The sequence below is a fragment of the Marivirga sp. genome (genome assembly GCF_024636815.1).
Classification (GTDB): Bacteria; Bacteroidota; Bacteroidia; order Cytophagales; family Cyclobacteriaceae; genus Marivirga.
The window spans coordinates 1-51154 of the sequence record NZ_JAGXGF010000209.1; the positions used below are offsets into that span (position 1 = coordinate 1).

Here is a 51154-nt window from a genome sequence, read left to right on the forward strand (position 1 = left end):
TATCGAGGAAAGACAACGCAGTATATTGGATTTTATGGAAAAGTTTTCCCCTTTCCGCCTATAAACAGCGATTTTCTTCCTAAAAACCCCTTGCAATAGCCTGCTATTGTTTCAGAATTTTTAGTTGAAACTCACTATTTACAGGCGTTCTGAATCCTAAATTAGAATCGAACTCAGGTTAATATTTTAACCAAAGGCTAAAATCAATAGATACCCGCCTCCGCGAGTATGACGTTCTAATCTAATGGAGATGATCGGAAATAACGATTGACATGTTTTGAAATCTTCAGAATTAACACATATTAATAACGAAATTTCACACTTAATAACAATTACCTCATGGAATCAATTCATTAGTAATTATATTTGGTTGATTTTTAAATTTAGATTATGACTTTACATAAAGAAGGAAGGAAAATTTTATTTTTCTCATTGATTATATTCGTTGGGATATTCTTTGTATTCGAATATGCTTTAGATACACCAGCTTGGGTGAATAATGCGGTATTGGTTGCTTTAATAGTGCTTTACCTTGTGATTTTACAATTTTTCAGAAGCCCAAAGTTTATCATTAATAAGGATGAAAAACATATTTTAGCACCAGCCGATGGAAAAGTAGTGGTGATAGAAGACACTGATGAACCGGAATATTTTAAAGGTAAGAGAAAGCAAATTTCCATTTTCATGTCTCCAGTGAATGTACATGTAAATCGAAGTCCAATTTCTGGAGTAGTAAAATTTTGTAAATACCACGCAGGAAAATATTTGGTAGCCTGGCATCCAAAATCGAGCACTGAAAATGAAAGAACTACCATAGTGGTAGAAACCGCTAATGGAGTTGAAGTGCTTTTCAGACAAATTGCTGGAGCCATGGCCAGAAGAATTAAATGGTATGTGAATGAAGGTGATATGGTGGAGCAAGGAGGAGAATTCGGCTTTATCAAATTTGGATCTCGAGTAGATATATATTTACCTCTAGATTCTGAAGTGAAAGTAAATATAGGGGATAAAACAAAAGGCGGTAGAACTATTATTGCTGAATTGAAATCCTAAATTGAAGACCAAAAAAACCATAGGCAGAATTGACAAACTGGATTTACCTGAACTGGGCTTGGTAAAAGTTCAGGCAAAAATCGATACAGGAGCTTATACTTCTGCTATTCATTGTTCTAAGATTCATATCGAAAAGGCTAAAGACGGAACTGATTTATTGGTTTATACCATTAGTGCAAAGCGCTTAGGCCAGGGAATGAAAGCTAAGAAATTCAAAACCTCTGATTTTAAATTGAAGCGAATTAAAAGCTCCAATGGACAAGTGCAAGAGCGTTATGTCATAAAGACCAAAATCAAGATTTTTAATAAGATCTACAATACAGAATTTTCCCTTTCCGATCGAAGCCATATGAAAAACCCTATTTTATTGGGTAGAAAATTATTGAGTGGTAGATTTGTGGTGGATGTTTTAGAAGAAAACCTTTCTTTTCAATACCATCAAAACGGTCGATGACCGACTTTTTATTTGAGGGCAGACAGAGCAATGATTTATTTTTCTACCAAACGACATAATTATTGACGAAATTAATACAATTAATAAAATGAATATAAGAATTGGCACTCGAGGCAGCAAGTTGGCAATATGGCAGGCAGAATACGTTAAAGATAGAATTGAGAAAGCTGGGCATACTGCTGAGATTAAAATCATCCAAACCAAGGGAGACAAGATTTTAGATGTAGCCATTTCTAAAATCGGAAGTAAGGGTGTTTTTACGGAAGAAATTGAAGCCCAACTGGCAGAAGGGAATATTGACATTGCCGTGCACAGTGCCAAAGATATGCAATCAGAATTACCTGAAGGCTTTGATTTAATTGCATTTACCGAAAGAGAAAAAGTAAATGATGTGTTGGTTTCACATAAAGAAACCATTGACATTAACGACAAAGAAAATCCTATTGTAATTGGAACCTCTTCCACCCGTAGAATTGCTACATTAAAGCATTTTTATCCGCACATAAAAACAGTAGATATCCGAGGTAATCTGCAAACACGAATCAGGAAAATGGAGGAAGGCCTATGTGATGCTATTTTGTTGGCCTATGCAGGTGTCCATAGAATGGAATATGATGATAAAATCAAATTGGAGCTTTCTACCAAAGAATTTATTCCTGCTGTAGGACAAGGTTCAGTTGCCATTGAGGTGCACGAAAGTATTGAAGGTGATAAAAAGGAAATGCTACGATTTGCACTTAATCATAGAAATACAGAATATTGCCTGAGAGCAGAAAGAGCTTATTTGCGTCATTTGCAAGGTGGGTGTAGCATTCCTGTTTTCGGATTGGCAAACTTAAACGCCAATTCAATTGAAATGGAAGCAGGCATTATCAGCTTAGATGGACAGGAAAGAATTTCCATGAAATTAACAGATGAAACTTCCCGAGCGGAAGAATTGGGAACATTATTAGCTCGTCAGATATTGAAAAAAGGTGGAGACAGAGTATTAAAAGAAATTAGAGAACAACTATCAGAAGAATAAAAAAGATGAAGAATAGAAACAGTTTAATTTTAGCATTTTCCTTATTGATAATTATGGCTTCTTGCCAAACATCAAAAGATTCGGTAGTGGTATTTCATACAAAATATGGTGATATGACCGCCATTCTTTATGAAGAAACGCCCAAACACAAAGCGAATTTCCTTGAGTTAGTGGAATCAGGAAAGTACGACAGTACTATTTTCCATAGAGTCATTGAAAATTTCATGGTGCAAGGTGGGGATGTCAACCAGAAAAGTGGAATTGAAGATGAGGAGAAAGTGAATTATACAATAGATGCTGAAATCCATCCTGATTTTTGGCATGTAAAAGGTTCATTGGCAGCAGCTCGTCAAGGTGATAATGTTAATCCTGAGAAAAAATCTAGTGGCTCTCAATTTTACATTATTCATGGGCAAAAATTTGAGAAAAATGATTTATTGCAAATGGCTGAGGGAAGAGTTTACCAACAAAAGCAGATGAAATTACGTGAGCTATTAGGAATGAAGAAATATGCTAACCTCAGAAATGAAGTGATTGAAATGCAAAAAGCCCAGGATATGGAAGGTTTGCAAAATTTCATGGAAACTACTGCAGATTCATTGGTAGAGAAAGAATTCGGGGAAATAGAGGTGTATCAATTCACTGATGCTCAAATAGAAGATTATGAAACTATTGGAGGAGCGCCACATTTAGATGGAGAATATACGGTATTCGGAAGAGTAGTGGAAGGTTTAAATGTGGTGGATTCTATCGCTTCTGTTAGAACTGTAGGAGCTGATAAACCAGTTAAAGACATCTTTATGACAGCAGAAATTGAAAAGATGTCGAAGAAAAAAATTACCGAGCAATACGCTTACGAATACCCTGAAGAAGAAAAATAAAATGAGCATCTCGCGTACTCGGTACCAAACAAGAGATAGCTTACCTACCTGTGGTAGGAATAGATTTATAAGAACCTGCCTATCCTGATTAATCAGGGTGGTCATAAAAAATCAACTATACGCAAATGAAAATTTTAATCACAGGCTCCAATGGCTTATTAGGTCAGAAATTAGTCAATTTAATTACAGAGCAAAATAAGCATGACTTAATAGCCACAGCTCGTGGTAAAAATAGATTACCTAAGGAGTCTGTATATATTTTTGAAAGCCTTGATATTACAAATGAGCAGGAAGTAATGGATGTGGTAGGTAAGTATCAACCTGATGTTATCATCAATACCGCTGCCATGACGAATGTTGATCAGTGCGAAACGGAGCAAGAAGATTGCTGGAAATTAAACGTAACGGCAGTTGATCATCTTATTAAAGCTTCAGAAAAACATAATGCCTTTCTTCTACAACTTTCCACAGACTTTATATTCGATGGTGAGGATGGTCCTTATAGGGAGGAAGCAAAAGCTAATCCCATAAGCTATTATGGGGAAAGTAAATTAGCTGCTGAGAATTTGATCTTGGAAAGCAAGATTGATTGGGCAATAGCAAGAACGGTATTGGTTTATGGCATTGCACATGATATGAGCCGTTCTAATATAATCCTTTGGGTAAAAAAATCTCTTGAAGATGGTAAAGATATTCAAGTGGTAGATGACCAATGGAGATCGCCCACTTTGGCTGAAGATTTGGCTATGGGTTGTTTATTGATAGCTGAAAAGAAAGCAAAAGGCATTTATAATATTTCGGGAGATGATTTATTAACCCCTTATGAAATGGCAGTTAAAACTGCTGAATTCTTTGATTTGCCTCAAACCACCATGACCAAATCGGATAGCACTAAATTTAAACAAACAGCTAAAAGACCTCCGAAGACAGGGTTTATTTTGGATAAAGCTAAAAAGGATTTAGGTTATAAACCTCATTCTTTTGAGGAGGGGATTAAAGTTTTAGCAGAGCAGATAAAATAGCCTATTAAACTTTTGAAATCTATCAGACTGGTTTATTAAGAATATAAGTGTAATACAATATCTCAAAATCACACTTAACTTTTCAGGCTTTTTATCATAAATTCCTTATATTCAATTACCCTTAAGGTTAGATAATTATGATTAATAAGGTCCAATATTCTTTAATTGGTGTAATTCTTTCAATTTTCATTTTAAGTTGCAATAATGATGAGGTATTGAAAAGTTGTACAGATAATAAATTGGAGGAATACAATTTGGTGCCTTACAATGGACAAGAATTAGATTGTAATGTCATTTTAGAATTGTATTTATATAAAAATCAACAATATTTTCAATTATACAATCCCTGCGAGTACATATTAACTTACCCATTTGATTGTGAAAATAACGTAGTTTGTGGCAAAGAAAATCAAATGTCCTGTAACACTTTCTTCGACCAGGCCGAATATATAGGAGTAATAGGGTATAGGGAACGCCCGTAAATAATAAATAAGCTTAGTATGAGTAATTATATTTGGTATGCCAGCTATGGCTCCAATATTTCCACAGAAAGATTCATGTGCTACATCCAGGGAGGAAAGCCTGAAGGTGCTACCAGAACTTATAAGGGATGTGAAGACCAAACACCACCCTTAGACCAAAAACCAATTGAAATTCCGCATGAACTATACTTTGCTAAAAACGCAAAAGTATGGAATGGAGGAGGTGTTTGTTTTGTCAATCCTGATAAAAACCACAAAGCTGAGACGCTTGGCAATATGTATCTAATCAATCGTCAGCAGTTTATGGAAGTGGTTCAACAGGAAAATAATGCTGATAAACCAACTGAAATAAATTTTGATAGAGCTCAAAATCAAAAATCCTCTGTCATAAAACGAAATAGCTGGTATGGTAATTTGTTGAGTTTAGGAGAAAAGGACAATGCTCCTATCTTCACTTTTACCAATGAGAATTACTTATCAAGCGATATTAACTCACCAAATCAACATTATTTAAAAACCATTATCAAAGGTTTGTTAGCTACTCATCAACTCAACGATTCTGAATTAGAAGCTTATTTTATTTCTAAAAAAGGTATAGACAAAAAAATCATTTCTGAAGTAATCAATCAACTTTAAAGGTTTCAGAGTAAAAAAACTATTCTTGAATTGTTACGTATTTGAAAATATATACTATAATTGTAACATAAATACAAATCAGTAACATTTCAAGTCTCTGAAAATGACTAAAAGTCAAAAAGCGATATTAGCCAGTGCCAAAGTCTTATTTTGGAAATATGGCTTAAAAAAGGTCACAGTAGAAGAAATTTGCGAACATGCAGGTGTAAGTAAAATGACCTTTTACAGACGCTTCGTAAATAAAGAGCATGCCGCAGAAGAAATTCTGGAAGCCATTTTAGAAGATAATTTGAGGCGATATTCGGCTATAATGGATGAGGAAAAGCCATTTCCGGAAAAAATCAGTAAGATTTTACACCTCCAACATCAGGAGGCAAAAAATATGAGTAAGGATTTCATCAATGAAATCTTATCGGAAGATGGCTCAGCTTTGAGTGAACTCATTCATAATTATACTCAAAAATCATATAAAGTGATGATAGCCGATTTTGAGAAGGCTAAAAAGGAAGGCTGGGTACGAGCTGATTTAAAACCCGAATTTATAATTGATATGTTGGGGGTGATTAGAACCAAAATGCAAGATGAAAACTTCCTGAGAATGTTCAAGAGCATGGATGAAGCCATAATGGAATTGAGTAATTTCTTCTTCTATGGAATTTTTGTCAAAAGATGATACATGAAAAGGATAATTATCATATTGTTGATGTTCTCCCCTTCTCTTCTGAAAAGTCAGGTTTCATGGGGTGGTCAAGTATCTGCTTTTGGTAATTACAGTCCTGATAATCAATATTATTTATTTGTTGGTGGGCGCTATATACCTGAAATTAATTATACACATTCCTTGGATTCTGGTAAAAGTTTTGATGTTTTAGCTTCAGTTGACATTAGTGGTTCCATTCTTTCAAACCCTTTTCAAGATAATCAAATAGATGGAAATTTAGTAGATGGTACCCTAAAAATGTGAATTATAAAGATGTCCTCAAAGAAGGAGAAGGAACTGATTTCATAATGCTAGATATACAGTTTAACCCTGAAATTCCTGATTATATTTTCAATAAGGCTTCTTTGAAGAGGTGAATTTAAGGAATAGAGTATAGAGCCTAATATATCGTAAACATTAGGCTCTATACTCTTTTTTAACAACTAATCTTATCCACTCTTCTTCCATGTCTTCCACCTTCAAATTCTGTAGTTAAAAAGGTGTTTACAATGGATTGTGTTTTGTCATAGTCAATAAAACGAGCTGGAATGCAGATAATATTGGCATTGTTATGTTGACGTGTAAGAGAAGCTAGTTCTTCTTCCCAGGCGATCCCTGCTCTGATTCCTTGATGCTTGTTAGCAGTCATAGCAACTCCATTTGCACTTCCGCAAAGCAATATCCCTAAAGTTTGTTCACCCTTTTCAATTGCTTCAGCTAGTGGGTGTACATGGTCAGGATAGTCAACAGATCCATCTGAATCAGGTCCAAAGTCTTTAACCTCATGGCCTTCTTTTTCAAGAAACTCAACTAATCGCTTTTTGTATTCAAATCCAGCGTGATCGCCACCTATTGCTACTTTCATTATGTATGTTTTAAATTATAAATATATGTGAGAGACCTGTCAGGTTTTATAAACCTGACAGGTCTTAACTATTAGCTCTTTTTAGTCATTCTCCCAAATTCTATCAGACTTACTTTCCTCATAATGCTCAGTCAGAATTTTTTGTTCTACCTCATCCAAAGTTTTATCTCTTCTTTCCATCACTTTTTCAGCTACTTCAAATGCTTTTTTCAAATTGAATGTGCTAAATCCAGCTGCACCACCCCAAGCAAAGGAAGGTATGAAATTTCTCGGAAATCCACTACCAAAAATATTAGCGCTTACTCCTACTACGGTTCCGGTGTTAAACATGGTGTTAATTCCGCATTTGGAATGGTCGCCCATCATTAAACCACAGAATTGCAAACCCGTGTCTGCAAATCCTCCTTTGGCATAATCCCAAAGCTTTACGTTAGCATAGTTGTTTTTCAAGTTAGACGTATTGGTGTCTGCACCTAAATTACACCATTCACCTACCACAGAGTTCCCGATAAAGCCATCGTGCCCTTTGCTGGAATAGCCAAAGAAAACTGAATTGCTAACTTCTCCACCTACTTTGCAAAAAGGACCAATAGTAGAATCTCCTTTAATTTTAGCCCCCATATTAACATGGGAATTATCTAACATGGCAAAAGGGCCTTTTATTATGGCGCCTTCATGAATTTGAGCGTTTTTCCCGATGTAAATCGGGCCATTTTCAGCATTTAATATAGCTGCTTTAATAGATGCACCTTCTTCTATAAAAATGTTATTTTCACCATAAACGGTAGTATGAGTATCATTTACATGCTGGGAATTTCTTCCTGAAGTGATTAAATCAAAATCACTTCTGATTTCAGCTGCATTTTTTTGAAAAATATGCCAGCTCTGAGTGATCATGGTGATTTCACCATCGTATTCAGCTGCTTCTTCCAGTTTTTGTTTAGGATCAAAAAAACCTATTTCTTCTTCAGTTGCAGTGGCTGAAATCAAAACCCCTTCTTTTTTCAAACTTGCTCCTAATTGGATAGCTTTCACTAATTCAGGGTTAGGGCAAACGGAGCTATTGATTAAAATATTCTGTGCTTCCGTTTTTGTTGGATATTTCTCGCTCAAAGCCGGAGCAGAGATATAAGATAATGAAGCATTTAAATGCTTTTCCCATTTCTCTTTTATCGTTAAAATTCCCACTCGAATTTCTGCAATAGGGCGAGTGAAAGTAAAGGGTTTAAGTTGATCTCTAAAGTCGGCTTGTTCTATGAGCAAATAGTTCATATTGCAAAATTACAAGCTTCATTGAAATATCAACTAATTAAATCAGGAATTTCGATCTTTTAGAAAAAATAGAAATTGGGCTTCATTACCCATTTACTTTATTTTAAAAAAAAACATAACCCGTTTGTGCGTTTCACTTAAATTTTCGAAATGAATGCCCATTGAAATCGCAAAGGTACTTGAAACACCTTCAAGAAGCAGTGGTGAGGAAATTCCACATTAACAAAATAGTTGAATAAGTGTAATTTTATTATAATGTTGCTTGTAGTCTAATCTCAGTTTTTAACTGATTTAATACATAATGATAAAAGATATCCTTATTTACATCAACTGCTATTTTTAGTTTATGACCTGATTCAATTAATTGCGTTTGACCAGCATTAGGAGGTCTATCACTAACAACAGCTTTCACTTCCTCTAGAGTAAACTCCTCAGGCAATGAAATAAAACATGTTGCTAAAACGTCCCACATAAAATATACATAATGGTAGCTTGGGATAGTGTCAATAGTTAATGCCCATAATTGTCCAGCTAAGTTTGATAAATAATGATCAGATTGAAATGCTAGCTTTGATAAGAATTCCTTATTCACTGGGACATTATTTGTGACATCCAAAGGGATACAAACTAATGGAAGCTCTAATGCAAATAACTCCTTGGAGCTTTCAGGATCCCAATATATATTCCATTCTGCAGTTCCATTATGTTGGTAAGTTTGTACATTTCCTTGTGTCCTGAATGCTCCACCCATCCATACTACTTGCTCAATTTTATCCCTAATATGTGGTGCTCTTTTTATTGCTTCCACTAAGTTTGGACATGGTCCTGTGATTAAAATTGTGACAGGTCTATCTGCAAATGTCAATTTATCAATTAATAAATCCACAGCCTTTGGAAGGGAATAAGGGTTTAAATCATAACGCTCATTAATTAGAGTTGGTAGCGCATTAATCACTTCTGGCCTCGCTCGCCATTCATTTGGAAAGGCATTAATTCCATTTTTGTCACTTCTCCCTATTGAGATTTTTTCTTTTCCAAACAGTTGTAATATCTTATAAGAACTCTCTATTGCTGGTTCTATAAAACAATCAGCTGGTGTCACATTTATACCGATTACTTCTACATCTTTCATGGTTAGCAGTAACAATTGTGACAATAAATCATCAATTGCACCATCATGTTCCATGAATACTAGTTTTTTGTCTGTCATATTTTATAGTATATCTACTTGCGTTCAACAACTAATTAACTTCTATAAATTTTTCTTTCCCTGCTTAAGTGTTTTCGCCCAAGCTTTTGCAAAAACATCCCCCGTTTGGGTTTTTTCACCCAAAGTTGCGAAATGAATACCCTTTGAAATCTCACAGAAACTTGGAGGTGAAAATACCTTAAAGAAGGAGTTGTGGATAAGAAATGAAGAGAAATTAAATTTTATAACAATTTCACTCATTAACAAAATCCTGTAGCAATGCTCTTACTTCTTCATTATTTTCCACGGCATATTTTGCATATGAAAATCCACTGCCCACTTTTACGGTTAAAGAATGTTTAGGCAAAGCTTCAAAAGTATCTTCATCAGTTCTGTCATCACCAAAAGCCATGACAAAATCTGTTTTTTCACCTTTTAACCTTTCCAGAGCTGCTTTTCCTTTATTGATAATAGATGGTTTTACTTCCACTACATGATCTCCTTCGATTACATCGAGCCCTTTGTTTGTCATGAAATGCTTCAGATGGCTTGATAATTCACTTGATCTTAAGCTACCAAGTCCTTTTTCCACTTTTCTGTAATGCCAAACAAGTGTATGCTCTTTTTCTTCTAAGAATGATCCTGGAGTCCTTTGGATATAAAACTCTAAAATATCTCTGGCTTCATTTTTCCAGCTGTCATCCTGTAAATCTCCGTTTACTTCCCATTTGGCTCCAGCTCTTTTAGTTTTAATGCCGTGCTCAGCTATCAAATCAATATTAAATTCATCCAACCATTCTTCAAGAGTAGCTGCTTTTCTTCCGCTAATGACTACCAATTTCGCTTTCACGGCAAGCTGATGAAGAATTTGTGATAATTCTGTATCCGGTGCACAATCATCAGGATTTTCATTAAAAGGCATTAATGTGCCATCGTAATCTAAGAATATAATAGGGTTTTTAGCATTCTTAAATTCTTTAGTAATAGAGTCCTTTAATTCTTTATCCAGCCTTTTGGTAGCCATTGACTGCTGTCTTTCCTTCAGATCTTTCAGGTTATTCATAAATAAATCTACCCACTGGAAGATTGTATACTTCTTCACCGTTCTTTGCATCATTTTCATTCTGCGCTTTTGCTCGGCCAATGGCATTTCCAATGCTGTTTTTATGGCTTCCACCATTTCATTTTCATCATTTGGATTGACCAAAATTGCATCAGAAAGCTCTTTGGAGGCACCGGCCATTTCACTAAGAATCAAAACGCCATCTTCATTTTCACGGCTGGCAATAAATTCTTTACAAACTAAATTCATTCCGTCTCGCTTAGGTGTAATCATAGCAATTTTACACATACGATAGAATGCGGATAAATCATCCAAAGGAAAGCTTCTGTAATAAAAATGAATAGGAATATAATTGATAGTACCATGCTTCCCATTTATATGGCCTACTAAAAATTCTACTTTCTCCTTAAGCGCTTTATAGCTTGCTACTTGATCCCGCGATGGAACCACAATCAAGAATAATGAAACTCGTCCTTGATATTCTGGATATCGCTCCAAAAACTTATCAAAAGCTTTCAACCTGCCGGGTATGCCTTTAGAATAATCCAGCCTATCCATCGATAGAATTAATTCTTGTTTGCCGAGAGAATCGCGATAGGATATTTCTTTTGCTTTTGCCAACTGACTAGTAGCGGACTCTAAATATTTATCATAATCTATTCCCATTGGAAGGGAATCAGCCTCAACCAATCTGTTTTTTACTAATATTTGATTTCGCTCATAACTGTAACCTGCCAGTCGGTGGCAACTACTTAAGAAATGGCGCATATCATCATAGGTATGAAATCCTATATAATCTGCGCCTAAAACTCCATTTAACAATTTTTTTCTCCAAGGGATCATCCTGAATACCTCATAAGAAGGGAAGGGAATGTGCTGAAAGAATCCTATGGTTACATTTGGAAATTGCTTTCTCAGCATATTGGGCACTAACATTAATTGATAGTCATGCACCCAAATGATATCATCTGGCTCTAACCATTTTGAAATAGCATCGGCAAATTTTCGATTGGCATTATAATAGGCTTCCCATTCTTCATCTTTGAAACGCATATGATGAATAAAATAGTGGAAAGCAGGCCATAAGGTTTGATTGCTAAAGCCTAAATAAAATTCATCTACATCATGCTCGGTAAGAAAAACCGGTCGCATGTTATGCTTCATCAGTTCTTTTTCTACTTCTTGCTCTTCATCATGCTCCAATGTTATGCCAGGCCATCCTATCCAAATGTTATTGCCTTCTTTATAAATGGAACCTAGGCCAGTAGCTAAACCTCCTTCACTAGTTTTATATACATTTTTCCCATCCTCTTTTTCAATTCTGATAGGGAGCCGATTAGATACTATAATTGATTTTGCCATTGTGTAATAGTTTGACAGTCAATTTAATCGATAAGCCTTTTAAATCATAAGAGAATAGAAAATGATTTTAAGGAAATTTTAATATTCTATAGCACAATTACAATAAATGAAAAATCACTTCATTAAGAATTTTATTATTTTCATGCTATTTTCATCAAAAGGAGGGTATTTTTTCCTTAAATCGAACCATGTTCCTGATTTTAGTATCGATTTTTCGTGTGAAAAGGCCATAAATCCAGATTTTCCGTGATAATTACCACTTCCGCTATTACCTACTCCTCCGAAAGGTAATTCAGGATTTGCTAGATGAACTATGGTATTATTTATAGCTCCGCCTCCAAATCTAATCCTATCTAAAAAGAATTTTTCTGTTTTGGATTGAGAAGTAAAAAGATAAAAAGCCAATGGATCAGGATTTTTCCTAATAAAATCTAGTGCTTCTTCATTAGTTTTGTATGAAAAAACAGGAAGGATTGGTCCAAATATCTCTTCTTGAAACATTTTATCATTTTCCGTAACCCCTTCTACTAAAGTTGGCTCAATTTTCCTTTTCTCATCATCGAACGCTCCTCCAAATACAATCTTTCCTTCTTTCAGGTAAGATTTCAATGTTTCATATCTTTTTTGATTCACTATTTGAGTCAAATCTTTGCTTTCTGTGGGAGAAATGCCATAAAACTCCATGATAGTGGCTCGGAGTTCATCCACGAATTTGTCCTTAATTTTTTCATGAACCAGTAGATAATCTGGTGCAACACATGTTTGCCCGGAGTTAATTAATTTTCCAAATGTAATCCTTCTTGCTGCAACAGTTAAATTCGTTTTCTCATCAATTACAGCCGGAGATTTTCCTCCAAGCTCTAAAGTAACGGGCACTAACTGTGGAGCTGCTAATTGAGCAATAATTCTCCCAACAGGCACACTTCCTGTAAAGAAAACATGATCGAAACGATTGTTTTCCATCAATTCTGGTACAACTACCCGGCCTTCTCCCATCACTACTGCCAGGAATTCCTCATTGAAATTTTTACTGATTAATTCATTTATTAAATGAGAGATATGAGGAGTTTCTTCAGGTGGCTTTATTATACAGGTGTTTCCTGCAGATATAGAAGCTATTACAGGAGCTAATAATAACTGAAATGGGTAGTTCCATGGCCCTATAATTAAGGTCACACCTTTTGGCTCATAGATAATTCTGCTTTTGGAAGGAAAATGAACGAGGGAAGTCCCTACTCTTTTAGGCTTCATCCATTTTTTGAGGTTTTTAAGTGTGAAGTTGATTTCATCGTATAAAAAACCAATTTCGGTTACATAACTTTCAAATGGAGGCTTTCCAAAATCATTTGCTAAAGCATCCATAATTTGCTGCTCATGTTCCTTAATCAAAGATTTAAGCTTGAGTAACTGTGTTTTTCTAAATTGATAATCCTTAGTTTTTTGAGTAAAGAAAAAATCTTTCTGCGCCTTAAATATCGCTTTTTGTTTATCTATTGGGGTATTTTCTATAGTTAAGTTATTATTCATAATGAGTTAATATCTAAATTGAAATCAGAAGAATTTACTATTTATAAAGTAATACGATTCTTAAAAAAGGATGTATATTTAATTGGAAATAATATTCTAAAATTGAATAAAATACTTCAAATAGAATTCAATTTAGAAAGATAAAATCATGAGCGGTAATCTTTTAAAAGAAAAATCCCTCTAAATTTCAAGCGTTTTGCAAACTGAACTTATAATTGCCAACAAATTCAAAACTTTTTTAAATTCTGAAAGCTTGATTAATTTATGCTCTTAACTTTGTAATATGAATTTTTTCAAAATTTCAGGATATTTTATAATTGCTTCTGTTTTATTTATGGCTTGCGAGTCAGATTATTATCCTAAACCCACAGGATATAATAGAATAGATTTGCCCAATCATCAATATGAAGCTTTGCCGGATTCTTTTCCGTTTAGTTTTGAGTATTCTGTTCATGCTAAAATATTACCTGATTCATCTTATATAAGAGAACGCTATTGGTTTGCTTTATTTTATCCTGAATTTGTAGCGGAAATCCATATTACCTATAAACCATTGCATAACAATCGAGATTCATTAAGGACCAATATTGATGATGCCTACAAACTGACCACAAAGCATCAAATTAAAGCCAGCTCGATTCAAGAAACTATTATGGTTACGCCTAATGGCAAAAAAGTATCATTAGCTGAATTAAAGGGAGATGTTCCGAGTCAATTCCAGTTTTATACTACAGATTCCACTACTCACTTTTTGAGAGGAGCTTTATATTTTAGAACAGCTACGGAAAATGATTCTTTAGCACCCGTTATCGAATATGTGAAAAAAGACATAATCCACAGTTTAAATACTTTAGAGTGGAATTAAGATGGTATCCTTCTTTAAAACGCCTATAGAATTTTTAAAAGGAGTAGGTCCTCAAAAGGGGAGCTTACTCAATAAAGAATTAAGCATTTTCACTTATGCTGATCTTTTGCAGCATTATCCATTTCGTTACGAAGACCGCACTAAATTTTATAAAGTACGAGATCTTCATCAGGAGATGTCCAATGTCCAGATAAAAGGGCAAATCCGTTCGAAGCAACTAGTAGGGATGGGTAGAAAACAACGGTTGGTGGTTCAGTTTGCTGATGACACAGGAACTGTGGAACTGGTTTGGTTCAAAGGTATCAATTGGATTAGTCCCAAATTAAAAAGCGGAATCGATTATGTGGTTTTCGGACAGCCTACTCGATTTGGTAGTAAATTCAATATAGCCCATCCGGAAATAGAGGTTTTAACTCCTGTCTCAGCTCAGCAAGAATTTTTACAACCCATTTATTCTACCACTGAGCTTTTAAGAAGAAAATTTCTAGACAGTAGGGCCATATTTAAGTTTCAAAAAATTCTTTTGCAAGAGGCTTATAACCGAATACCAGAAACGCTTCCGCAACATATCATTCAGCAATATAGCTTTTTGGCTAAAAAGGATGCGGTAGTTCAAATTCATGTGCCAAAAAACCAGCAATTGCTGCAGAAGGCTCGCTTCAGAATGAAATTTGACGAGTTCTTTTTTATGCAGTTGCGTCTGCTAATGCAGAAAAAGATTAGGCTTGAAAAATTTAAAGGACAAGTCCTTCAAAAAACAGATTTACTGACTGAGTTTTACAAATCTCACCTTCCTTTTGATTTAACAGGCGCACAGAAAAAAGTGATTAAAGAAATCTTTGCTGATTTTAAAAGCGGAAAACAAATGAACCGTCTTTTGCAAGGCGATGTAGGAAGTGGAAAAACCATAGTGGCTTTTATTGCTTCGCTTATTGCGATTGACAGCGGAACTCAGTTAGCTTTAATGGCGCCTACTCAAATATTGGCTAACCAGCATTATGAAGGCTTAAAGGAATTTGCGGATAAAATTGGTGTGAGCATTGCATTGCTTACCGGCTCCACCAAAACCAAAGCCAGAAGAGTCATTCATGAAGATTTAAAATCAGGCCAACTGAAAATTCTGGTAGGTACTCATGCACTTTTGGAAGAAGTGGTGCAATTTCAAAATTTGGGACTAGCAATAGTTGATGAGCAGCATCGCTATGGAGTAGCACAAAGAGCTCGTCTATGGAAAAAGAATGAAAATTTTGTTCCGCATGTTTTGATTATGACTGCCACCCCTATCCCAAGAACCTTATCCATGTCGGTTTATGGTGATTTAGATATTTCCATCATAGATGAATTACCGGCTGGTAGAAAAGAAATCAAAACCATTCATCAGTATGATGCTAATCGCTTAAAATTAAACGGTTTTATAAAAAAGGAAATAGAAAAAGGACGGCAAGTTTATGTAGTGTATCCATTAATTGAAGAATCCGAAAAATTGGATTTGAAAGATTTAATGGATGGATATGAAAGTATAGCCAGGGCATTTCCGGAATTTCCGATCAGTATTGTGCACGGTAAAATGAAAGCAGCTGATAAAGATTTTGAAATGGCCAGGTTTGTAAAAGGAGAAACCAAAATCATGGTGGCTACCACGGTAATTGAAGTGGGAGTGAATGTGCCGAATGCCTCGGTTATGGTGATTGAAAATGCTGAAAGATTTGGATTAGCACAATTGCATCAGCTCAGAGGAAGAGTTGGAAGAGGAGCAGAGCAATCCTATTGTGTGTTAGTAAGCAGCTACAAACTTAGCAAAGAAGCCAGAACTAGACTGGATACCATGGTGCGCACTACGGATGGTTTTGAAATTGCACAAGTAGATATGAATCTAAGAGGCCCCGGAGACATGATGGGCACACAGCAAAGTGGTCAGCTTGATTTGATGATTGGTGATTTGCGTGAGGATGAGCCTATTTTATCTATTGCCAGGCAAAGCGCCCAAACTGTTATTTCAAAGGATCCTGATTTAGAATCAGAGGAAAACAGACTGATTAAAATTCAAGTGGAGCAGCAGCAGAAGAAAAATGTGAATTGGAGCAGGATTTCTTAATGGATGATTAATAATTATTAATTAATAAACTAGGTATTTTTAATTGGGTAAATTGGTAAATACGGAGCCCTTCAACAACTTTAGCTGTTTCTTTGTGTTATTTGTGACTTTGTGGTTAAAAGAAAAAAGCCTTTCGAAATTGCTTCCGAAGGGAGTATCTCATAAACTGTGTAAGTTCTAAATTAGGACTTATGAAACAGTTATTGAGCCTCGGAAATTTAGGAAGTGATTTTGCAAAAATCGCTACTTAAATTTCGAGGAGCCCGCGGCAGGCGCTTTTCTCAATTTGTGTGTAAATATTTTTAACTTTATAAACACACAGATTGCAAGATGAAAAAAGAAGATTTATTAAACGAAGAGTTTTTAAAGCAATTTAAGAACGGAGATGAACTCAATGATTTTCTACAGCAACTTCAAAAACGTGCAGTAGAGAAAATGCTGGAAGCAGAGTTGGACGGGCATTTGGGCTATGATAAAAACCAAAAGACTGCCAGCTCCAATTCTCGTAACGGGTATTCAAACAAAAAACTCAAAAACTCCTTTGGTGAAGCCTCCATAAATGTCCCTAGAGACAGGGAAGGTAGCTTTGAACCTGTGCTTGTGCCTAAAAGAAAAGGAATGGCAGAGGGCATTGAAAACGTGATTATATCCATGTATGCCAAGGGAATGTCCAATCAGGATATAGAAGAGCAGATACGGGAATTATATGATATCAATGTTTCAACTTCTACTATATCCAGGATTACCGACACCATTGCCGAGGACATTGTAGCCTGGAGAAACAGGCCATTGGATCCTGTTTATCTGATTGTTTGGATGGATGGGATTTCTTTTAAAGTGAGAGAAAACTCTAAGGTGGTTAATAAAACGGTTTACATTGCTGTGGGCCTCAAAACCAACGGAATGAAGGAAGTATTGGGCTTGTGGCTGGGAAAGAACGAATCCTCTGCATTTTGGATGAGCGTGCTCACCGATTTAAAAGCAAGGGGCGTAGAGGATATCCTGATCACGGCAACGGACAATCTCAATGGCTTTACCGATACCATCAGAGCGTCATTTCCTGAATCAGTCACTCAAATATGCGTAGTCCATCAAATAAGAAATACTTGCCGATATGTGGTCTGGAAGGATAAAAAAGAGTTCACCCGTGACATGAAGGAGATTTATACCGCTCCAAACAAGGAGGCGGCCTTGGCAGCTTTAAATGATTTTGGCCTTAAATGGGAATCAAAATACTCTTATGCCATTAAAAGCTGGAAAGACAATTGGGATGAACTAACCGTATTTTTTGATTATCCTGTGGAAATTAGAAAAATCATTTATACCACTAACTTAATTGAAAACCTTAACGGAAAAATTAGAAAGTATACCAAGAACAAGCTTTCTTTTCCAACCGATGATGCGGTAATGAAATCCGTGTTTTTATCTGTTAGACAGGTAAGTAAAAAATGGACACAGCCTATTAGAAACTGGGGGGTGATACTTAACAGTTTTCTTATTATATTTGAAGATAGGGTCAGATTAAACGAATCTTAAACCCTATCTACAAAATTTTTAGTTACACACTTTTTGGGATAGTGTCCTTCCGAAAGGCTTTAAAATAAATTATCTTCAAAAATCTTATCCTCTTGGATCTAATATTTGATCAATTCTGCTTACTAAATCTTGTAAGTGGTAACGAGACATTTGATCGCTTTGTCTTGCTAAACCTCTATTGATTTCAGCTCTTAAAGTAACTAGATTACCTCTGGAAAGAGATGGTATATCAGTTGTACGAATATCATTATCTTCAATATTCACTAAATCACCCAATTGCTCAACAAAAGCTTTTTGCAAGTTTCTTCTGTAAGTATCGATGCTTCTGCCAGTTCTCAATTCAGAGAAAATGCCCGTACGTAAATCACTCATCATCTGAGTAGCTTTATAGGCATCATTTCCATTTAATGCTTCATTTTCTAAAACTCTTTTAACTCTTGACGCACTGAAAAGACTACTTAAAGTTCTTGTCTGCAAAGCTTTTACTCTGTCAATAATTCCGTCAGACTCAATTCTACCTAAAATTTCAGTATCAATCAGCCATTCCGGGGTTTCAAATAATTGCTCATTTAAAAATGCAATAGCTCTTGTTTGCTTGTCTTTAGAAGTATGAGTATAAATAGCTCCTTCTTGATCAGATGTTTTATAGTACTCGCTTATACCGCCAACATTGCCTGTAACATGACCCATATAACGATTATATTGACCGATTACATTTCCATATAGCTCAGAAAGCTCATCATAATTTTTACCTTCTTCAGAACTCCATTCAATTAATCTATCTGCAATTCTTTTTAAGTTTTTAATACCTAAAGCAGATGCAATCATAGAATCATCTCCTATATCTTCTGTTTGAGCAGTAGGATCTACAACACCTCTTTGCTGACGACCATATCGGTAAGCCGGATCATCTGCTTTCTCTAATATCCATCCATTTAAAATTGCCTCTTCCTCTTCAGATGTATCAATATTTGGAATCGCTCTGTAGCCATATTCAATAGCCCATTTGTCATATTCGCCCACCATCGGGAAGAAATTTTCAACACTATCCTCTGGCTGAGCCACATAATTAAATCGAGCGTAGTCCATGATTGAAGGTGCAACACCATGTGTTTCCATGAATTTAGCGGAACGCAATGAATCAACTGAATAAGCTACACTTGACCCCATGTTATGAGGTAATCCTAAGGTATGACCTACTTCGTGTGCAGCTACAAATCTGATTAATTCTCCCATCAATTCTTCCTCAAATTTAACTTTTTGAGCTTCCGGATTAACGGCTGCTGTTTGGATAAAGTACCAGTTTCTTAAAAGATTCATTACGTTGTGATACCATAAAATATCACTCTCTAATATCTCTCCAGTTCTTGGATCATGAACGTGTGGCCCTTGTGCATTTTGAATATCAGTGGCGATATAGCGAATAACTGAATATCTAACATCTTCAGGGCTCCAGTCAGGATCTTCTTCTTTTGTTGGTGCATCTTTGGCTACAATGGCATTTTTAAAACCTGCTTCTTCGAAAGCGGGTTGCCAATCTTCAATCCCTTTTTTGATGAATTCTCTCCACTCAAGCGGAGTAGCAGGATCGATATAATATACAATTTGCTTAACTGGTTCTACCAATTCGCCTTTATTATAAGCTTCCCAGTCAGAAGGTTCCAATCTCCATCTGGTAATGAAACGATTGTCATCTGCTTTATGAGAATCTTTAGAATAATCTAACTGACGAATAGAGAAGTAGCCTACCCTATCATCATAGTTTCTTGGAACGATTGGATCTTCTGGAAGCAAAATCCTAGATTGATTCATTTCAATTGATAATGCGCCAGTTAATTGATTGTCAGGAATCTCACTTCCTTTATAAGTTAGGATATGTCTGATTTCTACATTTTCAGGAAATGCTTTACCATGAACGATTACAGACCTGCTTTTATCAACAGAAGAAATTTTGAATGCTTTTCTTTGGTAATCATAAAGAGCACCAATCATAGGAACATCAGATGTAAAGAAATCCTCTACATCAATTACAAAGGATGACGAGTCTTTACCTAATGCCTCAATTTTAAAGGTATGAATGATCGGTTCAAAATTATTATTCTTAACGGATTCATAAATAGGATCATCTGCATCCGCTACTGAGTTGAAAGAAACAGAACGTAACAATAATTGATTATTTTTCTTTTGAAAACGAATTACTTGCTGAGGACGAGATTTCATTCCTGCTCCTCCAAAATTCAATCCTTTAACGTGACCAGAAATCCTGGAGACAATCAAAATTTCTCTTTCCAATAAATCTTCCGGTATTTCAAAATAGTATTTGTCATCTACTTTATGGAAAGTAAACAACCCCTCATCAGATTCTGCATCTGATGTAATTACTTTGGAGTATGGCTGGTATTTTGATTTTGAACTATTTTCTTTCTTGGGTTCATCTTTTTTCTTTTTGCCAAATAGCTGGGCATGACTTTCTGAAGCAGAAAGCCCTATAAAAGCCATTATAGCAAGACTTAATATTATTTTTTTCATTGTATATACATTTAATTTTCTGCTAATTTAACAGTACAGGTTTATTAAGTTTACAATTTTCAACTCTTTTCCATGAATGGAAAAATGGAAGCTACTATTGGAAAAAGTATTCCCTTGAAATATGATAAGCCATTAGATCATAAAATTTTAGTCTTAACCCTAACCGAAAGATAAAAATGCTTTGTTATAATTGAATTAAACCTTAGCTTTGCACCCTGAAAGAAGAGAGCAATTTTATTTTATTATAATTATTAAATCATGGCAAATATTGGTAGGATTACCCAAGTAATTGGCCCGGTAGTGGATGTGAGCTTTGAAGCAGAAGGCGCAAAATTACCTAACATCTTTGATGCATTTTCAGTAAAAAAATCTGACGGTTCCGTTATCGTTCTAGAATGTCAGCAACATTTAGGTGAAGACAGGGTAAGAACCATCGCGATGGATGGTACAGAAGGCTTGACCAGAGGTATGGAGGTTTTAGATTCTGGTTCGCCTATCTCAATGCCAACTGGTGAAGATATAAAAGGAAGATTATTTAATGTAATTGGTGACGCTATTGATGGTATTGAGCAACCGGAAGGAAAAACTAGGTTACCAATCCACAGGGATGCACCAAGATTTGAAGATTTATCTACTTCTTCTGAAGTATTATATACAGGAATTAAAGTTATCGACTTAATTGAACCTTACTCAAAAGGGGGTAAAATTGGTTTATTCGGTGGTGCCGGTGTTGGTAAAACCGTATTGATCCAGGAGTTGATTAATAATATTGCAAAAGGACACGGTGGTTTGTCTGTATTTGCCGGTGTGGGTGAAAGAACTCGTGAAGGTAATGACTTGCTTAGAGAAATGTTGGAATCAGGTATTGTAAAATATGGTGATGAATTCATGCACTCTATGGAAGAAGGCAAATGGGATCTTTCAAAAGTGGATAAAGAAGCTTTAAAGGAATCTAAAGCTACTTTCGTGTTTGGTCAGATGAATGAGCCTCCAGGTGCTCGTGCTCGAGTTGCTTTGTCAGGTTTGACCTTGGCTGAGTATTACCGTGATGGTGATAAAGACAGTAATGAAACAGGTAAAGATATTCTTTTCTTTATTGATAATATCTTCCGTTTTACTCAGGCCGGCTCTGAGGTTTCTGCCCTTTTCGGTAGAATGCCATCTGCTGTGGGTTACCAGCCTACTTTGGCTACTGAAATGGGTGCCATGCAGGAAAGAATTACTTCAACTAAAAATGGTTCCATTACTTCCGTTCAGGCTGTTTACGTTCCTGCAGATGATTTAACTGACCCTGCTCCAGCTACTACTTTCGCTCACTTAGATGCTACTACAGTACTATCTCGTAAGATTGCTGAGTTAGGTATCTACCCAGCAGTGGATCCATTGGATTCAACTTCTAGAATTTTAGAAAGAAGTATCGTAGGTGACGAACATTATGATTGTGCACAAAGAGTAAAAGAGATTTTACAGCGTTATAAAGAATTACAGGATATCATTGCTATCTTGGGTATGGACGAATTGTCTGAAGAAGATAGACAAACAGTTTATAGAGCAAGAAGAGTACAAAGATTCTTGTCTCAGCCTTTCCACGTTGCAGAGCAGTTTACTGGTTTGAAAGGGGTATTGGTTGATATCAAAGAAACAATCAAAGGTTTCAATATGATCATGGACGGTGAGTTAGATCACCTTCCAGAAGCAGCTTTCAACTTGAAAGGTACTATTGAAGAAGCCATTGAGGCAGGAGAGAAAATGTTAGCAGAAGCTTAAAATTAAAATCATGCTTTTAGAAATCATTACACCGGAAAAAAATGTGTTTAAAGGAAATGTAGATTCTGCTACTTTTCCGGGAAGCAATGGTTCTTTTCAGGTTTTGAATAACCACGCCCCGCTAATCAGTTCATTAGACAAAGGAGATTTGAAGTTCTCCGATGGTAAAAATGATACTACCATAATAGTTGATGGCGGAGTGGTAGAAGTTTTAAATAATACGATTACTGTTCTTGCTGAAAAGGTTATTGAGGAGTAGTTTAGTTAAATATTTATAGAATAATAAGCCGATTTACTAAAATGTAAATCGGCTTTTTTCGTTATAATTCTACCTTTATTTCTAAATTCTTATTACCAACTATATCTTGTAAATTGCATCCAAATTGAATTTGATCAATGAAAACATATTTTAGGGTACTTTCTTATGCAAAACCATTAGGCTGGTTAGCACCACAATATTTAATTTACGCTATACTACAAGCTGTCTTTAGTGTAATAACTTTGGGTATTTTGACCCCGGTCTTAAATGTATTGTTCAAAGTTGAAGAAGAAGCAAGTAAAATACCTGAGTCCTTACCAGAATTTAATCTCAGTATTCAATATTTAACAGATGTATTTAATTATTATTTTCTGTCTATAGTTCAGGAAGATCGATTTGCAGCATTACAATTTGTATGTGTGTTATTGATCGTTAGTATCTTTCTCTCTAACTTATTTAGGTATTTATTAGCAATTATTTCTGCAATAGTGAAAGCTAATGTGATATCAAACCTGAGAAATGCACTCTACAATAGATTAATAAATATGCATATTGGTTTCTTTACAGAAGAGCGTAAAGGAAATATCATGTCAAAAGTAATGGCTGATGTTCAAGAAGTGGAAGGGACAGTAGTGAACAGTTTAAAGGCTGTAGTCAAAGAACCATTCTTGCTTATAGGCTATTTTATTGCGCTTTTCTTCATTTCTGCCAAGCTTACCTTAATAACATTGATAATCCTTCCCATTTCAGGTTTTATCATATCCTACATTGCCATTTCCTTGAAAAAGAAAGCCAGACAGAGCCAAGAAACAATAGGTAGGATATCTGATATTTTAGAGGAGACCTTAAGTGGAATGCGTATTATCAAGGCATTTAACGCTATTAATTTCTCAAAAAATCGTTTCCAAAAAGAAGTTAAAAACTATGCTGAATTCAATATTAGCATGCAAAAAAGACAAGCCTTATCAAGTCCTACTTCTGAATTTTTAGGGGTGTTTGTAGTGGTGGGAGTCTTATTGATTGGTGGAGCAATGATATTGGAAGGAAAATCCGAATTAGATGCGGGGAGCTTTATTACTTTCATTGCCATTTATTCACAACTTCTGGTTCCAGCTAAAGCCTTATCTACTGCTTTCAGTAATGTACAAAGAGGATTAGCTTCTGCTGAAAGAATATTTGGAATAATAGATTTAGAACCTGCTATTAAAGATAAAAGCACAGCTAAAAAATTAGAAGAATTTAAAAGTGAATTAAGCTTTAAGAATGTTTCCTTCGCTTATGGGGAGGAAAAAGTATTAAAAAATATCAACATCAATATTCGTAAAGGAGAAACCATTGCTTTGGTAGGACCTTCCGGAGGAGGGAAATCAACCATGGTAGATTTAATTCCTCGCTTTTATGATCCAATTGATGGGGAAGTACAACTTGATGGGATTTCATTGAAAGACATTACAGTTGAAAGCCTAAGAGCTAAAATGGGAATCGTTAGTCAAGAATCTATTTTATTTAATGATACAATTTTCAACAATATTGCTTTTGGGAAACCAGAATGTACTTTGGAAGAAGTAATGCAAGCTGCTAAAGTTGCCAATGCCCATGATTTTATTTCTCAAATGGAAGGTGGTTATGAAGCTAAAATTGGTGAAAGAGGAACCAAAATTTCTGGTGGACAAAGGCAAAGAATTAGTATAGCTAGAGCAATTTTGAAAAACCCAGACATTTTAATTTTGGATGAAGCCACCTCTGCACTAGATTCTGAATCGGAAAAGTTGGTTCAAGATGCTTTAACTAATTTAATGAAAAACAGAACATCTATAGTGATTGCTCACCGATTAAGTACTATTCAAGAGGCAGATAAAATATATGTGATGCAAGCAGGCGAAATTATAGAAGAAGGTAAACATGAAGTTCTTATAGAAAAGGGTGGGGTTTATAAAAAGCTAATTGAAATTCAATCTGTTAGTTGAAATTAGGATTGCATAAATTCCAAAAAAAAATCGAATTAATGGTTCTTCCTCTACTTGACAATACTAGTTGTTAAAATATTTCTATATTTGTTTATATTCATAATCAAAACCAACTCAACTCCATTTTTATGAAGACTTTTAGAACTATTGTTTTTGTGGCACTTCTCATCTTTCATATAGCCACGGTTGTAATTATATCGATAGGAAAAAACGATCTTAATTTCTTATTTGATTTGTTTAAGCAAATGGATCTGGTTCAATACAGTGCTATTGCTGGTCTTGTACTTTTTCTTATTGTTGTTTTTCTATTTAAACAAGAAGAAAAAGCCAAAGCTAAGTTGATTGAAAAACACGAACATGAAATCAACCAATTTAAAGCGAGGCTTTATGATAAAAAAGAATCTGAAACTGCTACTTCATCCGTAGAGCCTCAGTCTTCTGGTGAAAAAGAAGAAAGTCCTAAGAATGAAGCACCAGAAGAAGATTCAACCAAAACTGACGATACTAATCCCCAATCATAACAAACTGAATGATTAACCTTATTAAAAATGAACTGAATTCAGCTCAAGAAACGCTGGATAATTTTTTAAACCAACCTGAGCAGTTAGCCAATATTGAAACTGCAGTTGATATAATGGTCGAATCCTTCAAGCAGGAAGGAAAAGTGATGAGTTGTGGAAATGGTGGTTCTCACTGTGACGCCATGCATTTTGCTGAAGAATTAAGTGGAAAATTTAGGGAAGCTAGACCAGCCATAGCCGCTATGGCCTTATCTGATGTTAGCCATATCACATGTGTTGGAAATGACTATAGTTTTGATTTTATATTCAGTAGAGCTATTGAAGCATTGGGCAGAAAAGGAGATGTTTTATTAGCCATCAGTACTAGCGGAAATTCAAAGAATATTTTAGAAGCCTGTAAAGCTGCCAAAGCCAAGGGAATGAAAGTTATAGCGCTTACAGGTAAAGATGGAGGTAAATTAGCTCATGTATGCGATGTGGAAATTCGAGTTCCACATGAAGGTTATGCCGACAGGATTCAGGAAATTCACATCAAAATTATTCACATTTTTATTTTACTGATAGAAAAAAGATTAGGGTATGTTAGCTAAATCTTATGGAAGTTCAGTTTTCGGAGTAGATGCCAATGTAATCACCATAGAAGTTAATGTAAGCCAGGGCATGAAGTTTTACATGGTGGGTTTACCCGATAATGCTATTAAAGAAAGTGAACATCGTATTGATGCTGCTATAAAATACAGTGGTTACAAAATGCCTCGCCAGAAGGTAGTAGTTAATTTAGCTCCTGCAGATGTGAAAAAAGAAGGTTCTGCTTACGACCTGCCCATTGCTTTGGGTATTTTAAAAGGTTCGGAACAAATTTTCACAGAGGAATTAGGGAATTATATGATTATGGGTGAGTTGGCTTTGGATGGCACACTTAGACCCGTAAAAGGTGTTTTACCCATTGCCATAGAAGCCAGAAAGCAAGGCTTTAAAGGATTTATTCTTCCACAGGAAAATGCTGCCGAAGCCGCTATTGTTAATAATTTAGATGTAATAGGGGTTTCAAACTTAAATGATGCCATTGGAGTTTTAGAAGGTACGTCTGACATCAAGCCAGTGGAAATGGATACTCGCGATATCTTCTTCACTAATATTAATGATTATGAAGCTGATTTTGCTGATGTTCAGGGACAGGAAAATATTAAAAGAGCTTTAGAGATAGCAGCTGCTGGAGGACATAATGTGATTATGGTAGGACCTCCCGGGGCTGGGAAAACTATGTTAGCTAAAAGATTTCCTTCTATTTTACCTCCATTAAGCTTAACCGAAGCTTTAGAAACTACAAAAATTCATTCAGTTGCAGGAAGATTAGGAGCCAATGCTTCTTTGATTGCTACAAGACCATACCGAGCTCCTCATCATACTATTTCAGATGTTGCCTTAGTAGGAGGAGGAGGCATTCCTCAACCAGGCGAAATTTCCTTAGCCAACAATGGAGTACTTTTTCTTGATGAACTTCCAGAGTTCAAGAGAACAGTTCTGGAAGTGATGCGCCAACCTTTGGAAGAACGGAGAGTCACCATTTCCAGAGCAAAAGTATCGGTTGATTTTCCTGCCAACTTTATGCTGCTGGCAAGTATGAATCCATGTCCTTGCGGATACTACAATCATCCGGAAAAGGAATGCGTTTGTCCTCCAGGTTCTGTCAAGCGTTATCTGAATAAAGTAAGTGGACCACTTCTGGATAGAATTGACTTACATGTGGAGGTTACTCCGGTTTCTTTTGACCAGATGACAGCAGACCGCAAAGCAGAAAGCAGCGATACCATTCGTAAAAGAGTGATAGCTGCAAAAGAAATACAAGAAAAACGATTTGAAGGCCTAGAGGATGTTCATTCCAATGCCTTGATGCCATCTCAAATGGTAAAAGAAGTTTGCGAAATAAATTCCGCTGGAAAGGCGTTGTTAAAGAATGCAATGGAAAAATTAGGGCTATCAGCCAGAGCTTACGATAGAATTATGAAAGTTTCCCGTACTATAGCTGATCTGGCAGGAAGTGAAGATATTAAAATAGAACATTTGGCGGAAGCCATACAATATAGAAGTTTAGATAGAGAAGAATGGGCAGGTTGAAGTTAGTTTTTATAACAGTTATCTTATTAGTTTTTAGTTTTATTGGTTACTCGCAAGAACTCGTTTATGATGTCACTATTGAGGGCAGACCAGTGGGTAATATGTTGGTGACTAAAAAAGTCTTGGATAGCGGAAAGGTTTATTTTTCGGCTGTAATGGATTTAGAATATAAATTATTCAGGCCAACTCAAATGGTCCAATTAATGGAAGCTATTTATCAAAATGATACTTTGCGTCAAGCTTATTTTGTTGATAAAAGAAATGGAGAGCTTATTCAAGAATCTAAAATAGAGCGATTACAAGGAAAAGAATATTATCGTACCACTAAAGACAGCACGAAAAATTGGCACGAAAAACCTGTTTTAAATAGCTTAGTTAAACTATATTTTAATCAACCTCAAAAGCGAGATTCAGTATTTTCTGAAATCACTCATAAGTATAATACAATTGCCAAATTGCCCGAAGAAAGCCGCTTTATGATGGTAAATGAAGAAGGAGAGAAGTCTATTTATGAATATAATGAAAATGGAATCTGTGTTCAACGTAATTTCAACCTTGGTGCTGTAGAATATAAAATAAAACTAATTGAGGAGGATAAGAAGTAGTTTTATAAGGAAATTTTATTTCGGTATCTCTTTTTATACATCAATGATGTGTCAATATAAGCATTAATAAAAATAATATACATAGACTATAGATATAACAGAAAAGGCCTCATGTTGAGGCCTTTTCTGTTATAAAACTTTGGGTTAGCATTTATTAAAATTTTAAATTAATTCCAGCTTGAACCATAGTCCCCATAAAACCAAACTGATTTACTTCCCATGGATATCTAAACCTGCCACCTAAATCTGTTCCCGGATCTCCTTTAGGGTCAATTTCATCTGGATAAACATCAAACAAATTATTAACACCCAATGTAGCGCCCAAATTATCATTAAACTTATAGCTCATATTTAAATCTGTAATAATTTTAGCACTAAAAACCTGATCTTTATCTGGATCCTCAGGGTGTCTCCAGGTTACTTCTCCAAATCTTGTATTGTTTAAGGTTGCCGTAAAATCACCTATTTTATAAGTTATTCCCAATAACACCTTATCTTGAGGTCTGGCACTTGTAATTCGGGATCTTTCTTCCCTGTTAAAAATGTTTATTCCAGTTTCTTCAATAGGAGCAGGCGTATTGATGGTGCCATTAATTTCCATATTGTTATAATTGGCTGCCAAAGTCAAACTTAAATCTCCAGCACCTAAAATAATATTATCATAACCTATTACCAGATCTACCCCGTCAGAGACAGTGTTAGCACCGTTAATAAAGAATTTTAATGCAGAAATGTTTTGCTGATTTAAGATAGACCCTACAGCAGAGGTGGTATCGTTACTTGTAATCTGACTTGAGAATACTATTCTGTCATCCACCTCAATATGGTAGTAATCTAAGCTAAATGAGAAGTTATTGGCAAAATTGGAAGCGATACCAGCAGTTATGTTAAAAGATTTTTCCTGCTTTAACTTTGGTACGCCTAATGACCTAACTACCGGGCTTAAATTATTAAAAGTCCCTTCATTCTGAAGTTGACCATCTACTACTAATGTTTGTACATTACTGAAGTAGATTTGATGTAAAGATGGTGCCCTGAATCCTGTTGAAACGGAGGATCTCAAAGTTAAGATATCATCCAACATTTTATAACGTGCATTGAATTTCCAATTGACATTACTGCCAAAGTCACTATAATTTTCATACCTCACAGCACCGCCAATTAGTAGATTATCACTTACATCGTATGCCAAATCTGCATAAACCCCCACATTATATCTGATGGCATCTTCTTCATTGCTCGGCTGTAAGCCTGGGAATGATTGTGCTCCTCCTCCAACATAGGAAGCTTCTTCTCCTGCAGTAGCCACAAAGTTTTCAAAGCGAATTTCCGTGCCAGCAGAAAATACAAGATTTCCGAATTGCTTCCCTACATCTAGGTTTGATACTGTATGACCAAATTCATATCCTCCAGCTCTGAAATTAGTTGGGCTGTCAGCTCCTAAAGAAGGATTCAGGGTGTTACCTATGGTGTAATCCACTTCATTCCTTCCTGAGGTAAGGCTAATGTCATAGCCCCAGCCATTTCGCTCCCCATCTATTCCTATCGTTAGTGTATTGTCTAAAATATCTGAGTTAAAAGTAGGCTGAAAACCTTGATAGGTTGTGCCTGATTCATGTAGCAAATTGAATGGGTCCGGAACCCAGTAAGGAGTTCTGTATATTGCATAACTAGTACCTTTTCTCAGCGTAATACCACCAAAAGAATAGAGAGAGGCACCTCCTTTTAAGTCGAATCTTGAATTATAAAAGGCATTAGAGCTTGTAAGTTCCGGTATACCTACTGTCATTCCTAGGTCAGGATTTTGTTGTATCCAGGAGTTATCTGGACCAACACCAAAGAGGACATCTTCACCAGGCGTGCCTGGCCTATTTGTTCTTTGTTGATCATAAAAAGAAGCTGTCACATTAATGAAACCATTATTACCCACTTCAAAACCTGTATTAAAATCGGAACCTATCCTAAAACCATCACCCTCAGTAGTAATACCGGAGTTAACAGAAAACTTACTCTGTTCAGTTTCTTCTTTTAATATAATATTAACTACACCTGCAATAGCATCAGAGCCGTATTGTGCAGAAGCACCATCTCTTAAGACTTCTACACGCTCAATGGCAGCAGCGGGAATACTTTTCATATCTACACCAACTTCCCCCCTGCCAGGAGTTTCATTTACATAAACCAACGCACTTGCATTCTTTCTTTTTCCATTAACCAATACCAAGGTTCTACTTGGCCCTAAATTCCTTAAATCAGCCGGGTCAAAATGTGCCGTTGCATCCGAAATAGTCTGATTGGTAGAATTGTACGAAGGAACAGTATATGTCAGCATTTTATCCACAGAGAACTGACCTGTTTGCTGCATATCTTCAATTTTGATGTTGTCGATAGGCACGGGTGAGTCTGCTATAGTCCTTGGCTTAAAACGTGAACCTGTCACCATTACGGTTCCTAAGGACAAAACATCAGATTTAAGAACTATCCTTAACTGCTTGTTATTAGAATCTACCAATACGGATTCCTTTAAGTAGCCCACAAAACTGATTATCAGGTTAGAAGGGTCATTGGTGGGGATTTCAATTTTAAATTCACCATTTAGATCTGTAGTAACTCCCGTGCTAGTTCCTTCAATTACTACGTTTGCCCCTACCAGGGGATCATTGGTATCTCCATCAAAAACTTTTCCACTCACTGTATATTGAGCCATGATTTTTCCACTAAATATGGTAAATACTGCCATAAGTAAAAATATTTTGTAGTTTTTCTTATCCATGTCATTTTATATTTGGTTATAATTCAAATATGTAAAATAAATTAATATGTTGCTCACGGAATGGGGTTAAATCTCTAGAGGATATGAGAAAAGCAATAAAATATACCTGAATAGTTTTATTCTTCTAGATTGTTAGATTTTATGCTAAATTGTAATAGACTATAAATCTGGAGATTAGCTCTTTCTGTAAGGGTTTTTAAACTAAGTTGAATTATTTCGTTTTAGCTAATTTTCTGTCAATTGCTTTAACAGTTGACCTGGCAGTTCTTCCCACGCCTATCAAAGTAGCAGAAGCAAAACCTGTCCATCCGCCATAGCCCACTAACCAGAGATTTTCTTCCTCTACTGAGCGGGTTCCATCTGTTTTAATTTTGCCTCTTTCATCCGTAGAAACTATGTTTTGAAGATGTTCAGTAGCAAAACCAAATCCTGTGCACCAAATGACAGCATCAAAAGCTTCTTCTTCACCATTTTCCCATAACACTCCATTTTCAGTAAAAGTAGTAAACTGACCTTCAGAGTGAAGGACATCTCGATCTTGGGCTTGTTTTACTGAAGTGACCATCACAATATTGCCTAAATTATATTTAGAGGCATAAAACTTTTCACCTTTCTTTTCAGCATAATACTTAGCGGAAGCTTGATCAAATAAAACCCTGCCATCTACATCATCCGGTAAAAATTCAGGAGTTTTTCGGGTAGCCCAAGCGGTATTGGCAACTTTCGAAACTTCTGCTAAAATTTGAGCGCCTGAATTTCCTTCCCCTACTACCAATACCTTTTTATCCTCAAAATCCTCTGGATTTTCATAATAGGCAGAATGAATTTGCTCTCCTTTAAAGCTGTCTTTTCCAGGTATATTAGGAATAAAAGGTTTGCCCCAAGTTCCGGTAGCAGAAATTATGGTTTTGCTGTAGAAAATTGATTTATCTGTAATGAGTTTGAAATGATCCGATTCCTTTTCTACATTTTTAACCTCAAAAGGTCTTTCAACTGGTAGTTTGTATCGCTTTTCATATTGGCACACATAATCAATGACTTCCTCTTTAGTCGGGAATTCATTATCCGATTTAGGCATCAACCATCCTGGTAAAGAACTATGCTCTGCTGGGGAAAAGAGCGTTAAGGAATCCCAGCCATGTTGCCATGCACCTCCACAATCTTCCTGATTATCCAGAATCACATAATCCAAATCTGTTCTGCGAAGGTAATAGCCGCAAGCTAGGGCGCTTTGTCCGCCTCCTATAATTATGACATCGTATAATTTTTTATCGGACATATATGAGTTATTTTTAGAGTGCAATTAATGAAAACCTGTCAGGTTTCTATTTACTATTATATTCTCTTTATCAAAAACAGTAGGATTTTATTAAAAGTAAACCTGACAGGTTTAGATGTACTATTGAAGTATCTAATAGTTTCGCAAGTTGGCGCACGCGTTTCACGTGTGCCTGGTCCACAACTAATACTTCCATTTATTTGCCAAAGCAACCAAAGAAAGCATAACCGGAACTTCAACTAATACACCCACAACCGTTACTAAAGCCGCTGGACTTTGCAGTCCAAATAAGGCAATGGCTACAGCCACTGCTAGTTCAAAAAAGTTGCTCGCACCGATCATAGCTGCAGGTGAACATACTGCATGTGATAGCTTTAACTTTCTACCCGCAAACCAGGCTATGAAAAATATAAAGTAAGTTTGAAGAATAAGTGGAACGGCTATCAGTAAGATGATAATTGGATTATCTAGGATATTAGGTCCTTGAAAAGCAAAAAGTAAAATCAAAGTCAACAATAAAGCAATAATGCTTACGGGCTTTAGCTTTGGTAAAAATACTTCCTGAAACCATTTTTCGCCTTTTTGACTGACCAATATTTTATTAGTAATTACCCCAGCGATTAGTGGAATGACTACAAAAATCACAATACTTGCTGTTAATGTTCCATAAGGAATACTCACATCAGTAATACCCAATAAAAAGCCAACCAAAGGAATAAAAGCGACTAAAATGATGAGGTCATTAACTGAAACTTGAACTAAGGTGTAATTTGGATCACCATCAGTTAAATAAGACCAAACGAAAACCATAGCGGTACATGGTGCTGCTCCTAGTAAAATAGCACCCGCTATATATTCTCCAGCCATTTCGGGGTCAATAAAAGCGGAATACAAATGCTCAAAGAAAACCCAGGCAAAAAATGCCATCGTAAATGGTTTGATTAACCAATTAATCACCACTGTCATAATCAATCCCTTAGGAGCTTTTCCAACTCCTTTTATACTGGAAAAGTCTATTTGCAGCATCATAGGATATATCATCATCCATATTAAAATGGCAATAGGGAGATTGACTTTATAAATTTCCATATCACTAAGAAAGGAAATATCATCTCCAGTTAAGTAACCTATCAAAATTCCTACGGCTATACATAAGGCTACCCAAACGCTTAAGTAGCGCTCGAAAAATGCAATTTTCTTTTTACCTTTAGTTTCGCTCATTAGTTTTTAATTTTTGAGAATACATAGAACATTTCGGTAGCAATCTGTAGACTGCGCTTTTCATACTTCTGATGCTTTAAAGGACTGTCATCAAAAGCTTTTGGGTCTTCATAGTTTAGAGCAATTCTTTTTTCCGTGCCTGGAATAAATGGGCAATTTTCATCTGCATCGGAACAAGTCATCAAAGCAGCAAAACCAATAGAAGGATTAAAAGGATGATCGTATGTTTTTGAAAAAGCAATAATAGGGTGACTATCTGAGCTATATTTTATGGCAAACACTGGATTTTCTTCTTTGGGAAGTTGAACGGATTCAAAACCAGCTTCTTCCAGAACTTGTAAAATCATTGGATAAACTGCAGTTGCGGCTGTTCCGCCTGAATAGCATGTAATTTGCTTCATTTGGAAATACTCTGCCATTGCTTGAGCCCAAACCTGAGACAGATGGCTCCTTCGAGAGTTATGAGTACAGATGAAATTTAAAGAAATACTTTTCTTAGAATTGATTTTCTCTTGCAGATAATCTATAAAAGGATTTAAGGCTTCCCTTCTTTCAACTGGGATAGATTCCACATCTAAATTTTCAATGTATTCAGTGAGTTTTTGGAACATTTTAGTAAATGATTTGGCAAAATTCTGTTTTATCGTAAACCTGTCAGGTTTTGTATAAATTACTTCCTCAAGCTGTGTCAGCTTTATTTGGTATTAGATTAACGAAACCTGACAGGTTTGTTGGGCTTAACAACATCCCCCACCTGGAGCACAAGCATTAGAACTTGAACCCGAGACATCAGCCAATTGCACTTTAGGTTTTGAAGCAGGAATTCCACATTTTTCTTTAGCCAAACAATCGGTTTGGGTATTGACCAATACAAAATATTCTCCATTAAAATCCAAATGATATTTACCGATGGTGGTCCCTTGATATTCTACTTCAACTTCCAGATTATCCTCTATCCCTAATTTTTCTTCTGATAAAGTAATTATATCATGAAGTTTTTGAGCTCCCAACCTATGGTCATAATCACCAGCTTCCCATAATTGGAAATTTACTGTTTGATCATTTCTCATAGTTCCGCCACAGTCAATGAAATTACGAGTAATGATACCCACTTCTGTAATGTGAAAGTGTTGAGGAACAAACTCTCCTTTCGGTAATTGAAATTTGACTTCGTCTAAGTTGTCAAGGGTTGACTTGATTTCTGAAAGATGCATGTTTTTTATTTTAAAGATTCTGCTTAATTGCTGTATTGCTATATTACGATGGTGATGCGCAAAAAAATATCAGCAGCAATCCTGCTGATTAGGGTTTTTATATAAATCAAAAATTCCGCTGAAAAGGTGTTTTACTTCCTCCCAACGTTTGGGGTTGATACAGTAACTAACCGATACGCCCTCAATTGTCCCCTGAATAATTCCAATATCTTTTAAAGCTCTTAGGTGTTGGCTGATGGTAGCCTGCGCCAAACCCAGCTCAGAAACTAAATGCCCATTTATACAAGCATTAGATTTTAACAAATACTGAATAATGGCAATGCGAGCTGGATGAGCAAAAGCTTTTGCCACATTAGCAAGGTCATTTTGCTCTTCTGTGAATAGATCTGATTTAGTTACGCCCATTTGGATTTTATTATATTGCAATATTACGATAAATATACGCAAAACTTTATTTTAGGTTCAGTGATTTACTGAAATTTTAATAATGCTTGAAGAATACTATCTTGATTTAAATCAAATGCAACTATACCAATGGCAAGGCGTGTAATCATTATATTTTAGCCATTTGTGAACAATTCTCAATCTAAATAATTGCTATAAATAAGTTTTAATCCTAACTAATTATATTTAAGGAAGCAGAAAAATATGATATTAAGCATTCTATCTGTCTTTATTCTAGCCATTTTGGTGCCTACGCTCCATAAAATAACAGGTAATAAAATAGCTTATCTTCTTTCCCTTGCTCCCATTAGCATTTTTATTGCTCTTTTTTATTACCATTTAAACGGTACAACTTTTCCAATTAGAGAAAGCTGGGAATGGAATTCTTATTTTAATTTGGAATTAGCCTTTTATTTGGATGGGCTTAGCCTGCTCTTTGGATTGCTCATTAGCGGGATTGGTTTTTTGATTTATATCTATGCAGGTTTCTATATGAAGAATGCTAAATATAATGGCCGATTTTTTATGATCTTAACGCTCTTTATGGGAGCAATGCTGGGCTTAGTTTTGGCAGATAATTGGTTGAGCATTTTGGTATTTTGGGAATTGACCAGCATCACTTCCTTTTTATTGATAGGACATAAAAATGAAAAGGAATCAGCTCGCTATGCTGCATGGCAAGGTTTATTGGTTACTGCACTTGGAGGTTTAGCGCTTTTAGTCGGCTTGGTTTTAACTGGAATTGTAACGGAGGAATACACCATTTCAAACTTAAGTCAGCATCATGAGCTACTGACTCAGCATACACTTTACATTCCTATTTTACTTTGTGTGGCTGTGGCAGCTTTTACTAAGTCTGCTCAATTTCCTTTTCATTTTTGGCTGCCCAATGCTATGGCAGCACCCACTCCGGTAAGTGCCTATTTGCATTCTGCTACTATGGTAAAAGCGGGCATTTATTTTTTCGCTCGATTCTCACCGATTTTGGGCGGAACAATCGAATGGCAAATTTTACTTTCATCCATAGGTGGAATCACTATGATAATGGGAGCTATAATGGCTTTTAAAGCCGATAACATCAAAAAACTTTTAGCTTATTCCACCATTAGTGCTTTGGGAATTATGACAATGGCTTTTGGATTAGGAACTGAAACAGCGATTTTTGCTGGAACGGTTTATATCATTGCTCATGCCTTATACAAATCCACCCTATTTATGATGGCGGGCATTTTGGACAAGCAAACTGGAACGAAAAAGATAAGTGAATTTCCAGTTTCGCTCTATAAAAAGCTTCCACTTGCTTTTGCTATAGTTTGCTTAGCAGCTTTGTCCTTTGCAGGTATTGCCCCATTTTTTGGTTTTGTGGCAAAGGAATTACTATTAGAAATGGTTTTACATAGCCCTATGCTATCTGCAGTTTATGTTGCTGCCATGCTTATTACTTCTGTGTTTTTTGTCGCTCTTCTTTTCGTTTTAACGCACAAGGCTTTCTTTAAAGGATTTAAAAAGCCTGCGCTTAAAAATATCCATAAAGGAATTTATATAGCTCCAGCTGTTACAGCTCTAACTGGTTTAGTTTTTGGTCTTTTTCCAGATGTATTATCTAACTTAACTTCTTTAGCATCCAGTAACATTAGCCCAGAATTTGAGAGCAAGCACTTAGCATTATGGCATGGATTTAACAATGCCTTTTATTTAAGTTTGATTTCCATTTTGCTTGGGGCAAGTATTTATTTTTTGAGCTTAAAAGTGAATTGGAAATTAAAGTTAGGTTTTTTAAAGCCGCTTCAACCTTCAAAAATATATGACTTCTTATTTGATGGTTTAATTACTTTCGGTCAATGGCAAACTCGAAAAATACAGACCGGCTATTTAAGGAACTATGCAATGGTTACACTATTAGTAATTTTAGTTCTTACTGGATTTACCTTTTTCTACAAGGCAGGAATCAGGATTAATACAGAATCACTTGATATATATATATTCGAATTGATACTTGGATTAATAGTTCTTATAGCTTTAGGATTCACCTTATTTACGAGCTCAAATATTTCTGCTTTACTTTCATTATCAGTGGTAGGTATTGCAATTTCCATAATTTTCATGGAAGCAGGGGCTCCTGATTTAGCCATTACTTTCTTCTTAATTGATGCACTAACCATTACCATTTTCGTACTGATTTTGCATAAGCTTCCTAAAAAGATGTTGCGAAAAAAGAATTTTGACAGGATAAGGGATGGATTTATTGCTGTAGGAACTGGTCTTTTAGTAACACTTATTTTATTTTCAATTACTTACAACCCTTTAAATTCAAAGCTTAAAGAGTTTTATGCAGAAAATAGCTATTCAGCAGCAAAAGGGAAAAATATGGTGAATGTTATTTTAGTTGATTTTAGAGTATTGGACACTCTAGGAGAAATATGCGTCTTGGCTATTGCCGCTTTGGGCGTTTTCGCTTTAGTGAATTATACAAAAAATAAAAAGTTAGATTGAACTCATTTATACTAAGAAATAGCGCCAAAATTATAGTACCCTTTATGCTGTTGTTTTCGGTATTCCTTCTTTTTAGAGGGCATAATTTACCGGGGGGAGGCTTTATTGGTGGGCTTATGGCAGGAGCTGCTTTTATATTAGATGCTTTTGCCAATAATGTTGCACATAGCTTAAAAATATTACGATTTGAACCGGTTAAAATAATGGCCACAGGCTTACTTTTAGCAGTTATTAGTGGGTTCTTAGGACTAATTCTTGGCGATGGTTTTTTTAAAGGATATTGGTTGAATATAGAAATACCATTAATTCCGAAGTTAGGTTCACCCTTACTTTTTGATATTGGAGTATATGCATTGGTATTGGGAATGGTATTAAAAATGGTGCTCCCTAACATAGAAAATGATTGATTGAATGGAGTTTTTATTATCCATATTGGTAGGATTACTTTTTGCAGCAGGTGTTTATCTGTTACTACACCGAGATTTTGTAAAGTTAGTTATTGGCATAGTCATAATTGGTAATGCTACTGCTTTATTCATTTTTGTGGCAGGAAGAATTGTGCGTCAAAATGCACCTTTTATTCAGGAGAATGGATTGCCACCTGAAAATTTTGCTGACCCGGTTCCACAAGCTTTAATTTTGACGGCTTTAGTGATTGGGTTTGGTATTCAAGCATTTGCACTTATTGTTTTCAAGAAGGTTTATGATATACCGAAAGTGGACAAAATTGATGACCTTAAAAAATAATTGAATGGGATACGAGAAAATCATCATTTTACTTACATTAATAATTCCGATGCTTACGGCTATCATCAGTCTTTTCTTTAAGAAGAATAGGATTGTAAATAACTATATTTCTATAATTGGTAGTTCCCTGCTACTGATCACAACAACAGCATTCTTATTTCCTTTAATTGTAGAAAATGAAATATTAACCACTCAAGTAGGAGGTTGGAAAGCCCCTTTTGGTATTACAATAGTTGCAGATATGTTTTCAGCTATTATGCTGGTCATTGCTTCATTTGTAGGTTTAATGGTCAATATCTATGCTTTAGAAAATATTGATTACAAGAAAAAAGAATTCAGCTTCTTTGTATTCTTTCAATTTCTCATGATGGCGGTAAATGGAGCTTTCTTAGCCGGTGATATTTTTAATCTATATGTCTGGTTTGAAGTAATGCTTATTTCCTCATTCGTTTTATTGGTTTTAGGAAATGGCACGAAACAACTGATTGCCACCGTAAAGTACACATTGCTCAGTTTTATTGCTTCTGCCTTTTTATTAGTTGGCGTAGGAATGATTTATGGCATTAGCGGAAGTTTAAATATGGCGGATGTGGCCCTTTATTTTCGAGAACATCCTAATGAACCGCTTATGACAGTTGCTGCTGTTTTATTTATGTTGCCATTTGCCATTAAAGCAGCCTTGTTTCCACTCTATTTCTGGTTACCAGATTCTTATCATACTCCTAAGATAAGTGTAACCGCAATATTTTCAGGTTTATTGACTAAGGTAGGAGTATATGCTTTGATTCGTTGTTTTACGCTGATTTTTATTCATGATGTCCATTACACCCATACTATATTAATGGTTGCAGCAGGATTTACGATGCTTAGCGGTGTATTCGGTGCACTTTCGAAAGTAAATATGCGGAGAATTTTATCCTTTCATATAGTGAGTCAAGTTGGCTATATGGTTCTTGGTTTGGCACTATTCACTCCTTTGGCAATAGCTGGAGCAATATTTTATATTATTCAACACATATTGGCAAAGACCAATTTATTTTTGATAACCGGTGTGGTGGAAAAAATAAAAGGCACTTCAAATTTAAAAGGAGTTAGTGGTTTGTATCACCGATTCCCAGTGTTCTCGATAATATTTTTAGTGGTAGCTTTATCTTTAGCCGGTTTACCCCCTTTATCAGGATTCTGGGCAAAATTTATTCTGATAAAGGCAGGCTTTGAGCAACAAGAATATCTCATGATTTTTGTAGTATTGATTACGGGTCTGCTTACATTATTTTCAATGATGAAAATATGGGTGAATGCGTTTTGGGGAAAACAGCAAGAAGAGCCAGATAGAAATCTTATTACAAATGAAAAGAGTTTATTTAAAGAACACTGGAGCTTACTTATTCCGATAATACTGATGGCATCATTTACTTTATTTATTGGATTATTTTCCATGCCATTAATGAAATATGCGACTATAGCAGCAGAGCAATTGATGAACCCATTACAATATATTGAAGCGGTATTGGGAACAGCTAATTAAACAATTGGAGGTTTAGACGTTAACAAAAGAAATGAGAAAGACTTTTATACTACATCTTGTATTATGCAGTGCCATTAGTTATGGATTAGTTAATTTATTCAGTTTTAACTTTTTGGGCCTGGAGATCTTAGCTTTGTTAATCGTTATTTTCCTGTTACTGTGGTTGTCTAGTTTTATTTATTACCGTTCATATTTTAATGCTTTGAAGGGAGTTATTAGCTTAGCTTTCTATTTTTTGAAAGAACTTATCATTTCAAATTTTAGAGTGATTTATTTTATCCTGTCTCCTGGCCATAAATTCAGACCAGCTATATTGGAGTTGCCTTTAAGCTTAAAATCTGAATTTAGTATTACACTTTTGGCAAACCTCATCACTTTAACACCTGGCACTATTACTTTGGAAATAAGTAAAGATAAAAAGTCCCTATTTTTTCATGTAATAGATGTTCCAGAGCAAGATTTGGATAAAGCAAAGCAAAAAATCAAGAACGGGTTTGAAAAACGAATAATGAAGATTAAATCATGAGCTATTTTGAAATTTCTTTATGGGGTGCACTTTTAGCCTTGATAGTGGCATTATTTATTACACTAATCAGATTTATTATGGGACCCACCTTTATGGACAGGGTAGTTACTTTTGATTTGATGACTGCAAACTTGATTGGAATAATTACGATTTATGCTATGGTCTCAGATGATGAATTATTACTAGACATAGCCTTAGTGCTTGCGATGATTGGTTTTTTCTCTATTACTGCTTTTGCTTATTACATTAAAAAAAGAACTGAAAAATGATTAGTGAAATCATCATATTGATATTTGTTTTTTTTGGAGTGTTACTAATGTTTATAGCTTCTTTAGGCTTATTTAAGATGCCTGATTTATATACCCGAATGTCAGCTGTAACAAAAGCGGTTACTTTCAAAGTAGGGCTTATCGTTGTGAGCGCAAGTATATATTTTAATAGTTTTCCAGTGATTTTAAAAGCTATCTTGATAATATTTTTACTTCTTTTAACAACACCGGTTTCTTCTCACTTATTGGGAAAGGAAGCTCATGAACGGAAAGCACCATTGTGGAAAAAAACTATAATTGATGAGCTTGGTAAATGGAAAAAGAAAAATAATTAAATTTATTCTTTCTTATTATCAGAATCTGCATCTTCTAAGGTCTTATTTATTTCATCAATAATATTATTAAGTTCTTGAGAAGGAGATCTTAATTTTTCAAATATATTTTTCAGTTCGTTCGGGTCATTGGAATATTCAGAGATATTGATCAGACCCATTATTCTTGCTAAAGGACCTCTTACTTTGTGTGCATTGATATTCGCATAATCAATAATTTGTCTGTTTTTGGATTCTATGACTTTGCTTCTTTCGTTTACCAATTCCTCAAGGTTACGGTTAATCGCTTCATACTCTTCATTTTTAGCAATAAGCTCTTCTTGTGTTTCTTGTAATTCTTGGTTAGTGCTTCTTAAACGCTTTTCATATTGAGAATTTATGCGGTTATACCACAAAAGTGTGGTGGTTGAGAAAAATGCTACAAATAGAGGAGGAAGTTTAAAGTCACTAAAATTAGTCACTAATTCTTTCATTGCCTCAGGTGGATCACCATAATAAAGTAAAACTTTATCTATAAACAATGTTACCAAAAGGTAGTAAGTAAAGAAAAGGCCAATGTAAATCTTCTCCTTTTTATGGTCAAATAAAATAATTGGGATGGAGCAAAAAATTGCACCAGCATATTGAAACCAAATAAATTGACCAGGATAAAAATCACCAATAGCAATCGGAATACCTAAAAGGATTAAGGCAGGGAAAAATAAAAATATACTTTTTGATAAATTATAGTGCTTTTTGTGATTCAAAGTAGGAATCAGAATCATCAAAATAAATACCCCAACTCTTCTGTAGGCAGCCAAATAATTTTCAGTGTTAAACACATCATTTATCCATACTAAAATCATGACTACTGCTAAGAATAAGGACATAGCATTCGTAAGGAACACCCTCCGCCTCTCATCATCATCCATATTTGAATGAATTCCTGCATTAGCCCAGTATTTTAAGTAACCCGTCAATATATAGATTGTTAAATTTTAGTCTAACTCAAATTAAAAAATAAAGTTGAATTTTTCACAAAAATACGATTAAGCTTTTCTTTCTTTCTTTGAAATAGCTTTTTTATTCATTGGCTTTCCTTTTTTTAGTACCTTTGGCGATTGAAACAAATTAAAAAATAAGTGACCTTAATAAAATCAATTTCCGGCATTAGAGGAACCATAGGAGGAAGGACGGGAGATGGATTAACGCCCGTTGATATCGTAAAGTTTAGCAGTGCATACGCAGCTTGGCTAAGAACTAAATCTGATAACAATAAAGTTGTTATAGGAAGAGATGCAAGGCCTACTGGTGAGATGGTGTCCAAGTTAGTTTCTGCTACCCTCCAGGGAATGGGAATGCATGTAGTGGATTTAGGATTATCAACTACTCCTACTGTAGAGATAGCAGTTGTCCTAGAAAAAGCAGCAGGTGGAATAATCCTTACAGCTAGTCATAATCCAATTCAATGGAATGCTTTAAAACTCCTGAATGATAAAGGTGAGTTTATTTCTGGAGAAGACGGACAAGCTATTTTGGATTTAGCGGAAAGCTCAAATTATGATTTTAGCGAAGTAAAGAAAATTGGAAAATATACGACTCAAGATCATTATATCCAAAAACATATAGATATGGTAATTGATTTACCATTGGTAGATGTGGCAGCTATTCGTGAGAGAAAGTTTAAAGTAGTAGTGGATGCTGTAAATAGTACAGGAGGTATTGCAATTCCTAAGCTATTAAAATCTTTGGGCGTAGCAGAAGTAAGAGAACTTTATTGCTACCCTGATGGGAATTTTCCTCATAACCCTGAGCCATTACCCGAAAACATCACACATATCAGCAATGAATTAGCTAATGGACAATACGATTTAGGATTTGTATTAGATCCTGATGTGGATAGATTAGCCATTGTAAATGAGGATGGAACTCCTTTTGGAGAAGAATATACTTTAGTGGCTGTAGCAGATTATATTTTAAGTCAGCAAAAAGGGAATACTGTTTCTAATCTTTCCAGTACTCGTGCATTGCGAGATGTAACTGAGAAAAGAGGAGGAACATATGAGGCTTCCGCAGTGGGAGAAGTAAATGTAGTAACCAAAATGAAGGAAACCGATGCAATTATCGGTGGAGAAGGTAATGGAGGTATTATTTATCCTGAATTACATTACGGTAGAGATGCATTAGTTGGTATTGCATTATTTCTTACTCACTTAGCAAAATTTGGAAAATCTTGCTCACAACTCAGAGCTACTTTTCCTAGTTATCATATCTCTAAAAATAAAATTGAATTAACTCCTGAAATTGATGTTGATGGTATTTTGGAAGCTATTCAAGAGCGATACAAAAATCAACCTATTAATACTATAGATGGTGTTAAAGTTGAATTCGATAAAGAATGGGTGCATTTGCGTAAATCAAATACTGAGCCCATCATTAGAATTTATTCTGAATCCGATTCTGAATCAAAAGCTGAGCATTTAGCACAGAAAATGATATCTGATATTAAGGAGATTATTGCATATAAAGAAAACTAGTATTATGGCAGGTATTTATTTAGATAATGCAGCAACCACCGCTTTAGATCCAGAAGTTTTTGAAGCGATGAAGCCTTTTATGCTGAATCATTATGGTAATCCTTCATCTATTCATTCTCATGGACGAGAGGTAAGAGCAGCCATAGAAAAGTCAAGAAGGACAATTGCTGAATTATTGAATACTTCTCCTTCTGAAATATTTTTCACCTCAGGTGGAACAGAAGCTGATAATACTGCTTTAAGATGCAGTATTGAACAAAAAGGGATTAAAAAAGTACTGACCTCCAAAATAGAACATCATGCGGTATTGCATACGCTTCAACATTTGGAAAAAGCTGGTCAAATTGAGTTGGATTTTGTTCCTTTGGATGGAAATGGTTCAGTAGAGTTAGATGCTTTAAAAGATTGGTTGAGTAAAAATCCGGATAGTCTTGTTTCATTAATGCATGGCAATAATGAAATTGGGAATATATTGGATATAGAAGAAGTTAGTTGGCTTTGTAAGCAGTATGGAGCTGTTTTTCATTCTGATACTGTGCAAACCATGGCACATTACAATCATAATTTACAGGAAATTAAAGCACAACATATAGTAGGGGCAGCTCACAAATTTCATGGTCCTAAAGGAGTTGGTTTTTTATACATTAACAATGAACATAAAATTCATCCTTTTATTCATGGTGGTGCGCAAGAGCGAAACATGCGTGGAGGAACGGAAAATGTTTATGGAATAGTAGGCTTAGCTAAAGCAATGGAAATAGCTTATAGAGATATGGAAGAACATCAAAACCATATTCAGGGATTGAAAGATAGAATGATAAAGAAGCTAAAAACCAAAATTGAAGGAGTAGCATTTAATGGGTTATGCGAAGACGAAGATAAAAGTCTTTATACCGTATTGAATGTATGTTTACCCCCTTCGGATATGAGTGATATGCTTTTATTTAGTTTAGATATTAAAGGGATATCAGCAAGTGGTGGCTCTGCTTGTAGCAGTGGTAGTGATGTTGGTTCGCATGTGATTGCTGAATTAGGAAAAGCTTCTGAAAGACCTAATGTTCGTTTTTCATTTAGTAAATATAATACTGCAGAGGAAATTGATAAAGCAGTTGATGCTTTAGCCGAAATTTATGAGCAAAAGACTGTAGGATAGAACTTAACCTTTTCCAAAGTTTTAAACTTTGGAAAAGGTTGTTTTTTGTAATTTTACAGTTTAAGCAAGGCCTTTAAAAAGCCCATATTTTCGCCTTTCTCTTTTACAATCATCAAAGGAATTTCGCTGTCGTAAACCACCACTTTTTCAGCAACACTTCCCAATAAAATTGAAGCTAATCCTGTCCTTCCTTTTGATCCCATTATTATCATATCGGCTCCTTGATCCGAAGCAAATTCAAATATTTTATCTGCTGGGGAATCATCTTCATCTAGCACATATTGACAATCAGTATCCTGAGGAAAGTCGTTCTTTTTTATAAAGTCATTGAAATCAGTTTTTGCATGCCCTTTCATAATGGTTGCAAATTCATCATAATCTTTTCCTGTTTTATGGTAGCCACTGGGTACTCTATAAACATGCAATAAGGTTAATCCTATGTTTTTTTCTTTTGTAACTGCTAAAGCTTCTTCCACTGCCAGTTTGGAATGTTTAGAAAAATCTATAGGCACTACCACTTTGTTTAACTTAAATTCAAAATCTTCAGGGACCATCATTAGTGAAGTGTGTGCGACTTTTGCTACTTTTTGAGGTATTATTCCTCCACCCTTCAGTTTTCTTTTCCTACCCAACACCATCATGTCAACATCTTTAATATTGACCCACTTTAATATTTGGTCAGATGGATCTCCTTCCTTGATCTCAATTACTTTCTCGCACTCATAATCAGTTTCCCAGGCTTTCTCAACCATTTTATTGATTGAATCTGCAATAGATTCATCATTCGGAGCCATCAGGTCAGGGTAGTTTTTCTTTAAGTCTTCAGATAGTTCTAAGTCTTTAGCAACATGAATAAAATACACTTTCTCACTTTTCAAAAATTCGGCTAAATGAGATGTGTATTTTATCAATAACTCATCCATTTCAGTTAAGTCAAGTGCAACTAAAAGTCTTTCTATTTTATACATTTTCAGTTTAGTTTTATTAGAAATTCAATCGGTACTGTAATTTAATAATTTATCTAACGAATTGTAGCTGACATAGTGGTAATTTTGTCTTGCTTTTTTATAGATATTCAAAGCAAGCCTTTTTCCGGTTTCTGTTTTAACTAGTTCACTGTAAATTGGCATTAAAAACTTTTTCCTGCCAGTATTGACTAAAAAGTTTTCCATTGCACCATAGGCAGTGCGATAATCTTTTTTAATAGCTAATAAAAACCACTCAGTTAATATTTCCGCATTACCGCTAATGGTAAAATCAAATTTTTCATCCAATGCTTTTACTTCAGTATATTCGATAGAATCTGGCATTTGATGAAAGAAGTGTAAGAATTCATGGGTGCTCCAGTCTTGCGTTTTTAAAGTATCAATATTTCCAGTATTTAACCATTTTGCAATTGAGTTCTCAACCTTTCTAAATCTTTCAGAATTTGGTTCCGGTAGATTATCAGGAATTCCAGCCCCATAAACCCAATTGGAAAATAAATCTTTTGGAAGCTCGATATCATTTTTTCCGAATAAATTTTGCTCCATGTATAAAAGAAATTGCTCTGTATTGATGCTTTCAAATGTGTATTCATTGAAATATTGCTTTAAAAAATTGTCAAATCTTTCTCTTCCAGTAAGCTCTTCTATTTTTCTCAAAAAGAAATAGCCTTTATCATAGGCAATGGCAGTCATTCCTACATCTGGATTGCGACCTTCTAAATCTAATTTTAAATGGGAGTCTTTAGCATTTCCGTTATCAATCAATTCTTTAGATTCCTGCTTTAATTCTTTAAGTGAGATAGAAGCCAGCATTTCGGAGTAATCCTTACCGTAGAGGGCCTCCATAATCCGGTATTCAAAATAAACTGTAAATCCTTCATTTAGCCAGAAATCATCCCAAGTAGCATTAGTTACTAAATTTCCTGACCAGCTATGTGCTAGTTCATGAGCAATTAAGGAAACTAATGATTTATCGCCAGATAAAATTGTAGGAGTTGCAAAAGTTAATCGCGGGTTCTCCATTCCGCCAAAAGGAAAACTTGGCGGTAAAACTAATACATCAAACTGTTCCCATCTATATCCCCCATAAAGCTCTTCAGCTGTTTCTAAGAATGATTGTAAGTCCTCTAAATCAGCAATCGCTTTTTCCATAGTGGCAGGCTCAGCATAGATTCCTGTTTCAGATCCTGTTTTATGATATTCTAAATCCCCAACGGCCAATGCCATTAAATATGCAGGGATTGGCTGTTGCATTTTAAAACTATAATACCCAGTAGTATCTTTTTCCTTTGGGTTTTCAGCACTCATTAAGGCTAAATTTCCTTCAGGTACCTTTACTTTAGCTTCGTAAGTAAAACGGATACCAGGAGAATCTTGAATAGGAATCCACGATCGACAAAGAATAGCCTGAGACTGAGTAAATAAAAAAGGTGAATTCCCTGTGGTTTGTTGTGCATTCAACCATTGTAAAGCTTCAGCATCAGGAGAGGTCTTATATTGAATACTTATGGTTTTGGTATCTTTAGATAAAGGAATATGTAAAGCTTGGCCTAATAATTCATTGATTTCTTTTAATTCATATTCTATAGAATCATTTTGATTTCTCCAGACTTTTTGAATATCCAAGTTTTTTGTATCTAAGATTATTTTCTTAGACTTGGGATATTTTAGGATATCATATTGGGCTACAGCCTGAATAGTTTTGCGATCGAAATCTATAATGGCATCCCAATTTAAATGGGTGATTAAGGCTTCTTGAGGTTTAGCAAAAGAATGCTGATCGTAATTTTGAAAATTTTGTATAGTAATTCTATTGTTTCCCATGTCTTTGTTTTGATTACAAGAGAACAAGCCTAATATTATGCAAAATAATAAAGCTGATTTTTTCATTTTATGGTTGTCAAAATTATTTATATCCTCTTTTTGAATGTTTTTTGTGAAAAATTTAAATCTAATACTAAATTAGTTAAATGAAATTAGGTAACCTTATTTGTAAATGATTAACTTTAGTTTACACTAGAAATATTATTATTTAAAGTAAAAAAACTGATAACTATCGAAATTTAGTTCAAGATTTTGAAATTAACGTATTTTGTTATCATATTTGACGGTATATGTTTAGAATGTCAGGTACACATCAGCGCCCCACTGTAGTAATAGATATAGAGAAGGGGTTTTTTGAAATTTCAGGTTCTTCGATCCCAGAGAACCCTATGGATGTATTTTCTCCAATTTTCGATCATTTAAATCGGTATATGGAAAACCCATTGCCAGTAACTGAATTACATTTCAGATTAGATTACTTTAATACAAGTACTTCCAAATTGATGTTGGATATGATTCATAAAATGGAATCATTGATCGATGAAGATGGTAAGGAAGTGAAGATTAAATGGTTTTACAGAGAATCTGATGATGATATGATGGAAATAGGAGAGGATTTTGCAAACTTATGCAGATTACCTATTGAGATTATTCCTTATAGTTAAACAGCCCCCAAGCCCCAGCCCCCTATAATCCCCCAAAGGGGGATGATCGCACGGAACAAGATATATCCATATGTTTGAAGCGATTAGAATAAAGATAATGGAGCAAATTTTCTGCTTTAGCAGAAAACTTTTGTGTTCTTTTGTCTCTATTGTGGTTAAAAATATTGTTTGTTAACCAATGCTATAGTTAGGACATTTCCACCACGACTTATCCTGTATTTAATAACAGCACTCATTTCTTAGCGATTAGACGGTGAAAAACCGTCAAACCGCTCGAAGATTGTTCTTTGCTTTTATCCCCCGGGAATAAATTCCTCCTTTTGGGGTTAGGCGGCTTTTAAGGTTAGAGGGCTGGGCTATCAAACCTCCTCTAAAAACAACTCCAACTTTTCAATAGTGACATGATCCATTACTACTATTTTGTACCATTTTGGATTCTTGTGATTATCAGGAATTAAACCATATTTTTTGCAAATAACTGGCTTTAAATATTGGGCTTTAATCGTCACAATATTGGCATCAGGATATCTATAGTATTCCATGTTTTTATCTTCCAATGCTTTGCATAACCATTGTGTTCTGTGGTTTAAGACCAATGTTTTCTCATACCAACCATTGGGTCCATAGGTCATTAAAATCATCCATATTGCAATAGCATTTGCCCCGGAACGAGATCCAATTAAAGTGAAATCCTGTCCTTCTACATAACTTGCTTCTTGAGTGTTTGCATAATGCATCCAGTTTTTCCGGATTAGGAAAATTCCTGTTCCGTAAGGAGCTTGAAGCATTTTATGGGCATCGAGTGTAATTGAATTTATATGAGGGTTGCTAAAATTTAAATCATTTTCAGGCTTTGCAAAAGGATAGAAAAAACCTCCGTATGCTCCATCCACATGAAGCTTAAAAGGCAAGTCAATTTCAGTAAAAGTATCAGTATAAATATTGACATCATCTACTGATCCAAACATGGTGGTCATCATATTGGCCATAATGATAAAATATTTTTTACCATCCTCTTGGGCTTGAGAAATGGTGTCTTCTAAAGCTTCTTTGCTGATAGAGCGATCATTTTCATCTACAGCAACTTTGTAGAAATCAATTTGCAAAACATTAGAAGCTTTTGCTGAAGAGTAATGAGCATCTGCTGAGCTAATGAGTGCTATTTCATTAAGTTTTGCTCCATTCTTTTGCTTAAAATAGTTTCTATAGATCCACACTGCTTGCATATTCGCTTCTGTACCGCCCGATGCCACATAGCCATCATATTCGGTCTTGCAATACAATATATCTTCTGCACAAATTTTAATCACCTCCTTTTCAAGTTCTTGAGTTCCTTTAAAAAAGCTTTCTGATTCGCCTAAAGTATGGCAACCAATATGATTAGGATTATGAATTAAAGTGGATAAATAAGGGGCGTCCTCCAAAAAAGGAGCATTCTGATAAAACACCTTATCATCTAAATGAGAAGCCGGTAAACCAATAATGTTTTCAGTATAATAATCTACATTTTCTGAAAGTGCAGAAAATATCCTTTTTCTAATCTCTTGCTGAGATAGTTTTTTCCACTTTTGCATAAATAAGAAATTTAAATGATTTTGAATTTTGTCAGATTCCTCGTGCGGAGATCCTGGAAAGGTGTCACAAAAATAGGGATTTTAAACAGATTTACAATAAGGTGTATAACTGTAAATCAGGAAGAAGTTAAAATAATTTAAACTAATTAATTCAAAGGTAAATTATTTTTATCCTTCCTAAAATTGACTGGTATTGATTTGGAATTAAAAATTAAAGCTTGGGTTATAAGTCCTAAAATTATCAATAAACCTAATTCTAAATAAGAAATACTGGCATTGCTGGTTACTATGGAACGTGAGTTTTTATATAAAGCCTCTCCTTCTGTCATTTGAATTTTCGAAAGCTCATTCAATAATTTTATATTTTTATCATACAGAATATTTAATCCAGCAATTTCCTGTTTAGGTTTCTTTTCTAATGTTCTCAGTTTATAATTATTTTGGAGAAAATCTTTAAAAACTGCTTTTTCTGCAACCGTTAAGTAAGTGTTTTGATAATCTTTAAGTAAAAAATCGATCTTATTATTGAGGGCTAAAATTTCACTTTTAATTTTAGAATCTATTTTAGAGTCGTACTGAGTAAGTAAATATTTCTTTTCTTGAGTGGCAGTTGCTAATTTGAAAATATAGTTTTCTACTAAAAGTCTATCCTTGTAGACTGAACCAAAAGTTTCACCTAACTCATTTATATTATTATTTTCCCACCGGTTATTGATCAAAACAATTACAAGTATAATTGTAATGGCGGAGGCTAATTTTAGTTTCTGTTGAATAAAGTAAGAAAAATGCATAGACCTTTGCTTTAAATAAAAATAAGGTAGGCAATTTTTCAGACACTAAATAACCATAAAGCAAAAATACTTACTTTTGTTAGAGAACAGCTGTTTTACCCTAATAATTACGCACTTCAAAATCTTAGGAGCTAGAGAAGCACTATGTCTTTTACGATCTCTTTGCCTAATTCTTCCCAGAATAAATGGATGATTCTTTCTTTGCTCATAAGCAATTCTTGCTTTAGAGCACTGGATTCAACTGTAACAAAAAGCTTATTGTCTTTCATAAAAACTCCTTTAGTTCTGCTGGCGATTGCTTTTCCCATTACTTTTGGCCATAGATTCACCACTTGCGTTTGATCAACCTTTCGATTTAGATGATAAGCATCAAACATTTCATTGATTACCTGTCCAAGCGGAGTAGCTTCCGATTTTCTGACGCTGGCGGGATGTGGGTTTTTCTTTTTATACATTTTCTTTAGGCGTTAAGTCCAGTTCAAAGAATTTTTTTTCTGCCTTGATATCTTTCAAATATTCTTTACTTCTTTCGGGTCTGGCATCGGTCAGGAATATTTGGCCGAATCTACCATCTGCCATCATTTTTAATAAATAGGCAATTCTTTTATCATCCAGTTTATCAAAAATATCATCCAGCAAAAGTAACGGCTTTTGATTTTTAGATGATTTCAGAAGTTCAAATTGCGCTAATTTTAGGGCAATTACAAATGATTTCTGCTGTCCTTGCGAGCCGAATTTCTTTACGGGTTTACTTTCCGAAAGAAACACATAATCATCTTTATGAATTCCCATTGTAGTTCTGCCTTGCCGAAAATCCTTTTGTTGTTGGGATTTAAAATCTGTTTCAAATGAATTAGTTACGCGAGTATCGTAATCTATGCTTACCTCTTCCTGACCATCCGATAAATCTTGATAAAACTCTTGAAAAAACGGAAGAAAATTTTTCATTAAAGCTTTTCTTTCTTCTGCAATCTTAATTGCCAATGGAATCATCAATTCATCATAAGGTGCTAATTGATCAGCTGAA

At 35.1% G+C, this 51154-nt stretch carries 49 protein-coding genes; 30 read left to right on the forward strand and 19 right to left on the reverse strand.

The window, feature by feature from the left end; translation table 11 throughout:
- Nucleotides 1-390 precede the first annotated feature (390 nt).
- The 10 genes from Q0L29_RS14930 to Q0L29_RS14975 all read left to right on the forward strand — a co-directional run bounded on the left by Q0L29_RS14930 (nt 391) and on the right by Q0L29_RS14975 (nt 6629).
- A complete protein-coding gene (locus tag Q0L29_RS14930; RefSeq protein ID WP_296622952.1) occupies nt 391-1053 on the forward strand; it encodes a phosphatidylserine decarboxylase family protein in 663 nt (220 codons plus the stop codon).
- A 1-nt stretch (nt 1054) separates the two neighbouring features.
- Nucleotides 1055-1507 carry a RimK/LysX family protein gene (locus Q0L29_RS14935; protein ID WP_296622953.1) on the forward strand — a complete coding sequence of 151 codons (453 nt, stop codon included), beginning with the start codon at nt 1055-1057 and terminating at the stop codon, nt 1505-1507.
- Between the two features lie 88 nt (nt 1508-1595).
- Entirely contained in the window at nt 1596-2531 is a 936-nt protein-coding gene (gene hemC, locus Q0L29_RS14940) for a hydroxymethylbilane synthase (RefSeq protein ID WP_296622954.1), read from the forward strand.
- A 5-nt stretch (nt 2532-2536) separates the two neighbouring features.
- Nucleotides 2537-3412: a peptidylprolyl isomerase gene (locus tag Q0L29_RS14945; protein WP_296622955.1), complete on the forward strand. Its 876-nt coding sequence runs from the start codon at nt 2537-2539 to the stop codon at nt 3410-3412.
- A gap of 125 nt (nt 3413-3537) precedes the next feature.
- Nucleotides 3538-4434: an NAD(P)-dependent oxidoreductase gene (locus tag Q0L29_RS14950; RefSeq protein ID WP_296622956.1), complete on the forward strand. Its 897-nt coding sequence runs from the start codon at nt 3538-3540 to the stop codon at nt 4432-4434.
- 137 nt (nt 4435-4571) lie between these two features.
- Nucleotides 4572-4916: a hypothetical protein gene (locus tag Q0L29_RS14955; protein ID WP_296622957.1), complete on the forward strand. Its 345-nt coding sequence runs from the start codon at nt 4572-4574 to the stop codon at nt 4914-4916.
- 18 nt (nt 4917-4934) lie between these two features.
- Nucleotides 4935-5552: a hypothetical protein gene (locus Q0L29_RS14960; RefSeq protein ID WP_296622958.1), complete on the forward strand. Its 618-nt coding sequence runs from the start codon at nt 4935-4937 to the stop codon at nt 5550-5552.
- 103 nt (nt 5553-5655) lie between these two features.
- The gene (locus Q0L29_RS14965) at nt 5656-6225 is read left to right on the forward strand and encodes a TetR/AcrR family transcriptional regulator (protein WP_296622959.1); all 570 of its coding nucleotides are present in this window, start codon (nt 5656-5658) and stop codon (nt 6223-6225) included.
- Between the two features lie 3 nt (nt 6226-6228).
- Nucleotides 6229-6516 (forward strand): hypothetical protein, encoded by a 288-nt coding sequence (locus Q0L29_RS14970; protein WP_296622960.1) that lies wholly within the window; start codon nt 6229-6231, stop codon nt 6514-6516.
- Entirely contained in the window at nt 6513-6629 is a 117-nt protein-coding gene (locus Q0L29_RS14975; RefSeq protein ID WP_296622961.1) for a hypothetical protein, read from the forward strand. Before Q0L29_RS14970 ends, Q0L29_RS14975 begins: the two co-directional genes overlap by 4 nt.
- A gap of 59 nt (nt 6630-6688) precedes the next feature.
- Here Q0L29_RS14975 and rpiB read toward each other — a convergent pair whose 3' ends face one another.
- The 5 genes from rpiB to Q0L29_RS15000 form a co-directional block, all read right to left on the reverse strand.
- Entirely contained in the window at nt 6689-7117 is a 429-nt protein-coding gene (gene rpiB / locus Q0L29_RS14980) for a ribose 5-phosphate isomerase B (protein ID WP_296622962.1), read from the reverse strand.
- Between the two features lie 81 nt (nt 7118-7198).
- Nucleotides 7199-8389: a GlmU family protein gene (locus Q0L29_RS14985; protein WP_296622963.1), complete on the reverse strand. Its 1191-nt coding sequence runs from the start codon at nt 8387-8389 to the stop codon at nt 7199-7201.
- A 250-nt stretch (nt 8390-8639) separates the two neighbouring features.
- On the reverse strand, nt 8640-9599 hold the full coding sequence (locus Q0L29_RS14990; RefSeq protein ID WP_296622964.1) for a nucleoside hydrolase: 960 nt from the start codon (nt 9597-9599) through the stop codon (nt 8640-8642).
- A 232-nt stretch (nt 9600-9831) separates the two neighbouring features.
- The gene (locus tag Q0L29_RS14995) at nt 9832-12003 is read right to left on the reverse strand and encodes a bifunctional alpha,alpha-trehalose-phosphate synthase (UDP-forming)/trehalose-phosphatase (RefSeq protein WP_296622965.1); all 2172 of its coding nucleotides are present in this window, start codon (nt 12001-12003) and stop codon (nt 9832-9834) included.
- A gap of 114 nt (nt 12004-12117) precedes the next feature.
- A complete protein-coding gene (locus Q0L29_RS15000; RefSeq protein ID WP_296622966.1) occupies nt 12118-13530 on the reverse strand; it encodes an aldehyde dehydrogenase in 1413 nt (470 codons plus the stop codon).
- Nucleotides 13531-13813: 283 nt separating this feature from the next.
- Between Q0L29_RS15000 and gldD the strand changes: the two genes are divergently transcribed.
- The 3 genes from gldD to Q0L29_RS15015 all read left to right on the forward strand — a co-directional run bounded on the left by gldD (nt 13814) and on the right by Q0L29_RS15015 (nt 18026).
- Nucleotides 13814-14395: a gliding motility lipoprotein GldD gene (gene gldD, locus Q0L29_RS15005; RefSeq protein WP_296622968.1), complete on the forward strand. Its 582-nt coding sequence runs from the start codon at nt 13814-13816 to the stop codon at nt 14393-14395.
- A 1-nt stretch (nt 14396) separates the two neighbouring features.
- Nucleotides 14397-16490, forward strand: coding sequence for an ATP-dependent DNA helicase RecG (recG, locus tag Q0L29_RS15010; RefSeq protein WP_296622969.1), 2094 nt, complete (start codon nt 14397-14399; stop codon nt 16488-16490).
- Between the two features lie 330 nt (nt 16491-16820).
- Nucleotides 16821-18026 (forward strand): IS256 family transposase, encoded by a 1206-nt coding sequence (locus Q0L29_RS15015; protein ID WP_296622970.1) that lies wholly within the window; start codon nt 16821-16823, stop codon nt 18024-18026.
- An 84-nt stretch (nt 18027-18110) separates the two neighbouring features.
- Here the strand turns inward: Q0L29_RS15015 and Q0L29_RS15020 are convergent, their stop codons facing one another.
- Entirely contained in the window at nt 18111-20555 is a 2445-nt protein-coding gene (locus tag Q0L29_RS15020; protein ID WP_296622972.1) for a zinc-dependent metalloprotease, read from the reverse strand.
- Between the two features lie 258 nt (nt 20556-20813).
- Between Q0L29_RS15020 and atpD the strand changes: the two genes are divergently transcribed.
- The 7 genes from atpD to Q0L29_RS15055 all read left to right on the forward strand — a co-directional run bounded on the left by atpD (nt 20814) and on the right by Q0L29_RS15055 (nt 27792).
- Complete coding sequence (atpD, locus tag Q0L29_RS15025; protein WP_296622973.1) at nt 20814-22322, forward strand: F0F1 ATP synthase subunit beta; 1509 nt, start codon at nt 20814-20816, stop codon at nt 22320-22322.
- A 10-nt stretch (nt 22323-22332) separates the two neighbouring features.
- The gene (gene atpC, locus Q0L29_RS15030; protein WP_296622975.1) at nt 22333-22581 is read left to right on the forward strand and encodes an ATP synthase F1 subunit epsilon; all 249 of its coding nucleotides are present in this window, start codon (nt 22333-22335) and stop codon (nt 22579-22581) included.
- Nucleotides 22582-22718: 137 nt separating this feature from the next.
- Nucleotides 22719-24548, forward strand: coding sequence for an ABC transporter ATP-binding protein (locus Q0L29_RS15035; RefSeq protein WP_296622976.1), 1830 nt, complete (start codon nt 22719-22721; stop codon nt 24546-24548).
- Between the two features lie 128 nt (nt 24549-24676).
- Nucleotides 24677-25069: a hypothetical protein gene (locus tag Q0L29_RS15040; protein WP_296622977.1), complete on the forward strand. Its 393-nt coding sequence runs from the start codon at nt 24677-24679 to the stop codon at nt 25067-25069.
- Nucleotides 25070-25077: 8 nt separating this feature from the next.
- Entirely contained in the window at nt 25078-25659 is a 582-nt protein-coding gene (gene lpcA, locus Q0L29_RS15045) for a D-sedoheptulose 7-phosphate isomerase (protein WP_296622978.1), read from the forward strand.
- Nucleotides 25649-27187 carry a YifB family Mg chelatase-like AAA ATPase gene (locus Q0L29_RS15050; protein ID WP_296622979.1) on the forward strand — a complete coding sequence of 513 codons (1539 nt, stop codon included), beginning with the start codon at nt 25649-25651 and terminating at the stop codon, nt 27185-27187. Before lpcA ends, Q0L29_RS15050 begins: the two co-directional genes overlap by 11 nt.
- Nucleotides 27175-27792 (forward strand): DUF6134 family protein, encoded by a 618-nt coding sequence (locus tag Q0L29_RS15055; protein WP_296622980.1) that lies wholly within the window; start codon nt 27175-27177, stop codon nt 27790-27792. The genes Q0L29_RS15050 and Q0L29_RS15055 overlap by 13 nt, the downstream gene beginning before the upstream one ends.
- Nucleotides 27793-27946: 154 nt before the next feature.
- Here the strand turns inward: Q0L29_RS15055 and Q0L29_RS15060 are convergent, their stop codons facing one another.
- From Q0L29_RS15060 to Q0L29_RS15085, 6 genes are all read right to left on the reverse strand, one after another.
- Entirely contained in the window at nt 27947-30532 is a 2586-nt protein-coding gene (locus tag Q0L29_RS15060; protein ID WP_296622981.1) for a TonB-dependent receptor, read from the reverse strand.
- A 244-nt stretch (nt 30533-30776) separates the two neighbouring features.
- Complete coding sequence (locus Q0L29_RS15065) at nt 30777-31844, reverse strand: ArsO family NAD(P)H-dependent flavin-containing monooxygenase (protein WP_296622982.1); 1068 nt, start codon at nt 31842-31844, stop codon at nt 30777-30779.
- Nucleotides 31845-32027: 183 nt separating this feature from the next.
- The gene (gene arsB / locus Q0L29_RS15070) at nt 32028-33065 is read right to left on the reverse strand and encodes an ACR3 family arsenite efflux transporter (protein ID WP_296622983.1); all 1038 of its coding nucleotides are present in this window, start codon (nt 33063-33065) and stop codon (nt 32028-32030) included.
- On the reverse strand, nt 33065-33676 hold the full coding sequence (locus tag Q0L29_RS15075; RefSeq protein ID WP_296622984.1) for a protein-tyrosine-phosphatase: 612 nt from the start codon (nt 33674-33676) through the stop codon (nt 33065-33067). The genes arsB and Q0L29_RS15075 overlap by 1 nt, the downstream gene beginning before the upstream one ends.
- A gap of 126 nt (nt 33677-33802) precedes the next feature.
- Complete coding sequence (locus tag Q0L29_RS15080; protein ID WP_296622985.1) at nt 33803-34279, reverse strand: DUF6428 family protein; 477 nt, start codon at nt 34277-34279, stop codon at nt 33803-33805.
- 69 nt (nt 34280-34348) lie between these two features.
- Complete coding sequence (locus Q0L29_RS15085; RefSeq protein WP_296623012.1) at nt 34349-34684, reverse strand: helix-turn-helix transcriptional regulator; 336 nt, start codon at nt 34682-34684, stop codon at nt 34349-34351.
- A 243-nt stretch (nt 34685-34927) separates the two neighbouring features.
- Between Q0L29_RS15085 and mbhE the strand changes: the two genes are divergently transcribed.
- The 7 genes from mbhE to mnhG are packed head-to-tail and all read left to right on the forward strand — an operon-like array spanning nt 34928 to nt 40621.
- Nucleotides 34928-37216: a hydrogen gas-evolving membrane-bound hydrogenase subunit E gene (mbhE, locus tag Q0L29_RS15090; protein WP_296622986.1), complete on the forward strand. Its 2289-nt coding sequence runs from the start codon at nt 34928-34930 to the stop codon at nt 37214-37216.
- The gene (locus tag Q0L29_RS15095; protein ID WP_296622987.1) at nt 37213-37623 is read left to right on the forward strand and encodes a Na+/H+ antiporter subunit B; all 411 of its coding nucleotides are present in this window, start codon (nt 37213-37215) and stop codon (nt 37621-37623) included. Before mbhE ends, Q0L29_RS15095 begins: the two co-directional genes overlap by 4 nt.
- A 4-nt stretch (nt 37624-37627) precedes the next feature.
- Nucleotides 37628-37963, forward strand: a complete 336-nt coding sequence (locus Q0L29_RS15100; protein WP_296622988.1) for an NADH-quinone oxidoreductase subunit K — start codon at nt 37628-37630, stop codon at nt 37961-37963.
- Between the two features lie 4 nt (nt 37964-37967).
- Nucleotides 37968-39491, forward strand: coding sequence for a proton-conducting transporter membrane subunit (locus tag Q0L29_RS15105; protein ID WP_296622990.1), 1524 nt, complete (start codon nt 37968-37970; stop codon nt 39489-39491).
- A gap of 31 nt (nt 39492-39522) precedes the next feature.
- Complete coding sequence (locus Q0L29_RS15110; protein ID WP_296622992.1) at nt 39523-40017, forward strand: Na+/H+ antiporter subunit E; 495 nt, start codon at nt 39523-39525, stop codon at nt 40015-40017.
- Nucleotides 40014-40286: a monovalent cation/H+ antiporter complex subunit F gene (locus Q0L29_RS15115; RefSeq protein WP_296622994.1), complete on the forward strand. Its 273-nt coding sequence runs from the start codon at nt 40014-40016 to the stop codon at nt 40284-40286. The genes Q0L29_RS15110 and Q0L29_RS15115 overlap by 4 nt, the downstream gene beginning before the upstream one ends.
- Nucleotides 40283-40621: a monovalent cation/H(+) antiporter subunit G gene (gene mnhG, locus Q0L29_RS15120; RefSeq protein ID WP_296622995.1), complete on the forward strand. Its 339-nt coding sequence runs from the start codon at nt 40283-40285 to the stop codon at nt 40619-40621. The genes Q0L29_RS15115 and mnhG overlap by 4 nt, the downstream gene beginning before the upstream one ends.
- A 2-nt stretch (nt 40622-40623) precedes the next feature.
- On the opposite strand, the gene Q0L29_RS15125 is transcribed toward mnhG, so the two are convergent.
- Complete coding sequence (locus Q0L29_RS15125; protein WP_296622997.1) at nt 40624-41577, reverse strand: hypothetical protein; 954 nt, start codon at nt 41575-41577, stop codon at nt 40624-40626.
- 162 nt (nt 41578-41739) lie between these two features.
- Here Q0L29_RS15125 and glmM point away from each other — a divergent pair, with 162 nt between their 5' ends.
- Entirely contained in the window at nt 41740-43134 is a 1395-nt protein-coding gene (gene glmM / locus Q0L29_RS15130) for a phosphoglucosamine mutase (protein WP_296622999.1), read from the forward strand.
- Nucleotides 43135-43138: 4 nt separating this feature from the next.
- Nucleotides 43139-44287, forward strand: a complete 1149-nt coding sequence (locus tag Q0L29_RS15135) for a cysteine desulfurase family protein (protein ID WP_296623000.1) — start codon at nt 43139-43141, stop codon at nt 44285-44287.
- Between the two features lie 53 nt (nt 44288-44340).
- On the opposite strand, the gene Q0L29_RS15140 is transcribed toward Q0L29_RS15135, so the two are convergent.
- Both Q0L29_RS15140 and Q0L29_RS15145 read right to left on the reverse strand, forming a co-directional pair.
- Entirely contained in the window at nt 44341-45255 is a 915-nt protein-coding gene (locus Q0L29_RS15140; protein ID WP_296623002.1) for a universal stress protein, read from the reverse strand.
- A 24-nt stretch (nt 45256-45279) separates the two neighbouring features.
- Nucleotides 45280-47163, reverse strand: coding sequence for a M1 family metallopeptidase (locus tag Q0L29_RS15145; RefSeq protein ID WP_296623004.1), 1884 nt, complete (start codon nt 47161-47163; stop codon nt 45280-45282).
- Between the two features lie 233 nt (nt 47164-47396).
- Between Q0L29_RS15145 and Q0L29_RS15150 the strand changes: the two genes are divergently transcribed.
- A complete protein-coding gene (locus Q0L29_RS15150) occupies nt 47397-47762 on the forward strand; it encodes a DUF1987 domain-containing protein (RefSeq protein ID WP_296623006.1) in 366 nt (121 codons plus the stop codon).
- 359 nt (nt 47763-48121) lie between these two features.
- Here Q0L29_RS15150 and Q0L29_RS15155 read toward each other — a convergent pair whose 3' ends face one another.
- The 4 genes from Q0L29_RS15155 to Q0L29_RS15170 all read right to left on the reverse strand — a co-directional run.
- Nucleotides 48122-49336, reverse strand: coding sequence for a pyridoxal-dependent decarboxylase (locus tag Q0L29_RS15155; RefSeq protein WP_296623008.1), 1215 nt, complete (start codon nt 49334-49336; stop codon nt 48122-48124).
- Nucleotides 49337-49482: 146 nt separating this feature from the next.
- On the reverse strand, nt 49483-50127 hold the full coding sequence (locus Q0L29_RS15160) for an MCP four helix bundle domain-containing protein (RefSeq protein ID WP_296623009.1): 645 nt from the start codon (nt 50125-50127) through the stop codon (nt 49483-49485).
- Nucleotides 50128-50258: 131 nt separating this feature from the next.
- Complete coding sequence (locus tag Q0L29_RS15165; protein ID WP_296623010.1) at nt 50259-50582, reverse strand: DUF721 domain-containing protein; 324 nt, start codon at nt 50580-50582, stop codon at nt 50259-50261.
- Nucleotides 50575-51154 (reverse strand): DNA replication/repair protein RecF (locus Q0L29_RS15170; RefSeq protein ID WP_367275801.1); only part of this gene is annotated, 580 nt, incomplete at its 5' end. The genes Q0L29_RS15170 and Q0L29_RS15165, both read right to left, overlap by 8 nt.

Bases quoted from the DNA above. Each gene is read 5' to 3' on its own strand.
- recG (WP_296622969.1), top strand. From the start codon at position 14,397: ATGGTATCCTTCTTTAAAACGCCTATAGAATTTTTAAAAGGAGTAGGT.
- Q0L29_RS14985 (WP_296622963.1), bottom strand. From the start codon at position 8,389: ATGAACTATTTGCTCATAGAACAAGCCGACTTTAGAGATCAACTTAAA.
- Q0L29_RS15000 (WP_296622966.1), bottom strand. From the start codon at position 13,530: ATGAATAATAACTTAACTATAGAAAATACCCCAATAGATAAACAAAAA.
- Q0L29_RS15015 (WP_296622970.1), top strand. From the start codon at position 16,821: ATGAAAAAAGAAGATTTATTAAACGAAGAGTTTTTAAAGCAATTTAAG.
- Q0L29_RS15075 (WP_296622984.1), bottom strand. From the start codon at position 33,676: ATGTTCCAAAAACTCACTGAATACATTGAAAATTTAGATGTGGAATCT.
- Q0L29_RS15065 (WP_296622982.1), bottom strand. From the start codon at position 31,844: ATGTCCGATAAAAAATTATACGATGTCATAATTATAGGAGGCGGACAA.
- Q0L29_RS15035 (WP_296622976.1), top strand. From the start codon at position 22,719: ATGAAAACATATTTTAGGGTACTTTCTTATGCAAAACCATTAGGCTGG.
- Q0L29_RS15110 (WP_296622992.1), top strand. From the start codon at position 39,523: ATGAGAAAGACTTTTATACTACATCTTGTATTATGCAGTGCCATTAGT.
- Q0L29_RS15040 (WP_296622977.1), top strand. From the start codon at position 24,677: ATGAAGACTTTTAGAACTATTGTTTTTGTGGCACTTCTCATCTTTCAT.
- Q0L29_RS14995 (WP_296622965.1), bottom strand. From the start codon at position 12,003: ATGGCAAAATCAATTATAGTATCTAATCGGCTCCCTATCAGAATTGAA.
- mbhE (WP_296622986.1), top strand. From the start codon at position 34,928: ATGATATTAAGCATTCTATCTGTCTTTATTCTAGCCATTTTGGTGCCT.
- Q0L29_RS14990 (WP_296622964.1), bottom strand. From the start codon at position 9,599: ATGACAGACAAAAAACTAGTATTCATGGAACATGATGGTGCAATTGAT.
- atpC (WP_296622975.1), top strand. From the start codon at position 22,333: ATGCTTTTAGAAATCATTACACCGGAAAAAAATGTGTTTAAAGGAAAT.
- hemC (WP_296622954.1), top strand. From the start codon at position 1,596: ATGAATATAAGAATTGGCACTCGAGGCAGCAAGTTGGCAATATGGCAG.
- Q0L29_RS15060 (WP_296622981.1), bottom strand. From the start codon at position 30,532: ATGGCAGTATTTACCATATTTAGTGGAAAAATCATGGCTCAATATACA.
- atpD (WP_296622973.1), top strand. From the start codon at position 20,814: ATGGCAAATATTGGTAGGATTACCCAAGTAATTGGCCCGGTAGTGGAT.
- lpcA (WP_296622978.1), top strand. From the start codon at position 25,078: ATGATTAACCTTATTAAAAATGAACTGAATTCAGCTCAAGAAACGCTG.
- Q0L29_RS15150 (WP_296623006.1), top strand. From the start codon at position 47,397: ATGTCAGGTACACATCAGCGCCCCACTGTAGTAATAGATATAGAGAAG.
- Q0L29_RS15155 (WP_296623008.1), bottom strand. From the start codon at position 49,336: ATGCAAAAGTGGAAAAAACTATCTCAGCAAGAGATTAGAAAAAGGATA.
- rpiB (WP_296622962.1), bottom strand. From the start codon at position 7,117: ATGAAAGTAGCAATAGGTGGCGATCACGCTGGATTTGAATACAAAAAG.
- arsB (WP_296622983.1), bottom strand. From the start codon at position 33,065: ATGAGCGAAACTAAAGGTAAAAAGAAAATTGCATTTTTCGAGCGCTAC.
- Q0L29_RS15160 (WP_296623009.1), bottom strand. From the start codon at position 50,127: ATGCATTTTTCTTACTTTATTCAACAGAAACTAAAATTAGCCTCCGCC.
- Q0L29_RS14955 (WP_296622957.1), top strand. From the start codon at position 4,572: ATGATTAATAAGGTCCAATATTCTTTAATTGGTGTAATTCTTTCAATT.
- Q0L29_RS14970 (WP_296622960.1), top strand. From the start codon at position 6,229: ATGAAAAGGATAATTATCATATTGTTGATGTTCTCCCCTTCTCTTCTG.
- Q0L29_RS15140 (WP_296623002.1), bottom strand. From the start codon at position 45,255: ATGTATAAAATAGAAAGACTTTTAGTTGCACTTGACTTAACTGAAATG.
- Q0L29_RS15080 (WP_296622985.1), bottom strand. From the start codon at position 34,279: ATGCATCTTTCAGAAATCAAGTCAACCCTTGACAACTTAGACGAAGTC.
- Q0L29_RS15135 (WP_296623000.1), top strand. From the start codon at position 43,139: ATGGCAGGTATTTATTTAGATAATGCAGCAACCACCGCTTTAGATCCA.
- Q0L29_RS14960 (WP_296622958.1), top strand. From the start codon at position 4,935: ATGAGTAATTATATTTGGTATGCCAGCTATGGCTCCAATATTTCCACA.
- gldD (WP_296622968.1), top strand. From the start codon at position 13,814: ATGAATTTTTTCAAAATTTCAGGATATTTTATAATTGCTTCTGTTTTA.
- Q0L29_RS15115 (WP_296622994.1), top strand. From the start codon at position 40,014: ATGAGCTATTTTGAAATTTCTTTATGGGGTGCACTTTTAGCCTTGATA.
- Q0L29_RS15100 (WP_296622988.1), top strand. From the start codon at position 37,628: ATGGAGTTTTTATTATCCATATTGGTAGGATTACTTTTTGCAGCAGGT.
- Q0L29_RS15050 (WP_296622979.1), top strand. From the start codon at position 25,649: ATGTTAGCTAAATCTTATGGAAGTTCAGTTTTCGGAGTAGATGCCAAT.
- Q0L29_RS15165 (WP_296623010.1), bottom strand. From the start codon at position 50,582: ATGTATAAAAAGAAAAACCCACATCCCGCCAGCGTCAGAAAATCGGAA.
- Q0L29_RS15055 (WP_296622980.1), top strand. From the start codon at position 27,175: ATGGGCAGGTTGAAGTTAGTTTTTATAACAGTTATCTTATTAGTTTTT.
- Q0L29_RS15020 (WP_296622972.1), bottom strand. From the start codon at position 20,555: ATGAAAAAAATAATATTAAGTCTTGCTATAATGGCTTTTATAGGGCTT.
- Q0L29_RS14950 (WP_296622956.1), top strand. From the start codon at position 3,538: ATGAAAATTTTAATCACAGGCTCCAATGGCTTATTAGGTCAGAAATTA.
- Q0L29_RS14945 (WP_296622955.1), top strand. From the start codon at position 2,537: ATGAAGAATAGAAACAGTTTAATTTTAGCATTTTCCTTATTGATAATT.
- Q0L29_RS14965 (WP_296622959.1), top strand. From the start codon at position 5,656: ATGACTAAAAGTCAAAAAGCGATATTAGCCAGTGCCAAAGTCTTATTT.
- Q0L29_RS15085 (WP_296623012.1), bottom strand. From the start codon at position 34,684: ATGGGCGTAACTAAATCAGATCTATTCACAGAAGAGCAAAATGACCTT.
- Q0L29_RS15105 (WP_296622990.1), top strand. From the start codon at position 37,968: ATGGGATACGAGAAAATCATCATTTTACTTACATTAATAATTCCGATG.
- Q0L29_RS14930 (WP_296622952.1), top strand. From the start codon at position 391: ATGACTTTACATAAAGAAGGAAGGAAAATTTTATTTTTCTCATTGATT.
- Q0L29_RS15145 (WP_296623004.1), bottom strand. From the start codon at position 47,163: ATGAAAAAATCAGCTTTATTATTTTGCATAATATTAGGCTTGTTCTCT.
- mnhG (WP_296622995.1), top strand. From the start codon at position 40,283: ATGATTAGTGAAATCATCATATTGATATTTGTTTTTTTTGGAGTGTTA.